The organism is Alishewanella sp. HH-ZS (assembly GCF_001704375.1).
Taxonomy (GTDB): Bacteria; Pseudomonadota; Gammaproteobacteria; order Enterobacterales; family Alteromonadaceae; genus Alishewanella; species Alishewanella aestuarii.
In genome coordinates this window covers 1-47,790 of the sequence record NZ_LZEJ01000037.1, presented here as the reverse complement: position 1 = coordinate 47,790, position 47,790 = coordinate 1, and the positions used below count along the sequence as shown (strand labels likewise).

Genomic DNA, 47,790 nt, shown 5'->3' with positions numbered 1-47,790 from the left:
TGCGCGCCATGCCCGGCGCACATAAAAAAAGGCAGCTTATCGCGCTGCCTTGGTTACTCTGCTCAAGAGCGCACTGGATGCGCCCTGGTGGGTCGTGCGGAGTTTACTTTTTGATTTGGCACGGCTTTAATTGCCATACCCGCTCTACATAATCTTCAATCGAGCGATCTGAGGTAAATTTACCAACCGAAGCGGTATTCAGAATGGCTTTTTCTGCCCACAGCGCTTTATCGCGATACCAGGTATCCACTTTTTTCTGTGCCGCCAGGTAGGATTCAAAGTCGGCCAGCACCAGGTAAGGGTCGCCGCCTTCCAGTAAACTACGTTTAATCGCCGCTAACTCACCCGGTTTACCCGGCGTAAAATAATCGGTTTCCAGCCAATCCAGAATAGCTTTCAGCTCCGGGTTATTATGATAATAATCGTAACTGTTATAGCCGCTCTCATATAAGGCTTTTACTTCATCAACGGTTAAACCGAAGATCGCGATATTATCCGCACCAACTTCCTCAGCGATTTCAATATTGGCGCCATCCAGGGTACCGACCGTTATAGCGCCGTTTAACGCCAGCTTCATATTACCGGTGCCTGAGGCCTCTTTACCGGCGGTAGAGATCTGCTCCGAGACATCCGCGGCCGGGATCATCTTCTCAGCTAAGCTCACCCGGTAGTTTGGCATAAACACCACTTTAATGCGGTTTTTCACCCGCTTATCGTGGTTGATCTTATCGGCGACCTTGTTAATCGCATAGATAATCTCTTTTGCCAGCTTATAGCCCGGTGCCGCCTTAGCACCAAACAGGAACACCCGTGGCACCATATCATAATCCGGGTTTTGCAGAATACGCCGGTACAACGCTAGGATATGCAGCAGGTTCAGGTGCTGCCGTTTGTATTCATGCAGGCGTTTGATCTGCACATCAAACAGCGCCGCCGGATCCACTTCAATCCGGGTCAGCTTTTTAATTTCCCGCGCCAGATCGGCTTTGTTCTGCTGCTTAATCGCCATAAAGTTATCCTGCAATGCAGGATCTTTAGCAAAGTCAGCCAGCTTATGCAGCTTTTTCAGATCGGTTGGCCAATCGTCACCCACCTTGGCATCCAGCAAGGTAGCCAGCCTTGGGTTACAGGCTTTTAACCAGCGCCGCGGTGTTACACCGTTAGTAACGTTAGTAAATTTATCCGGCCACAGCGCCACCATTTCCGGGAACAGATCAGATTTCACCAGCTTGGAGTGAATTTCTGCCACCCCGTTCACCTTAAAGGAGCCCACCACCGACAAATGCCCCATCCGCACCATCTGCTCATGGCCTTCTTCGATAATCGACAGCTTGCGCTTCTTCGCATTGTCACCCGGCCAGCGCATTTCTACCTGCTCAAGCAGGAAGCGGCGGTTAATTTCGTAAATAATTTCGATATGCCGTGGCAGCACTTTTTCAAATAAGCGCAGTGGCCATTTTTCCAGTGCTTCCGGCAATAAGGTATGGTTAGTGTAGGCAAATACCTGCTGACAAATCGCCCAGGCGTCATCCCATGCCATTTCAGCACGGTCAACCAGAATCCGCATCAGTTCCGGTATCGCCACCGCCGGGTGGGTATCGTTTAATTGAATGACCACCTGCTTGCCAAAGTGGCTCCAGTCATCGCCATGGCGACGCTTATAGCGGCGGATAATGTCTTTTAACGAGCAAGAGCAGAAGAAATACTGCTGAATCAGACGCAGCTCTTTACCGGCATCAGTTTCATCGTTCGGGTACAGGACCTTAGAGATGTTTTCCGCTTCCACGTTTTCCCGCGCGGCATCAACATAACCGCCGGAGTTAAACACGTCCCAGTTAAAGAAGTCAGAGGCGCGGCTTTCCCACAAGCGCAATACGTTTACCGCACCGCCATCATAGCCGACGATAGGAATATCCCACGGCACCCCCTTGATGATCCGGCCCGGGTGCCAGACTTTTTTCATCTGGCCCTGTAAGTCAAATACGGTTTCGACATAGCCATATACGGCAATTTCCTGCACCGATTCCGGGCGACAAATTTCCCACGGGTTACCGTACTCACGCCAGCTATCCGGCCGCTCAATCTGCCGGCCATCCTGGAAGCTCTGCTGGAACAGGCCGTTCTCATAGTGAATGCCGTAACCCACGGCCGGGTAATTTAACGTCGCCAGTGATTCGATAAAGCAGGCTGCCAGACGACCCAGGCCGCCGTTACCCAGCGCCATATCCTCTTCCTGCTGCTCCAGATCGGCAATATCCAGCCCCAGCTCAGCCAGTGCCTGTTTGGCGTCCTGATAAATGCCAAGGTTATGCAGGTTATTGCTGAACATCCGCCCCATCAGGTACTCAAGGCTAAAATAGTGCAGCGCCCGGGTATCTTGCTCATAATGGGTGCGTTGGGTATTGCGCAGGCCATCGAAAACCTGCTCGTTTACCGCAGCACAGGTCGCGCGCCACCAGGCCTGATGGCTGGCTTTATTAACGTCGGTGCCAAGCGTGGAGTGTAAGTGTTTGATAATACTTTCTTTAAGCTGCTCAGCGGCAGTGTTGGCAGCCTTTGCTGCCGAAGCTGTAGAGGTCTTTTTCATTGCCAGTCCCAAATGTATTCGCCACAGTCAGCGATGTTACACAGTAATAATTGTAGAAAAATTACAAAAACAATACCGCAAAATCGCACTTTTGGCAAAGACTACCCATCATTTCGTAAGTTAATTACATAACTAACTATCAGTACGCAAGTGACAAAAAAGGGGTTAGCCTTACCTAACCCCTTACTTTTAAATCCTTTTTATATTCAACTGTTCGCAAATACCGCTGCCACAAAGGCTTTCGCATCCTGTTCCAGTTGCTCCAGATGTGCCTGATCGACAAAGCTCTCCAGATAGATTTTATAGGCATTTTCGGTGCCAGACGGACGGGCGGCAAACCAACCATTTTTGGTAACGACCTTAACACCGCCGATGCCGGCATTATTACCCGGCGCCTTGGTCAGCACCGCCGTAATGGGATCGCCGGCCAGGCAGGTGGCCTTAACACTGCTGACATCCAGATTTTTCAGCGCCGCCTTCTGTGCCGCAGACGCCGGTGCATCCAGACGCCGGTATAGTGGCGAACCTAGCTTACGGGTTAACGCCTGATACTGCAGATAAGGGTCAACCCCGGTTTTTGCCAGCATTTCGGCGGCCAGTAAGCCCAGAATAAAGCCATCTTTATCGGTCGACCAGACAGTGCCATTATGGCGCAGGAAACTGGCACCGGCACTTTCTTCGCCACCAAAGGCGATCTCGCCTTTATGTAAACCATCGACAAACCATTTAAAGCCGACCGGCACTTCGCTTAGCACCCGGCCCTGCGCCGCAACCACACGGTCAATCAGCGCACTGGAGACCAGGGTTTTACCAATCGCCAGCTCAGCGCCCCACTGCGGCCGGTTGGCCAGCAGATAGTTAATGGCAACGGCCAGATAGTGATTCGGGTTCATCAGACCGCCACTACGGGTCACTATGCCATGGCGATCAAAATCCGGATCATTGCCAATCGCAATATCAAATTGATCTTTCAGTTGAATTAAGCTTGCCATGGCATGGGCTGACGAGCAATCCATGCGGATTTTGCCGTCTTTATCCAGCGACATAAAACTAAAAGACGGATCCACCTTGTCATTGACCACGGTGATATTCAGGCCATAGCGCTCAGCAATTCTGGGCCAGAACGCAATGCCCGAACCGCCCATCGGATCGACGGCAATACGAATGCCGGCTTTGGCAATGGCCCCCATATCAATCACGTTTTCTAAGTCATCAACATAGTGCTGAATATAATCGATGTGTTGACAATAGCCTGACTGAATCGCCAGTGCATAAGGCATCATCCGCACGCCTTCCAGATCTTTGGCTAACAGCTCATTGGCGCGTTTTTCAATCCAATCGGTGACATCGGTATCTGCCGGACCACCATGCGGCGGGTTGTATTTAATGCCGCCGTCTTCCGGTGGATTATGCGAAGGCGTAATCACGATACCATCGGCCAGTTGGCTGCTTTCGCCGTCGTTGTGCGTCAGAATAGCGTGAGAAATCACCGGTGTCGGGGTATAGCCTAAGTCTTTCTGGATGCAGACCTGAATTTTATTGGCAATCAGCACTTCCAGTGCGCTGGCAAAAGCTGCCTCGGACAAGGCATGGGTATCTTTACCTAAAAATAATGGCCCGGTAATGCCCTGTTTTTTCCGATACTCGGCAATTGCCTGACAAACAGCCAGTACATGTGGCTCATTAAAGGTGTGCTGCAGGGCACTGCCGCGATGGCCGGAGGTACCAAAACTGACTTTATGCTCCGGATGTTGATGCACATCGGGCTCCAGTACATAGTAAGCCGTCATCAACCGGCAGATATTCGGAATAAGTTCGTTTGGAACTGGCTGACCTGCCAGCGGATGTAATGACATGGGCACTTCCTTTTTAGCGTAATTCAGTTAATCAGAGTAAGTCGCGGATACGCTCAGCGTCTTCAGCACTATAGCCAAGTTTAATCGCAGTTTCCGTCAGCATCATTTTTTTCCGGGTGGTATTGGAGTTGGTGATCACCCAGAAGTTGGTATTAGGAATTTGCTTCGGGTTAGTGCTGCTGCCCGCTTCGTTTAACGCCTCGGCCGAAGTCCCAAAATACAGCCGGTTGCGACCTTTAATCTCCAGCACCTTGGCAAAATCTTTTTTGTGTACCCGCGCCAAAACCGATAACAGGTATAAAAAGCGACCAACGATATTCTGTTCGGTTTGTAAATCCTGCGGTGTTACCAGATCAAAAATATTACCGGCTTTAGTTTTGCCAGCAGGTTCGACCACCGCTGCTGCGACAGGTGCAGTGTTTACAGCAGCTTTGACAGGTGCAGTGTTTACAGCAGCTTTGACAGGGGCACCGGGTAGTAAACGACGCAGAATATCTGAGGCACTTTCGCCAATACGCTGGGTCTGGCCGGCGATAAACTGATAAAGATCGTCGTCAATTTCAATGGTTTTCATAGTGTTAATCCGTTACCTCAAATTGGCCTGATTATATACCCAAAGCAGCAAAAGATGCGAGTTTCCGCCGGTGCCTGACGCTGGGCTGATGTTTTGCTAGAATAGCCCGCTATTACTAAGACTCCGTAAAGCAAAAGAGTAGCGGTTATGATACTAAATTATCAACTTAACGGTCAGGGGCCGCTGGTGGTGCTGATCCACGGCCTGTTCGGCAGTTTTGAAAATCTGGGTGTGATCGCTCGTGCACTGCAGGATGAGTTTCAGGTACTGAATATTGATGTGCGTAACCATGGCCGCTCGCCACAGAGTAACGACATGAGTTATCCGTTACTGGCCGCAGATCTGGCTGAAACACTGGACAGTCTGGCACTTAAGCCCTTTGCACTGCTTGGCCATTCCATGGGCGGCAAAATTGCCATGCAATATGCGCTGCAAAACACGATTAAACCACAGCGCCTGATCCTGGCCGATATCGCCCCTGTCGGTTATCCACCCCGGCATAACAGTATCTTTGCCGGTCTGAATAGCCTTGATTTAACTACCCTAAGCAGCCGGGCCGAAGCAGATCAACTGCTGGCGGCCTATATCCAGGAAGCAGGCGTGCGACAGTTTTTACTAAAAAGCCTGGATAAAACCGAGACCGGCTTTCGCTGGCGTTTTAATCTGGATGCCTTAAGTACGCATTATCAGGCGCTTATTGGTGCTCCGGTTGCCGAGGGAGTCTTTGATGGTCCGACACTCTTTATCAAAGGCGGCAACTCCGATTACATCTTGCCTGAGCATCGGCCGACTATCCTGGCACATTTTCCGGCGGCGCAAGCCAAAGTGATCGAAGGCACCGGCCATTGGCTGCATGCTGAGAAACCGGCGGCGTTTAATAAAATTGTGCGCGATTTTTTATTGAGCTAGCGCAGAAAAAGCTGCGCCAGTTGTGCTATAGTGCGCGCACTTTTTTCGGGACGACCATTGCAAATGAGTGTAGAGCAGTTTGAAAGCATTGGCCTGTGGCTTGGCCTGGGTGTGTTATACATTTTTATCGTACTGGCGATCCGCGATGTACTGAAGAAAAGTCAGGCTCCGAAAATGGGGCAATTTTTTGTCTGGCTGGTGCTGTTTTTATCACCGCTGGTCTTTATCGTGAAAAGTGTATTGCAGTATTTTTTCGAATAAGAGGCGACGTCATGGCGAAAATAGCCACCGATCGCACCACCATTGATTTATTTGCGCTGGACAAGCGCCCCGGCAGACCGAAAACTAACCCCCTGCCGCGGGAAGAACAGTTAAAACTGAACAAGCGCAACCAAATCAAGCGCGATCGCGTAAAGGGGTTAAAGCGTATCGAATGCAAGGTGTCAGAGCAGCTGTGTGACAAACTCGATCAGGCAGCGGCTTTGGCCAAGATGACACGCAGTAATTTTATTGAACATCTGTTAGAACAGGCTTTGGCCAGGTAAGAAGGCGTTAACTATGGCAACAGTGGGTATTTTTTTTGGTAGCGATACCGGTAACACCGAACATATCGCCAAGATGATCCAGAAAGAACTGGGTAAAAACTTAATCGATATTCGTGATATCGCGAAAAGCAGCAAAGAAGATATTGCAAGCTTCGATCTACTGCTGCTCGGGATCCCAACCTGGTACTACGGTGAAGCCCAATGCGACTGGGATGATTTCTTCCCGGAATTGGAAAATATCGACTTTAATAACAAGCTGGTCGCGATTTTCGGCTGTGGCGATCAGGAAGATTACGCTGAGTACTTCCTGGATGCGATGGGCACCCTGCGCGATATTATCGAGCCGAAAGGCGCCATTATTGTCGGCCATTGGCCAACTGCCGGCTACAACTTTGTTGCCTCAAAAGCACTGGTCGATGACAACCACTTTATTGGCCTGGGCATCGATGAAGATCGCCAGCCGGAGCTGACCGAGCAACGGGTTAAGCAATGGTGTAAGCAGATTTATGATGAAATGAGCCTGGCGGAATTTGCCAAGCTGTAAGCTGCCGTTTTAGCAGCCGTTCACAGCAGAAAAAGCCGGTTCGCCGGCTTTTTTTATGCCTTAGTTGCTGACTCGGTTGCGCGGTACTTTGGCTTTTTCCGGATATAGACAGTGCGATTGACTTCGCATACCACCTGGTTATTAGTATCTTTAATATGCACCAGAAACTGCGGAAAAAACTTCTCGCCGCCGTCGGTCTCACGTTTAACCTGCTCCACCATCTCATCCGACAGCCAGAACTCAGCGGTTAAACGGCTGTAACCCGGTTTGATATAGTTGATATCGGCCTGTTTATCCCACACCAGATATTCTTTACCCAGGGCGCCCATTAGCAGCAACGGATAAATCGGATCGGTCATCGCAAACATCGAACCACCAAACTGGCTACTATTAATATTGCGGGTCCAGGGCCGTGATTTCAGCTCGACCCGGCAATAGCGATAGTCGCTGCTCAGCTCCGCTACCTTAATGCCACTGAAAAAAAACGGTGGCCAGAAATTCAGTAAATGGCGCATAACGCCCGGTTTAAATGCCCAACGCATAAATCACTCTCTGGTATGACCTGTGGAGTGCATTCTACCCGGCTTTTCGATTTCAGCAAGTTTGGTAACGCCTATCACGACAAATCCGCAGCAGTGCCCTCAACGAAACAAGCGTAAAACCAAGCTGTAAGCGGCTATATGTGCAACTAAAAATAGAAAAGGGATAAAGCAATTGAATATAAAACTAATCTCTTTATAATCCCTGTAAGTTCACGTTTAGATAAGAGTTGCTATGAACGATCATAATACCGAGTTACGTAAGGCTGGCTTAAAGGTCACACTGCCCCGGGTGAAGATCCTGGAGATCCTGCAGGATCCGAAAAACCAGCATATCAGTGCCGAAGATGTATATAAGCTATTACTGGACATCGGTGAGGATATCGGTCTGGCGACCGTATACCGGGTACTAAACCAGTTTGATGATGCCGGCATTTTAACCCGCCACCATTTCGAAGGCGGTAAGTCAGTGTTCGAGCTGGCCGGCGCCAACCACCACGACCATTTAGTCTGCCTGAAGTGCGGCAAGGTGGTTGAGTTTGAAGACGACACCATCGAGCAGCGCCAACTGGCGATTGCCAAACAGCATGGTATTAAACTGACTCACCACAGTTTATATATGTATGGTGAATGTGAAGACACAGTGCAGTGCAAGAAAAACAGCGAGCAGAACTAACTGCTAATGCTAAAGAAAAACCGCCCACCGGCGGTTTTTTATTGCCTTTAAGCCGTATTTCGCAGCCGCGACATCACCAGCGCACTGATATAGTTGCCGTATTGATAGGCATAATCGGCCAGTTCGGCTTCAACTTCAAAACCAAAGCGTTCATACAGTGCAATGGCTGACTCGTTACTGCTGTATACCAGCAGCTCCACCCGCCGCAGGGCCAACCAGTTATCGGCTAAATCCAGCGCGGCACGTAACAAGGCCGAACCAATACCCTGCCCCTGGAATGGCTCAGATACGCCCATACCAAATTCCGCCGCATGCCGTCGCCGCGGATTTTGCATCACCTGTAACCCGAGCTGCCCCACCACCTGGCCTTCGAGTTCAGCCACCAGATTATAAAAACCCGATTGTGGCTCAAACAAACTCTGCCACTTCGCTTGCGGTTGAAACGGTAGCTGCAACGTATTGGCATAGACGCTGGGTTGGTCATAGATGGCTTTGACAGCGGCTAAATCGGCTGGCTCGGCATGGCGGATCACAGGTGGCATAAGGTTTCTCCCTGAAGTGTGGTGCTATAGTAAATATGCCTCATAAAAAAAGCCAGCGACGAGGCTGGCTTAGTTGGGCATCAGGTTTTACCGGCTTAGAGCGCAGCTTCCAATTCCGGTAATACCGTAAAGAGATCGCCGACCAGACCATAATCGGCAACCTGGAAAATCGGTGCTTCCGGATCTTTGTTGATGGCAACGATCACTTTTGAGTCTTTCATACCAGCCAGATGCTGGATAGCGCCAGAAATACCGACCGCAATGTACAGATCAGGCGCCACAATTTTACCGGTCTGACCGACCTGCATATCATTTGGCACAAAACCAGCATCAACCGCAGCGCGCGAGGCGCCAATGGCAGCGTTCAGCTTATCGGCAATGCCATTTAACAGCGCAAAGTTCTCGCCATTTTGCATGCCCCGACCACCGGAGATAATCACCCGGGCGGCGGTCAGCTCTGGCCGCTCTGATTTAGTCAGCTCTTCGGCAACAAAGCTGGATACGCCTAAATCTTTAACCACCGCGACGGCCTCAATAGGCGCGTTATTGCCGGTTGCTGCAGCGGCAAAGGCCGCACTACGAACTGTTAATACTTTAATGGCATCAGCCGACTGCACCGTAGCAATCGCATTACCGGCATAGATTGGCCGCACAAAGGTATCTGCACTTTCGATGGCAATAATGTCAGAAATTTGCGCCACATCTAACAGCGCCGCCACCCGCGGCAACATATTCTTACCACCGGTGGTGGCGGCTGCCAGAATATGACTATAACCGGCACCTAACTCTGCCACTAAGGCAGCGACGTTCTCTGCCAGCTGATGCGCATAAGGCGCGGCATCGGCAACTAATACTTTGCTGACACCGGCAATGCTTGTGGCTTCAGCTGCCGCAGCCTGACACGCCTGACCAGCAACCAGCACATGGATTTCACCACCAAGCTGACTGGCAGCCTGTACGGTTTTAAAGGTATCCGCTTTCAGCGCACTATTGTTATGTTCAGCTATTACCAGAATGCTCATCAGATCACCTTTGCTTCATCTTTTAACTTGGCTACCAATTCGGCGACGCTTTCTACTTTCACCCCGGCCTGACGGCTTGGTGGTGTCGTCACTTTCAGCGTATTAACCTTACTTTCCAGTGCCACACCCAGGCTATCGGCGGCTTTGACATCCAGCGGCTTTTTCTTCGCTTTCATAATATTCGGTAAGGAGGCATAGCGCGGCTCATTTAAACGCAGATCCGTAGATACTACGGCCGGCAGTGTCAAGGCAACCGTTTGCAGACCACCGTCAATCTCACGAGTCACCTGCACCTTACCGTCTGCTACCACCACTTTCGACGCGAACGTACCTTGCCCCATACCGGTTAAGGCAGCTAGCATCTGTGCCGTTTGGTTATTATCCGAATCGATGGCTTGCTTACCCATAATCACCAGCTGTGGCTGCTCTTCTGCGACCACCTTGGCCAGTAACTTGGCCACTTGCAGTGAATCCAGGTTAAGTTCAGTCTCCAGCTGCAGCGCACGATCGGCGCCCAGCGCCAGCGCGGTACGCAGCTGTTCTTGTGCGGCTTTATTCCCGATAGTGACCACCACCACCTCAGTGGCAACGCCGGCTTCTTTTAAACGCACGGCTTCTTCCACCGCAATTTCGCAGAATGGGTTTAACGCCATCTTCACGTTCGCCAGATCCACACCACTGTTATCCGGTTTAACCCGAACCTTAACGTTGTAATCGATAACCCGTTTTACCGGAACTAGTATCTTCATAATGGCCTCATCTGAATGCGACAACCCTTGCCCGGGTTGCTTTACGTGCAGGTAAACTAATAACTTTGAGTATGGCCGACAATCTACTTCCTGTTGACGTTAACGTCAACCTGCAATATCCTGCTACCCTCAATAAATTCCCATGTTTATAAAAAAATCTGTAAACAATAGCATCCACAAAACAGGCGGCTGTGGCAAAGCTCAGGCATACTCCACAATAAACATAGCCCAACCTGCCAACGCAAGAGAGGTAATCCGGTGGAAAGAGAAGCAATGGAATACGACGTGGTCATCGTTGGCGCAGGCCCGGCGGGTCTGTCGGCTGCTATTCGTTTAAAGCAACAGGCCGAAAGCGCAGGCCAGGAAATCAGTGTTTGTGTGGTAGAAAAAGGCTCTGAAGTCGGCGCCCATATTTTATCCGGTGCTGTCTTTGAACCCCGCGCGCTGAACGAATTGCTCCCGGATTGGTCAGAGCGCGGTGCGCCGCTAAATACCCCAGTCACCCATGATGATATCTATCTGTTTAGTGATGAGCAGAATGCGCGCAAGCTACCGGGCTTTGCCGTCCCTAAGACCATGCATAACAGCGGTAACTATATTATCTCAGCCGCTAACCTGTGCCGCTGGCTGGCGGAGCAAGCCGAAGCGCTCGGTGTAGAAATTTTCCCGGGTTTTGCCGCCAGTGAGCTGGTGCTGGAAGATAACACGGTCAAAGGTATTCTGATTGGTGATATGGGCCTGGATCGCGAAGGCCAACCCAAAGACAGCTACACCCCCGGCATGGCATTACTGGCCAAATACACCTTGTTTGCCGAAGGCTGCCGCGGTCATTTGGGCAAACAACTGATTAAACACTTTGCGCTGGATGACGGCAAGTCGCCACAGCATTATGCAATTGGCTTTAAAGAAATCTGGGATGTGCCGGCCGAACAGCATCATGCTGGTTTGGTGGTGCACTCTGCCGGTTGGCCTTTAGATGACGCCAGCGGCGGTGGCTATCTGTATCATGCTGAAGGTCAGCAGGTCGTGGTCGGTTTAATTATTGACCTGAACTACAGCAACCCTTACCTAAACCCCTTTGAAGAGTTTCAACGCTACAAGCAACACCCGACTTTAAAACAATATTTAAAAGGCGGTAAACGCGTGTCCTACGGTGCCCGCGCTATTGCCAAAGGCGGCCTGAACAGCCTGCCAAAAATGAGTTTTAATGGTGGTTTATTAATTGGCTGTGATGCCGGCACCCTGAACTTTGCCAAGATTAAAGGCAACCATACCGCGATGAAATCCGGCATGCTGGCCGCTGAAGTGGTAGCTCAGGCCTTATTGAACGGTGATAACGGTGGCCAGGATTTAACCGGCTTTGCCACTGCCTTTAAAGACAGCTGGCTGTACGATGAACTGTACCGTTCACGTAATTTCGGCCCGGCAATCCATAAATTTGGCACGTTCTGGGGCGGCGCCTTTAATACCCTGGATCAAAACTGGTTTAGTGGTCGCTTACCGCTTACTTTAAAAGACGACCAGCACGATTATGCCCAGCTCAAACCGGCTGCCAATTGCAGCCCTATCGTATATCCGAAGCCGGATAATCAAATCAGTTTCGATCGTTTAAGCTCAGTTTACCTGTCGAACACCAACCATGAAGAAGAGCAACCCTGCCATCTGAAACTGAAAGATTCCAGCATTCCTATTCAGGTGAACCTGGCTAAGTATGCAGAGCCCGCCCAGCGCTATTGCCCGGCTGGCGTTTATGAGATTGTTGAAGAGCAGGATAAAGGGCCAAGACTGCAGATCAATGCCCAAAACTGCATTCACTGTAAAACCTGTGATATTAAAGATCCGAGCCAAAACATTACCTGGGTGACACCAGAGGGTGGCGGCGGTCCTAACTATCCGAATATGTAACCTGTAGCGGCAAGCCAGAGCATTATTGCTCCGTGCTTGCCAGCTCCTGCTGCAACTGCTGACTCACCAGACTGCTGCCAACATAACTAAAACTGCCACTTTGCAACAGTTGTAACACATCTTGCTGTAACCAACTTTGCGCTGCGGTGGCTTTGGCAACCGGCGTTAACATCAACCAGCCGGCCTTGCCATGGGTCTTTACCTGATATAAAGCTTTGTCTGCCAATGCCAGTGCCTGAGTCCAGCTCCAACTACTGTTATCCGGCAGCGGATACTGCACTACGCCAACCGAACAACTGATCGCAAAAGGTAATTCTCCTTTCACTGTCCAGGATTCCTCTGCGATGGCTTGCATTAAGCGACCAAGAAATGCCAGTGGCTCATCCTGCTGCTCCTGGATAATTAAAAACTCTTCACCACCCCAACGGATCAGATGATCAGATTGCCGCAGTAAGCGTTTTAACAAGGCAGCCAGTTGCTGTAAAACCGCATCACCTGCCTGATGGCCCAATAAATCATTGACCTGTTTAAAATTATCCAAATCCAATAATAAACAGAGTAACGGCCGCTGCTGCCGTCGCGCCCGTGCCAGAATCGCATCCAACACCTGTTGTAAATAATGCCGGTTATGTAACCCTGTTAAGGCATCCGTTACACTTAACAACTGTAAGCGCTGGTTCAGCTGCGCCAGTTGTTGGTTGGCCTGATTTAATTCTTGCGTCCGCTCTGTGACCATGCGCTCCAGTTGCTGCTGCAAGCGGGCCAGCCGCTGCAGGCGCAAGCGATAGCTACCATAGATCACCAGTAGCGCCAATAACACCAGCAACACGTAAAACCAATATTGTTCATACCAGCGCGCTTTAATCTGTAACGGCTGACTGACAATCGCACTCCACTCGCCTTCGCCCTGATAACGGGCTTGCACTTCAAAGCTAAACTCACCGGCCGGTAAATTGGTATAAAACGCCTGGCGCCGGTCATTGACCGTCGTCCACTGCTGATCATAGCCATTAAGGCGGTAGCGGAATAATAAGGTCCTGGGCCGGTAGTAGGCCGGTGCCGTAAAACTGAATACCAGATCCCGGCTCTGCTGATCGATGACGAGCGGCTGCGCCAGTGGCCAGGAAGTCTGCCCGACCTTAATCTCCTCCAACAACACCTGCGGTACCGGCACCTGATCTGACAGGTCAGCCAGATCAACACTGACCAGACCGTTTAAACTGGGTAAATAAACCTTGCCCTGCCACAATGCCCCTTTACTGTTACCGGCACCATTGCAGCAGCGCAAGCCATCAACGCCTGCCTCCGGGCCGATATCATCGATAATGATCCGTGCTTGCAGCTCTCCCCCGGTCAGCACCGCTGAGCTGAGCCGGTATACGCCATTAAAGTTGGCGATAATCAGGCCGCGGTCAGTTTCGGCCAGATAAATGACATCATTTGACGGCAACCCCTGCTCCGGCGTAATGTGCTGCCAGCCCCCCTGACCATCTTCAAAAGCAAAACCATGTTGCAGGGTGCCAAGCAAGATCCGGCCATCCGCTAACTCGGTAATAAAGGTCACATAAACACCATCAAGCCGGGGATCGCTTATTTTTTTCAGCTGTAAACCATCCCAGACATAGGCACCGTTGGGCGTCCCCAGCCATAAGCGATCCTGACTATCGGTTAAAATGATCCGAAAGCGATTTGCCGGTAAGCCAAGGGAAGGCGTCATCAACTCAGGCTGATCACTGTGCGGTAAGATCCGGTATAAACCGTCAAAGGTTGCCACCCAGATACTACCATCGCGCCGCTGCGTAATACCGTTAATCTGAATATGGTCAAGGGCGCTAAAGCGCTGCACCTGCTGATAATCAGCACTGATTTTATTTAAACCACGCCGGGTTCCGGCCCAAATGGTGCCGTCCGCCTCACGAAATAACGAATACACCACATGATGTGACAGTAACGCCGGCGCCACTTTGCTGGTAAAGCGCTCGCCGTCAAATGCCGCCAGACCGCCATTGTAACCGACTAACAGCTCATTGCCGGCCTCTTGCAGCGCCCAGACATAGGGATCAGGCAAATCGGATGCTACGCCATAATTGGTCGTCGCATCAGCGCGAAAACGCAGCAAGCCATGGGTTTTGCTGCCAAACCACAGAAAACCCTCACGGCTTTCAAACGCCGACACCAACCAGCCAAGCTTACTGTGTTGCCGTAAATCGGTCACCGACAGCAGTTGTTGTCCCCGGTACTGCCGTAATTCCTGATAGGTAGCAACCCATAAGTTGTCCTGCTGTTGGAACAACAGCAACACCTCATCTGCGATCTGCTGCTGCGCCGGACTTAACTGCCCGTGCTGATATCGCCATAGCCCTTGCGGGGTGGCGAGCAGTAACCCAGAGGCCGTGCTCACCATCTCGGTAATCAGCCAGCCTGCTTGTGGCATGTCAGCGACTAACTGATATTCGCCATTTTGCCACAGTGCCAGATAACCTGGGCCGCCGAGCCATAAGCGATCACCTTCCGCCAGTAAGCTGCTTACCGGCCGGCCCGGTACCGGCAGTACACTGAGCTGCCCCTGTTGCCATAGCAGCAGCTGCTCAGCGGCAATAAACACCTGCCCCTGGCTGTTTTCAGCCATTGCCTCCACACTGCCAACGCTGCGCCCGTCAAGCGTCAGCTCCTGAAACTCTTGCTGCTGATAGCGGATCAGTTTATCGGAGCTGCCAATCAGTAATTCACCTGCCGCAGTAGTATGTAACGACCGCAACAAGGGGTTGCGGAGTAACTCGGTATTCTGGGCATTGAATACCTGAAATTGGTTACCATCAAAGCGCGCCAGGCCACCTTCAGTCGCTACCCAGATATAGCCGGCCGGATCCTGCGTAATATCCACCACTGAGGTTTGCGGCAAACCATGCTCAGTATTCCATACCCGTTGATGTAATTGCGCAAAAACCCTGTCAGCCGCCGGGACCGCAGTACAGGCTAATAGCATCAGCAAAAACAAGATTGGGTTGGCGAAGCGGTTCAGCATGGCAACAGACTCAAGGTAAAGCGGCACCACGGGCAGCAATATACAGCTGATACCAGTGCTGACGACTTAGGCTGATATGCTGAGCCTGCACTGCGGCTTGCAGGCGCTCAACTTTGCTGGTGCCTATTACCGGCTGGATCTGCGCCGGATGGCGCAGCAACCAGGCCAGCACTATGGCTTCAGGTGCCACCTGATATTCAGCAGCCAAACGGCTCACCAGCAGGCGGGTTTGTTGCTCAGCAGCAGATTCATCTGGCTGCGCCTGGCTATAGCGCCCTTGCGCCAGACTGCCCCAGCTCTGGATTTGTATATCCTGCTGCTGACAATATTCCACGGTACCATAGCCAAAATGCCGGCTGGCACCCTCGGCCATGCCGGTGAGTAAGGTTTCTTCGATAAAGTGATGCCGCTGCAGGCTCATTTCCAGTTGATTAACCCGCAACGGTACCGGCAGGTAACGCTGGAGCAATTGCAGTTGCGGCCAGGCCATATTAGAGACGCCAAAGTGGCGAACCTTGCCCTGTTGCAGCAGTTGCGTGAAGGCGGCAGCAATTTCGGCTGGCTCTAACAGAGGATCGGGCCGATGCAGTAACAATATATCAAGATAGTCAGTTTGTAAGCGGCTAAGAATGCCATCTACGGCAGTTAAAATCGCCGCCTGGCTTAAATCGTAATAGCCTGGCTGCTGCTCAGTTGCCAGCTTGATTCCGCACTTTGATTGCAGCAGCAGCTGTTCACGTCGCTGCGGAAAAGCGTTAAGGTAGCGGCCAAACACGGTTTCGGCTTTACCAAAGGTATAGATGTCGGCATGGTCAAATACCGTAATACCGGCTTCCAGTGCGCTGTCAATGAGTGCAAACGCCTGTTGTTCATCCTGACGGTGCAGCGGCGTATTATTCCAGCCCCCGCCCAGCCCCATACAACCCAGCACCAGTCGGCTGGCTGATGGTAATGCCTTGTTTATTGGTATAGTCATTGGCAGATCCCTGTTCGTTGCCGGTATTTTAACCGCAAGCCAGGGCAGAACCCAAGCGATAATCTGCTTTTACCGGCAAAACCTTGCTCTGCCCAGACAGGCCCCTTACACTAGACGTTTTCAGCTGTCAGTGAGCCTGCCGTTAACACCATGTCCGAAAGCCATCTCGTGCGTTTAAATAAATTTATCAGTGATACCGGTTATTGTTCCCGCCGTGAGGCCGATGCGCTCATCGCCGCCGGCAAGGTAACTGTCAATGGCCAAAGTGCCGAAATGGGGCTAAAAGTTAGCGCCGGCGATACGGTGCTGGTAGATGGCAAGCCGCTAAAAAATAAGCCCAAACGGGTATATATCGCTTACCATAAGCCTGTTGGCATTACCTGTACTACTGAACGTAAGGTCGCCGGCAATATTATTGATGCGCTGAAATACCCGGAGCGGATTTTCCCCATTGGCCGGCTGGATAAGCCCTCCGAAGGCCTGATATTCCTGACCAACGACGGGGATATCGTTAATAAAGTGCTGCGCGCCGGCAATGCGCATGAAAAAGAATATGTGGTCACGGTGAATAAACCCATAACCGAGCACTTTATCAAGCGCATGAGCCAGGGCGTGCCTATTCTGGATACGGTGACCCTACCCTGTAAAGTACGGCAAGTCTCGCGCAATACCTTTAATATTATCCTGACCCAAGGTCTGAACCGGCAGATCCGCCGCATGGCCGAGTTTTTAGGCTATGAGGTGGTGAAATTAAAACGCACCCGCATTATGCATGTGCGGCTGGCAGAATTAAAAGTCGGCCAGTGGCGACTGTTAGATGCCGATGAAGTTGCCGAACTGGAACAACTGGTGCAACATTCCAGCACTGTTGCCCATGCTGTTACCAATAATGCGCTAAACCAAGATCACGAAGAATAACGGAGCTATTGATGTCATTGGCCAACCTGAAAACCACTTTGCCTTTGCTGTTAGGCCCGGCGCTATTCTTATTAACCCTGTTTACCGAACCCTTCGACGCTGAGCTTAGTCGTCATGCCTGGATAATGTGTGGTCTGACCTTATGGATGGCGATCTGGTGGATTAGCGAAGCGGTGCCCATTCCTGCCACGGCGCTGATCCCATTAGCCGTGTTGCCGCTGCTAAAACTCGACAGCATTGCCGCAGTTGCCGCGCCTTATGCCGATCCGCTGATTTTTCTGTTTTTTGGCGGCTTTGTGCTGTCGATTGCGATGGAGCGCTGGAACCTGCACAAACGGATTGCCTTACTGACCATGCTGCTGGTTGGCAGTAAACCCAGCCAGCAAATTGCCGGCATGATGTTGGTTACCGCCTTTCTGTCGATGTGGATGTCGAATACCGCCACCGCCGTCATGATGCTGCCTATTGGTTTATCGGTAATTGCGATGCAAAGCCAGGGCGGCCAGCAGCAAGACAGCTCTGCCAAGGCAGTACTACTGGCGATTGCCTATGCTGCCAGTATTGGTGGTATCGCCACCCTGATTGGGACACCGCCAAACGCCTTGCTTGCGGGGTATCTGCAAAATGTGCATAACATCACACTGAGTTTTGCCGACTGGATGCTGTTAGGGGTGCCACTGGCCAGCGTATTGTTGGTGTTAAGCTGGCTATGGTTAACCCGCTTTCAGTTTAAGCTCGACGGCGCAGTGCAGGCCGACAGCCGGCAAATCTACCGCCAGAAACTGGCGGAGCTTGGGCCAATGCAAAATGCCGAAAAACTGGTACTAATGGTCTTTTTAGCCGCAGCGTTCTGCTGGACCTTGGCGAAAAAAATCACCGAATTTACCGGTATCCCGATGAACGACACTGTGACTGCAGTGTGCGTGGCACTGCTGCTGTTTATCTTGCCGGTCAGCCTGAAAAGCGGCCAGCGCGTGCTGGTGTGGGAGGATTGCCAAAAGCTGCCATGGGGTATTTTGCTGTTGTTCGGGGGTGGTTTAACCCTGGCCAGTCAAATTCAAAAATCCGGTCTGGCGGATTTTATCGCGCTACAAGTCAGTCAGCTTGGCACCCTGGATATGCTAACACTGATCCTGTTGGTCACCACGCTGATTATTTTCCTGACTGAAGTGACCAGTAACACCGCCACCGCTGCCGCCTTTTTACCTTTACTGGGCCCGGTGGCAGTTTCGATGGGTATGCCGGTGACCATGCTGGTGATCCCGGCGGCGATTGCCGCCAGTTGCGCCTTTATGATGCCAGTTGCTACCCCGCCTAATGCTATCGTCTTTGCCTCGGGTCAGCTGAAAATTGCTGACATGGTGAAAGCCGGATTTGCTTTAAATATTTTATCGATTATCTGTATCACCGCAGCTTGTTTGTGGTTGGTACCGGTTATTTTTTCCTAACGCAGCGTCAGCCGCCACTGCAGTGGCGGCGGCTCGATAACGAGAACCCTTATGTTACAAGACAATCCTTTACTGGCGCAGCTGAAGCAACAGCTCCGTGAATCGCTGCCGGTAAAAGAAGGCGTGGTCCGTGCCACCACTAAAAACTTCGGCTTTTTAGAGGTTAGTGATAAAGAAAGCCACTTTATCAGCCCGCCCTTGATGAAAAAACTATTAAACGGTGACCGCATCAGCGCCGTGATCCGCGAGGTTGATGCCAAAACCCAGGCCGAACCGGAAACCTTGCTGGAAGCCGGTTTACAAAACTTCGTCGGCCGGGTTAAGCGTTTTAAAAACCGTTTGCAAATCGTTCCCGACTTACCGTTGTTTAAAGATGGCTTAAAAGCCAAAGCCGTTAATGGTATTGATGACAAAGCACTGGCTGACGGCGACTGGGTGCAGGCAACGCTGGTACAGCACGCGTTAAAAGATGAACAATTTCTGGTTGAAGTGACGGCACTGATTGCCAAAGCTATGGATCCAGAAGCGCCCTGGCTAGTCGTATTAGCGCGCCATAACCTGCCGACAGCGGCGCCCTTGTCCGAATTCAGCGAACAGCAAGCCACTACCCCACGCAGTGATCTGACCGCTGTGCCGTTTTTCACCATCGACAGCAGCAGCACCCAGGATATGGATGATGCGATTGCGATTACGCAAACCACAACAGGCTGGCAATTAAAGGTCGCTGTGGCCGATCCTGATGCCTATATTCCGGCAGGTTCTGCTTTGGATCAGATCGCCGCAGAGCGGCTGTTTACCACTTACCTGCCTGGTCGCAATATTCCGATGCTGCCGCGGCAACTCGCCGACGAGCTGTGTTCGTTACACCCGAACCAACCGCGACCGGCGCTGGTGTTAACGCTAAACATCCAGCAGGATGGCACTATCGAACCCGACTACCGCTTTGAGCTGGCTACCATCTGCTCACAGGCCCGCTTTGATTACACGCAAGTCTCTGATTATCTGGAAGGCACGGGCAGCTGGCAGCCTGAAAGTTCGCTAATGGCCGAACAGCTGCAGCAGCTTAGCGCGCTGGCAAAAGCCCGCCAGCAATGGCGTAAAACCCATGCCATCGTGTTTCCGGATAAACCAGATTACCGCTTTGACCTCAACGCCGGACATCAGGTTGTCGCTATTCATGCCGAGCAGCGCCGTATTGCGAATCTGATGGTCGAAGAAGCGATGATCGCCGCCAATCAGAGCGCAGGTCGCTATTTAGCATCACAACCGGGCTTTGGCCTGTTTAATACCCACAGCGGTTTTGACAGCAGCAAGCTAAACCCACTTAATGAACTACTCAGCAAATTTGACGCACCGGTACTGGGTGACGCCCTCACCGAATTAAGCGGCTTTTGTCAGTTACGGCGCTGGCTGGATCAGCTGCCATCCGCTTATCTGGATACGCGGATCCGCCGCTTCCAGGCTTACGCCACGGTGAGCACCACCCCAGCTGCGCATTTTGGTTTAGGCGCAGAATATTACGCAACCTGGACCTCGCCAATCCGTAAATACAGTGATTTGGTTAACCAGCGCCTGATTAAAGCTACCTTATTACAGACCGCGACAGAGCCCCCTGCTGCGGAGCTGGCAAAACGGCTGGCTGAGCAGCGCAAAATTCAACGCCGTGCTGAGCGGGATATTGCCGATTGGCTGTATTGTCAGTTCCTCAGTACTGCCCAAGCCGACGGCCAATGCTTTACCGGTGAAGTGCAGGATATTAACCGTACCGGTGTTCGGCTGCGGTTACTCGAGAATGGTGCCCAGGGCTTTTTAGCCTTGAGCGAGCTGGGTGTACCGGCAGACAGCCTCAGTACTAACTGGGAAGAAGGCCGCTGCTATCAGGGGGACAACATCATGCTGGAACTGGGACAGCAGCTGCAGGTGCAAATCAGTGAGATTAATCCGGATAGCCAAACCATTAATTTAAAACTGCCCGCTGCCAGCGCAGATCTTTAAGCTTCAGCGGCAATTCAGCTTCGCCGGCCAATAATGGCCGGCGACTGCAGTTAGCTTGTCACATTTCGTATTTTGCAGTCCAGATAACACAAACATTTTCTCTAATCAGGCAAGGAGCCAGGTGTTGTTATTAACCATTCTGAATAAATTATGTCGCCGGCAACAACGCCGATCTCAGCGCATTAATCTGACCAAACAGCGCCCTGATGGTTGATACCTGACTAACCCGCTTTTATCTTCAACGTTGATAATAAATTATTCAACCTGAACCGCCGCTTATAGTCCAATAAAGCGAGATTTTAATTCCGCACTTGGCGACATACAGACTTCACTTCTACCAAAGAGCCGGTAGCGATGGCGCGCCAGCCATTTATATGCTGCATCACGCCAGGCGCGGGGTATCCAGCGTAATACCCTGCAATAAGGCCAGAAACCGCTAAGATCGCGCGCAATTTCCAGCGCAGCATCAGAATAAAGGTAACAGCGCTGCTGCTTAATCAGCAGCACGGAGTCGGTGTCTGCGCTAAGCTCTGGAAATTCGGCCAATAGCTGCTGTGCCAGCTCGCTTTGCAGTGGGGCAAAAACAAAGCGCGCTTGAGGGTCACGTTTAATAATAAACTGCACCGCGCCCTGGCAGAGATGACAAACGCCATCGAAGATGACGATATGCGGATTAGTGTTGATTGAGCAGCCCATGTGCATACCACCACCGGCAGCTACCGAGCTTTGTTCGCTGCAATTTCTTCCAATCGCTCAGCCAACCAGACCTTGATAATTGACTGACGGGTAACGCCGATCCGATTGGCCTCTTGATCAAGTGACTCAATCATCCAGGCAGGAAAGTCTACATTAACACGCCGTTGTGCCTGATTAGGACGCTTAATTGTCGACAGGTCAAGATCATCAATAATATCGACCGCATTATCATCAAACTTTTTGTCGAATACTTCAGCTTTCATAAATTGCCACCTCAGCTTTACGCGCCCGCCTGACCGAGATTAATCGGATAATCTCACCTCGATAGGTAATCACCGCCGACCAAACCTTACCATCGATTGCGCCGATAACTAACGAACGCGATTCATCTGTAGATCTGGCCTCAATCTCAAGTAAGTAAGGATCATTCCAGAGCTGCTGCGCATCAACAAAGTCAATACCATGTTTTTCAAGGTTAAGCAGGCTCTTTCCGTCGTCAAACTCGAATTTATACATTAGTATATAAATTATACCTTAATGGCGCATTTGTTAAGTGTAAGCCAACAGATTACGTTTGCAAGTTGGAGAAAACATTTAAGGTTCTGCTAAATCCTTAGCCGCTATTGTCTCTAACACCGACTGCTTAATTTCTGTTAACAGCGGATAGGGATAATTATCGATATCATTCGATGCGGTAAAAATAAATAAGCCAACATCGGGGTAGTAATCGAAGGTTGCATAGGAGTAACCGTTTGAGCCGGTGTGATTAATCCTGCTAAAGCCATGCTGCTTGTCGATAGCCCAACCATAGCCATAGTAGGAACCTTTTTCAGTATTCTCGGTAATATGCGGTGTAAACATCTGCTGCCAGGAGGCTGCGGTTAAAATCTGGCCCGTCTGTATTATCTGATACCAGCGCTGCATATCTTGCGCGGTCGAGACAAAACCACCGCTACCTTCGAACCAGCGTTTGCCGGGTTGTTGGCGCAGATGCTGCAACGAGTCACCCACACTGCGGCTCTTGGCTTGTAACCCAAACGCCCGTTGTAACCAGTTGGGATCAGCACCGTAATTTATCGCCAACCTGTGTAGCGGTATATCCGCCAGGCGATAGCCGGTTGCTGTTAAACCCGCCGGTAACAGGATGTGCTGTTGAATATAGGCTTCCCAATTCTGGCCTGATGCCATTTCAATTAGCTGCGCCAGCAAGTAATAACCCAGGTTCGAATAGTGATAGCGCTCGCCAGGGGCGGCAACTAATGGCAGCTGCAGTACCTGCCGCGTGTAACTCTCGCTATCGATAACGTCGTAAAAACTGATGCTGGGCGGGTTAGTCGGCAAGCCTGACGAGTTACTTAACAAATGATGGATGGTGATCTGTTGTTTGTCGGCAGGAACATCCGCCAGGTAGTTATCGATAGTTGCCGTAAGTGATAACTTGCCCTGCTCTACCAGCTGCATAACTGCTGTCGCGGTAAATTGCTTGGTGAGTGAGCCGATATCAAATACCGTAGTATTATCAAAGGTGCGCTGCTTTTCCCGGTCGGCCAGGCCAAAGCTTTGCTGAAAGATTAGAGTATCGGATTTAGCAATTAATACTGTGCCGGAAAACGCCGATTGCTCAAGTTTTTGCTGCCACGGCGGCAGCGGTTCGCTGGCGGCTGCCGCTAAGCTGGCAACTAACGTAAGTGCGCCGGCGATAATCGAGCAGAGTTTTGGCTTGGTGCTTGTTGTATTCAAGAGTGTCTGTCCAGAAATGTGTAGCGCTTTGGTTATGGCATTTTTAAATTTTACAGGCGCTATAAGCCTCAGCGTGGTTAACTGACGTATTGGTAGCAAAGTCTAACTGTATCGTCGTTAAGACGGGTTGCTTTTGAATATTTCAAAACCAGGTGTGACGCTATAACGGCCGGTATCAAAGCTATTCACTTTATAAGATTGATAACCGGGATTTTCTGTTATATTTCGAATCTACGAAGTTTGAAATCAAAATCTTCGTCAACCTTAATTCGTTTTACCAACTCTGCTGATTTAGGCCTATATTTTCTCCAATCCCATTCAGCATCCACCAGAACAATATTTTTCAGACCGAATTTCTCCATGTCTGCTATAGAATAATCATAACCGACAGCTCCTTTACCAAAAAAGCTCTGAGCGAAATCTAAAGCGCTAAATTTAGACTGCCCATAAGTCGTCAGTAAGTTATCAATTCCTATAGTTGCGAAAAAATCAGTCTCCTTTTGACGCATTTCAGTTATATATTTATCAAAACTTTCTCGGTTTTTGGCATCAACATTCCAATTGGATTGCCAAGCACTACCATGCCATAGCAAAACTGAATCTTTTCTTAAATACTTTGTACTGGCAGCTGGAAAGACATAGTTGGCACAAGAAGACGCACATACTCTTATAACTTCAACATCCAAATTATTATCTTTAACCCATTGCCCTAACGCCAGCCCGGCATCAATCTCACCACCTTGACTCGTAATAAGAAGTCGCTTCGGTTTTACCTCTGCTTCATTAAACAATGCGAAAATCGAGTTGTTTGATATTTCCGTTATTCCGCCGCTATAAATCAGCATTCCATTTTCTATACCAACATAGGTTTCAGGACTCTGACTGCTTTCATTGACATCGTTTAAACTGGCACAGCCGACAACCAGAACAGAAAAAGCCAAAACTAAACCTAAAAATAAATTATTCATTATTTCTCCTTGAGATCTAACGCGTTTTATCCACATACGCGAGCAAGTTATTGCGAGTCCAGCGGCCAAAGGAAGCTATGCTGACTGGCTTTGTTAGTCATTTGCCTGCTTAGTGCCGCGAACTAAGAAATAAAAGCACACCATCAACAACAGATAACGCGGCAGCGTTGTAATGATGTTATTAAGCATCTGAGGCTGTGATTGCACAACGAAATACAGCTGCAAGAGTACTAAAGGCGCGAGCAACAATGCGTAAAACGTAAAATCAGGCTTTCTGATTACCAACTTACAGGCGAAAGCTACCACTAAAAATGCTGCCGCCAGCGGCACTGCGATGGTGAATAAGTCGACCAGCGTGAATGCAAGTAAGCCTGATACTTGCGCAACAGGTTTTAGCAGGTCAGCGGATATTGTTACTGCAGCACCAATGCCAGTAATAGCTATTGACGCATAAGCTAGTGCAATACCTAAAATGACGGCGATTATTCGATTTGCTATTTGATCCATCCATTTACTCCTTGTTTTGCCTACCTTACCGTATTATGGGCGTCTACTTTATTGGGCGAGGTCCACTGGCGTGGAGTAACTTGTTAGCTGCCTTGTCCAAGGGGCGAACCTGATAGTGATAACGGCACGAGATCCAACTTTACAACCGCTTCTTTTAATTGGGTTATGTCAGTTCTTTCGCCTTGATATAAACTCAAAGCCTTACTGAAATAAGTATCAGCGTCCCGCTTATTCCCCGCTCTCTCATGTAATAAACCTATTCTTATATAGGTAAATGCCAGGTTGTTTGGCCCAGTTTCTGCCATTAATGTAGCCGACTTATCTGACTCAAGTAATCTGGCTAAGGATTCAAGCGCATAAAGACCGCTATCAATTGATCCATTTAGATATTCAGAATGAGCAATCTTTAGCTCATTTATCAAAAAATCAACAGAGATTTGATTGGCATATGAAAAACAACTACCAATCAGACTTATTGGCAACAGAGCTATTTTTATAAAATGTTTCATCTTACTCCCCTTATGGTCTAATTATGCCGCGGTGCTTCCGGTCAGTGTCTAACACCCAAATTCAGCACGGAAAGCCGCGCAGCGGGTGTTGACGTCGCAGCCAGCGTTTTTGCTGGCGATAATATTTTGCTGTTATGCATGATTCACTCAAGAGCTTGAAAAGAAAGATTTTTAACTGAACCTTCATCTGTTTTTAGCTCATGCCACATCACCAGAAATTTGAGTGTCTCACCTTTTTTCTTTTGTACTGGCAAGTTATTTTTTGGAACGATAATTTTATTGTCATTCCATGTCAGTATGTAATTTACACTTCTGAAACCGTTATCAGTGACATCAATTACATCCTCAATAACGGCGGTAAAACTTTGATGCTTGTTATAAAGAATATTTTCATCACTTGCATAACTAAATTCTGAAAAAGACAGTAAAGAAAATACCAGTATGTTCAAAATTAGAATATTTCTCATTGATTAGCTCCCTCTTAATAATGCAAAGTTTTGGGGCGGCTGCAGCGCAGCGTAAGCCGTCCCAACCGCGGTAGCGGCGACACTAGCGCCTTGTTAGTGTTTTATAAGCCGCTCAATAATTAGGGTAAGTTCACTAATTACTAATTCAGGCTCGTCAAACTGCACAAAATGACCACTCATCTCTGTTAACACTGCCCGCCCTTGTGGAAAAGCTTCGGCCCATTGTTTCCACGTCTCACCCCACTTGAATACACCTTGATCACTGGCAAGCAAGTGCGGAGGATTGGGATTTTTTTGGATCGAGGCAATAACAGTAACTGGCATGTCTTTGATCTGTGGGTAGTTCGGTAAAGGTCTCTTACTCCAAAAATCCAAGTAGTTGTTTGATATGCCATTTTCCATATCGGCAAGCTTTACCGCCGCAATTTCTTTGTTAGCCTGCTCTAAATTAATAGCCCGCATAATATCCACATCATGCTCTGAAGACGGGTCAAGCATCAGTAGTGCCTGTATTTGAGCAGGGTAAGCCACTGCAAAATCCCGAGCTACATTACCGCCATAAGAATGAGCAATTAAAATGACAGGCTGCGTAATCCCTAAATTTAGTAAAAGGTTGCTGGCATAATGAGCATACTCGTCAGAAGTAAAATGACGCTTTATTTTAGTTGAATTGCCATTGCCTACCCTTGAGTAGCGAATAACTGTCGCTTTTTCAGCAATTTTATAGAAGACAGGATCCCAGTCAGATAAACCAGCACCAGCACCACCTTCCAGCAGGACCGTATACTCACCACTGCCAGCGATTTCATATTCCAGCTTAAAGTCCCCAACCTTTGAAAACTTCGGTTCTGCGACCACAGAAAAGGACAACACAAAGATCGATAACAAAATGAATTTCAAAAAATCTCCTTAAAACACTAACGCCGCCAGCGGGGGCCGAAAAGCCGCTCGCCGGATTTGAGATCCAGCGACCAACGGGAGCGTTGCTGACTGGACTTGTTAAATTCCATTAGCTCTGTTGTACCGTCTTCGCAGGCTGAGTCACTATCAAGTAAATGATGTATCCAAGCAACGGAAAAAATACAACAGCTAAAGACCAACCAAATTTTGCACCACCGTGTGAACGGCTTGAGAGGATTACATGTATCAATGGCAATACCATTAAGACTAATAAATGCCAAATACTTATTCCACCCATCATAAATTTAATCCTAAATAATTTTGACAATTAAAACTGTTACAAGACTACTTTCAATTAACGCCCAAATTTAGCGCGGAAAGCCGCGCAGCGGGTTGACGTCGCAGCCAGCGCTTTTTGCTGGCGATAAAATTTGTTTGTTATAAATTTTCTTGAATGTAAATCAATGCTTCCGCTTCCGAAAGTACTTCAGGTTTACAAATTATATAGCCTGTAACTTGAGAAATAATATACTTGGCAGCACCAGCTGTTTGGATATGTTCATATTCACTTTCGCTGATTTCAATAGCTTTATAAGCTTTGGAATTGCATAACTCAGCAGCTCTACGATTAAATGTTTTGTACGCTGCCGAATGATTAGACCACGGGGCGAAGTTTGTCTTTGAAACAATATAATAAAGCCCTTCATGGATTTCCTTATCGGAGAAACCTCCTCCTAGTGAATTACTACCATCTTTATTTATATTGTGGTACGAGGAGCATCCTGATATTAATGTGATCAAGACTGAAATGGCTATACGTTTCATAACTGTTCCTTGTAAATTTATATGGAACGCACCTGCTTTCGCGCAGTGTAAGCGCCCTTCTATTTTCAATTATGACACTACGCTAACGAATAACTTGCCTGAGGTATCCCCAGAAATTTTGTAGTTAGAATAAAAATCTAGGCGATTAGGGAGCATTCATGGCGGTTCCCGATCTGATCATTCGCCAACAATCCCACATCGCGGATGCTCACCATAAATGTTAAAACTATGCTCGCTGATTTCCTCCGATTTGTCACCCCCAAAAACCATGCATAAAGCCAGATTTTCTGTCTTGTTAGACGCGGTTACTGCTCTTGCTCCGATATTGCCCAACATGCCCGCAATCTGGAGCACGATAACCGTTTAAGCATCACACTGTATCATCAGGCAAGTGCCGGTGATCAGAATACGGAAGCCCGCTTAACCTTAAATGGCCACGCGCAAAAACTCACCTACGAGCAAGAATGGCAACAGGCCGCTCCGGCCTGGCAAGCGCGGGTGCAGCTTGCCCAACAGGCTCGCCTGGCTGCTGTCTAAAGCTCATCAACTGCGACAGAGTCCTGTTTCCCAATCTTTCCAGACCGGCTGCAGGCCTCGGCTTGCCATGCTGGCCGCAACTTGCTGGACACTGCGCTGATCATCGGTGCTAAATTGCTCCAAACTGGCGGTTGCATCGGCATAAGCGCCCGGGGCAGTGCGGGAGCCGGCACTGATACTGGTGATAGCCAGCGGCACCACATGATCGCGAAAATGCGCCGATTCCCGGGTGGATAAACTGAGCTCCAGCTCAGGATCAAATAAGCGCCAGGCGCAGATCAGTTGTACCAATTGTTTATCGCTGATCAGGGTATCGGATTGATGTTGCTGTAGCACCTGATCGGCCAAGCCACCCGCGCAGGGTCGCAGTCGTGGAAACGACATACTGTAGCGGCTGCGCCAATAATGTTGCTGCAAGTAACGCAGGTGCAAGGCCAGATATAACGAGTCTAGCCGCCAATCGCCTAACCCCAGCAAAGCGCCAAGGCCTATTTTATCTACCCCGGCCTGCCCCAGTCGCTCTGGTGTTGCAAGGCGCCAGTCAAAATCCATTTTTTTCCCTTTAAGATGGTGTTTAGCATAGCCGTGGCGATCATAGGTTTCCTGATACACCAAAACACCATCCAGCCCATACTGCCTAAGCTCAGCATAATCACGGCTGGCCAGCGGCTGCACCTCTAGCAGTACATAGCTAAAGTAGCGCTTTACCACCGGCAGCACCTGCTTAAAGTACGAGAGCCCGACTTTTTTTTCATGCTCGCCGGCGACCAGTAATACCGTTGCAAAGCCTTGTGCTTTTATGGCCTGACATTCTTGCTCGACCTCAGCCAGCGTCAGGGTGCGCCTTTTTAGCGCATTGCTCATCGAGAAACCGCAATAACTGCAATCATTCGCGCATAAGTTGGATAAATACAGCGGAATATAAAACTGCAGCGCATGGCCAAAACGCTGGCGGGTAAGCAGCTGCGCCTGGCTGGCCATTTGCGCTAAAAAAGGCGCGGCCGCCGGTGAAATTAACGCTGCGAAATCATCCAAATCACGGCGCTTTTTTGCTAAAGCGCGCTGCACCGCAGCCGTATCGGCCTGCATAATTTTTTGCTGCCACTGCTGGCTATCTTGCCTGGCCAGCAGCAAACTAAAACCGCTGGGCTCAAGCTGCAGCGCTTGCGCATCATTCGCCATGCGCCCACTGGCTAAGGCATTGCTTGTCATAGGCTCTCCAAAAAAGCCGTTAACGGGCTGCTGGCTACGGCTTGTTGCTGACGGGCAGCTAAACCAGCTTGCTGGGCTAACTCCCCGGCCTGGCAGGCCAGTTTAAAGGCTTGCGCCATCGCAATAGGATCAGCGGCACTGGCAATGGCGGTATTAACTAATACCGCAGTAGCGCCTAACTCCAGCGCCTCGCTGGCATGACTTGGCGCACCAATACCAGCATCAACTATCACCGGCACCCGGCTTTGCTCCACAATAATGCGTAAAAAATCGCGGGTTTGCAGGCCCTGATTTGAACCAATGGGGGCGCCCAGTGGCATCACCGCTGCGCAGCCGACTTCTTCTAACCGTTTACACAGCACCGGATCGGCGCCGCAATACGGCAACACCACAAAGCCTTTGGCCACCAACAATTCAGCGGCTTTAAGCGTTTCAGTGGGATCGGGCAATAAATAGCGCGGATCAGGGTGAATTTCTAATTTTAGCCAGTGCGTTTGCAGTGCTTCACGCGCCAGCTCAGCCACAAACACTGCTTCTTCGGCGGTGCGAGCACCAGAGGTATTTGGCAGTAGCTTAACGCCCAGTGCGCTAAGCACCGGTAAAATTTCATCCTGACGTGTCATCAAATCGACCCGCCTAAGCGCCATGGTGACCAGCTCGGTGCCACTGGCTGCTAAACTTTGCTGCATTAAACCAGCACTTTGAAATTTACCGGTGCCGGTTAGTAAACGTGATTGAAAAGTGTGTCCTGCTATTTGATAGGCCATATTTACCCTCCAGCTATGGCAGTAAACAGCATAATCGTATCGCCATCGTTCAGCGGCTGAGTATCCCAGCAACTACGCGGGATCACCTGCTGGTTAATGGCAAGCGCGATACCGGGGCGTAGTTGTTGTTGACCGGCCAAAAACTCTGCCACCGTGCAAGGTTGCGTTAATGCAATAGGTTGTTGATTAAAATAAATCAGCATCGTGTTTGCTCTCTTTAATCGAATTAGGGCGAAAAAGGTTAGCTGTCGCTGGCAGCACAGATCGGACATGCCGGATCCTGTTGCAGCTTTAACTGACTACTCTGGCCGTGCAGACCATCAAAACAGTGCAAGCGGCCAAAGGACACATCGCCTATTTGCAAGAGGTGTTTAAGCGCCAGCAGCGCTTGCTGGCAGGCCACCATGCCAACTAATGGCCCCAAGATGCCGCTTTGTAAACAGCTGGGGCTATCCTGCCAATCGGGGTATAAGCACTGATAGCAGCCCTGCCCCAGCCAAGGCTTAAGCGCTAATAGCTGCCCTTGCCAGCCACTGGCCGCGCCGCTAATCAGCGGTACCTGCCGTAAATAACAGGCCTGATTAATCGCTAAGCGACTGCTGGCGTTATCAGTAGAATCCAGCACCAGATTAACCCCAGGTAACAGCACCAGCAGATCAGGCAAGGTTAAACGCGCTGCCAGAGGGGTAATGACCAGCTCCGGGTTTTGCGCCTGTAACCGCGCTTTGGCTGCATCGACCTTTAACTGGCCAACCTCGGCACTGCTATAGAGTAATTGCCTGGGTAAATTGCTTAAGCTAACGCGATCATCATCGGCCAGCAGTAAATGCCCCACGCCAGCTCCGGCTAAATAGGACGCGACCACGCAGCCTAAACCGCCTAAACCAATAATCAACACCTTGCTATGCAACAATCGCAATTGCTGGCTCTCATCCATTTCCGGCAGCAGCAGTTGTGAGCTATAGCGCAACTGCTGGGCTGGCGTTAGTTCAGACATAGGCGTCTACCTCACCTTTTACATCGCCCGGCGCTTTGCTTACCGTCAAGGCTGACGCAGGCATCACTTGCTGAGCTTGCATGCCACTTTTAGCTTGCGCCAGACACGCCATCAGCAGCTGGGTTGCCTGTTCAGGATCGGCTGCTTCGGTAATGGCTGTTACCACCGCAATACTCTTTACCCCGGTAGCCGCCACCGCCGCTAAACGCTCAGCATTAATGCCGCCAATCGCTACCGTTGGATAAGGTGCTGCCAAGGGTACATACTGCGCCAGTCTGGCCACACCTTGTGGCTGCGAGGGCATTTGCTTGGTTTTAGTTGGAAAAATATGCCCAAGCGCAATATAAGACGGCTGCAGCGCTTTGGCGCGAAGCAACTCAGCAAAGCCATGGCTCGAAACCCCCAAGCGAATACCGGCTTGCTGTAAAGCAGCAAGATCGGCTGTCGCTAAATCTTCTTGCCCCAAATGCACGCCATAGGCACCAAGCTGTATGGCCAATTGCCAATGATCGTTAATAAACACTTGTGCTTGATACTGCTTACCTAGCGCAATGGCTGCCGCAATTTCAGCGCTAAGCAATTGCTGATGAGCCGTTTTAATCCGCAGCTGGATGGTGTTAATCCCAAGCGGTAATAACCGCTTTAACCAGGCTACCGAATCAACCACCGGGTACAGCCCCATTTCCGCTTGCGCTAAAGGCGAAAAAGCAGCAGATGATGGCTGTAAATCTGCCAAAGTCGCGCCCTGATAGAGCGCCTGCACCTGCGCCGTATTAAGCCAAAGCGGAAAATGTTCGGCGGCAACAGGCAATGGCAAGTGACTTAAGGTGCCTGCTCCCTGCCCCGTGGCATAGGCCGCACTTAAACCGCGGTTAAGATAGGCTTTGGCTAGAACAACGGCATCATCTAACGGATAACCTAGCGCCAGACCACTGGCAATAGCACTCGCTAAACTACATCCTGTACCGTGATTGTGTTCGGTATCAATTCTGGAGCTGGCTAACCAGTATTGCTGCCTGGTCGATGCCAGATAATCCAGCGCCAGCTGTTTACAACCACTGGCATGACCGCCTTTTACCAATACCGCTCGCACCCCTTTTGTCAGCAAGCACTCTGTCGCTGTGATGATCTGTTCAGGGGTTGTTACCGCTAAGCCGGTTAAAGCGGCTAATTCCGGCAGGTTGGGCGTCAGCAAACTGGCAAAGCGATACAGCTCCGGCAGCTCAGGCAAGGCATCCGAGCCTGAATCTAGCGTTAGCGTATCACCGCAGCTGGCAATTAACACCGGATCGATTATTACCGGTATCGTTGTCGGCAAGGTGGCGAGTAAGGTTGCGAGCTGCTGCTGTTGCGCGCGGCTAGCCACTAAGCCAATTTTTATGGCGACTGGCGGTAAATCGGCCAGTAACGTTTGCCACTGCGCGGCCAGCATCTGTTCAGATACCAGCTCCACCCGCGCCACTGCTACCGAGCTTTGTGCCGTGATTGCAGTGATAAGGCTACAGCCATGCACGCCAAAGGCGCGCATAGTCAGTAAATCTGCCTGAATACCGGCACCGCCACCCGAGTCAGAGCCAGCAATAGACCATACAATCGCTTTGGTAGCCTCAGTTTTATTGCGCCTCAGCTCAGCTGCCTGCGGCATCAACTCAGAGTGTGGCTGCATAATCACGTACATCCTGAGTAATTTTCATTGAGCAGAACTTCGGGCCACACATTGAGCAAAAATGCGCGCTCTTGTTCGACGCTTGCGGTAAGGTTTCATCGTGATACTGACGGGCAGTTGCCGGATCCAGCGCCAGATTAAACTGATCTTCCCAGCGAAACTCAAAGCGCGCCTTCGACATCGCATTATCACGAATTTGTGCACCCGGATGCCCTTTGGCCAGATCCGCAGCATGGGCGGCTATTTTGTAGGCAATCAGCCCCTGTTTCACGTCTTCTTTATTTGGCAAGCCTAAATGCTCTTTCGGTGTGACATAACACAGCATGGCGCAACCAAACCAACCGATAAAAGCCGCACCGATACCAGATGTAAAATGATCATAACCCGGTGCAATATCGGTCGTCAGTGGTCCCAGGGTGTAGAATGGCGCCTCGTGGCACTGTTTCAGCTGCTCATCCATATTCTGCTTAATTAGATGCATCGGCACATGGCCCGGGCCTTCGATCATCACCTGTACATCGTACTCCCAGGCGATTTTGGTCAGCTCTCCCAGGGTCGCCAGCTCAGCAAATTGAGCCTGGTCATTGGCATCATAAATCGAACCCGGGCGCAGACCATCGCCTAACGACAGCGACACATCATAAGCCGCACAAATTTCGCAAATTTCCCGAAAATGCTCATATAAGAAATTTTCGCGCTGATGCGTTAAGCACCACTTAGCCATGATTGAGCCACCACGCGATACAATGCCGGTGAGACGCTTAGCGGTCATGGGCACATAAGCCAATAACACCCCGGCATGGATAGTAAAGTAATCAACGCCCTGTTCGGCTTGCTCTAACAAGGTATCGCGAAAAATAGGCCAGGTCAGATCTTCGGCCACGCCTTTGACTTTTTCCAGCGCCTGATAAATTGGCACTGTGCCAATAGGTACCGGGCTATTGCGGATGATCCAGCTGCGGGTTTGATGAATATCGCGCCCGGTAGACAGATCCATCACCGTATCGGCGCCCCAGCGCGTGGCCCACACCAGCTTTTCCACCTCTTCCTCGATACTGGAGGTCACTGCCGAGTTACCGATATTGGCGTTCACTTTTACCAGAAAGTTGCGGCCGATAATCATCGGTTCGGCTTCAGGGTGGTTAATATTGGCCGGAATAATGGCCCGTCCAGCGGCCACTTCGGCGCGGACAAACTCCGCTGTGATTTGCGCAGGCAAGGCCGCAGCATAGGGCTGCCCCGGATGTTGATGCGTTAACAAGGCACTTTTAACCTGATCGCGGCCCATATTCTCGCGAATGGCGATATATTCCATCTCCGGGGTGATAATACCGGCGCGGGCATAATGCAATTGCGTAACCCTTTTACCCGACTTGGCTTTCAAAGGTTGCCGGTTTAACCGATGCGGCACTGGTGCTTCCAGCTGTTGCTGCTGGCTAAAACGTGAGCTTAATCTGGACAACTGCTCGGTATCCTGCCGCTCTAAAATCCACGGCAGCCGCAGCGGCGCTAAGCCATCTTCAACATTGATACTGGCGCCCGGATCGCCATAAGGGCCTGAGGTATCATATACCGGCACCGCTTCATTCGGCTCAGTAATGGGCGCTTCGGGCGTGCCACCAACCACCGTATCAGCCAGCATAATCTGGCGCATTGCCACCTGCATATCTGGCCGGCTGCCCGGTAAATAAAGACGCTTCGAATTGGGATAGGCCTCGCCTTGCAGCTGGGCAATAAAATCGCGTGCTGCCTGGCGCTGTGCCCGACGTGACGATATGCTGGACTCAACAAGGTTAGATGTCGCCTGAGTTGGGGCTGTTTGTGATTCTGGGGTAAATAATTCTGTGGTTGACATAGCAATCTCACCAAAAAGTTAAGGGAAAATGCTTGTCAGGAGTGTTGGATAGGATTAAGTGTCAGCAGCAGCAAAATCAAACTGCTATTCAGCAGCTCTTGCGTTACTTATCAGATGACACAACTCAGAATAGAGATTTGTAAGCCTCGGTATTCGTAGCTGGTCAGCTGGTACATAATCACTACTTGTTCCCTTCGCAGGTATTAGCCTGATCAGGTTCAACGGATCCCGCAATGCGGTCTCAGCTTCAGGGCAATATCGCCCTAATGCACTCCGACAAGTTTGTATCTTGGTCTTGCCTTTTTACTTAACCATAAATTTACCGAAAAGAAAAGCCCGACTTGCGCCAGGCCGGCAACAATACCCACCGGTTGGCTTCGCCGGCTTTAAATTTTGAACTTTCATCGAATGTATTACTTGCTGTGAGACAGCCATATCAAATCTTCTTATTTATCCCATACGATCTGTATTACTGCCACTTGCATAACGAGCCTGTAGAAAAACCTGTTCAGAACACAGCATTTCCACTTCGGCTATTCTGTTTATTATTTGTTATCAACTTTGCAGGTTTCTGGTGGGAATTTCAAGGCAAGATTTATTCTGCTGTTAATTTGGATTTATCGCCTCGCTATTAACGGAGTTTAGGCTGCTCTTCACCTCGCTTTACCCCACTTTGCCATATCGGCTTACCTTCTCTATGTTATGCACCATACAGAACAACTGCCATTGGCCCTGCACCTTGGTTTTGCCGCGTAAGCTAAACCGGTTTAGCCTTTTGTTAGTGCCAATATTGCCAAACACCGGCTCTACTACTGACATTCTATGGCTGTATATTTGCTTACCCGCGTCGCTGTCGACACGCTGTTTCATCCAGTCTGTGTAATTCGGTGGTGCATTCGCTTTAAGTAAAAAAGACACCTGACGGCCGTTGCCATTGCGATGGTTAGCTGACTCGGGTGTGAGCATGCATTGCTCTTTCAAATTGCAGTTGCGGCACTGTAAAAGTCTGCCGCCAAACAAGGCGCGTTGTTGGCCATCTGGCTCTGGCCGGGTGCCCCTGCAGGGTAACGATTCGCCTGCCGGGCAAATGCAGGTCATGGCGATGGGGTCAAATACGAAGACCGTGGACGGGAAGATAGGCTTTTTCCCCTTTGCCTTGTCTTGGTGCCGCTTGCCATACTTTTGCTTTTGCTCACTGAATTTCGGGTCACGCTTTCTAAACTGATTATCCGGTACATAGCCATTGATGTGTTGCTCGTACAGGTAACGGTTATTGGCTTCATTGGCAAAACCGGTATCGGCCGTCACGATGGTATTACCGGCAAAGATATTGTCGCTAATTCCCAGCCGCTTATAACGCTGCTGTATCTTTTCTAACACCGGCACCAACGTATGGTGCTCTTGTCCTTCGCCGAAGGCTTGTGCATCCACTATTATCTGATGCTTCTTATCCACTGCCGCCACACCGTTGTACCCCTGAATGGTGCCTTTGCTGGTGGTCATCTTGGCCGATTCGTTGTCGGTGATATTACTTTTTACTTCCTTGCGTCGTTTACCCTGGCCCATCCGTGGACTGGCGGTCTTTAAAAAGTGTTCGATTTTGTCATGCGCCTTATTCAGCGTTTCAATACTTTGCTGGTGCCGCGCTTTGCGTTCATCATCCGCATTGGCCTGTGCATCCAACTTTTTATGCTGTTCCAGATGGTAGCGAATTTGCCGTTTGAGTTTATCCCGTTTAGCGCTCAGCTCTTTAAACGTGCCTGACCATTCCTTGGCAGCGTTAGAAGACATTTTGCAACCATCAATCGCAAACAGTTCATTGCCCAACAACCCTTGCTGATGGCACACCAGCAAAACCTGTTCAAACAGCTGGGCAATTTGCACCGACGAGCCACTGACAAAGGCGGCTATCGTCGTAAAGTGCGGCACGGTATCGCATGACAAGGCTTTAAAAATGATATTGGTTTCGCAGCACCACTGGATTTCACGGCTCGAGGTGATGCCTTTGGAGTAAGCAAACAGAATGATTTTTAAAAGCACAGCAGGATCATATGCCGGGCGACCATTATCTTCATTCTGGTATTTGCTATGAAATATCGACAAGTCTAGCTTGTTATCAATCAGGTAATGAATGGCATATTCAAAGGTGCCAGGCTGCAGTTGATCAAGGTAATTAATCACCACCATGGCATTTTGGTTGTAATCGTAAGGGATATACTTAGGCATGAGGCGCTGTCTATTTTTTAATCAGACAACGCTATTTGATCACAAACTCGATCGCGTGAAAAGAGGTTTTTCTACAGCCTCAACGCCCAGCTCACCGGTAAATTATGAGCGCAGCGAATAATTTATCCGAGTGCAGCGGTTTGTTATGCGATTTTTTCTTCAAAAGCACCAAAGTACCCCTTTAGAGCGTTTTTTATTTCCAATTTACTTTCACTATTTGCTAATCTCACGACAAACTCGGCAAGCTCTCCATGAGCCAAGCCTAGATGATTACTAAGTTGTCTGGCTAAAGACTTTCTGTTATAAATTCGCAACGCCAACATGTAGTTGTCTTCATTTACTGCCTGATTAAATAACGCCTCACTCTCACTATAGAGATCATCGACATTAATGCTCTCATGAAGAGATGAAAGTGCTTCACGCAGAGCATCTTTACCTTTTGATTTTTCATCAAAGCAATTCAATCTAAACTTTATTTCACTAGCCACTCGTAGTGAGATCTGATTTTCTAATTCAGATTTTATCTTATTCAGAACGAATTCAGCAGAGGATTGGCAATCGGCATCAGGATCGCGCGCCAACCTAGTGCTAACAATTTTGATAATTCCCGGTACGCAAAAAAGATTTTCTACTTCCGCCACTTCAAGGGTATAAACTCCATTTTCTTGCAGAGATGTAATTTCAGAATCTACTCTACGATCTCTGTCAATTATTCCGAAAACATCTAAATGATGTAGTTGCTCACTCGCTTTTAAAGCCTTGACCAGTTGAATTACTTGACTGCAAGAGCCACTTGGAACCACCAAATAGTCACTTAAAACCGCTCTATAAAGCGATGTGTCGTAGCTTCCATTTTCGCCCTCAACAAAGACTACAGGTTTTCTACTGCCGAGAACTTCTATCAATAGTGGCTCAGGAAGACCTTCAATCTCGTTAACGATTTCCCAGTTCCAGTTCGAGCCATCAAAAGATTTGAGCCATATCTTCTTTGATTCGTGCAGGGAGGCAGCAAAGTCAACATCATGAGTCATGTAAACGAACAAACAGTCAGGCCTTAACCCTTCAATCTCTCTCCATAATGGAGCTTGTACCGACTTATGCAGATGAAGCTCCGGCTCATCTATAATTATTATTCCGTCTTTTGGCGCTGCTAAACATTGCCCAATAAGATAGAAAATAACCCTCTCACCATCACTCATTTCTGATGCGTTATAAGCTTTATCTTTGCTACCTTTAACACAAGTTTGAATTCTGAGCCCACCAAGGATCAACTCTCTATGCGGCAATATCTTCTCCCAAACCTGCTTTACTAAATCAAGCTTGGTTATCGGAGGCTTTACTTTTTGAGAAGTAGCTTTTGAAGCACTAAGATATTTTGCACTTTCTTCTATGTGATCCGAAAATAAATAAACCATCAGCCTTTCATAATCGTTCAAAAGAAAGGTAGATGGTTTCCGTCCCCAGCGGTTCCCTTGTTTATAAGCCCAAGCTTGACCATCTTTTGCTTCTGCATGCCCATAAAGTAATTCTTTCTCCGCCATTTCTATAGATTTTGGCGTAGTGTTATCAGGCATTGAAAGCGATTTCTGAGCTGATATTCTATGCACCTTTTCTTTTTGTGGTGACTCGCTTTCTATCCATGCTCCTAAACGTGTTTTTCCTGAACCGTTGGCTCCGATCAATAGCAAGCTTTGCCGTGTTTGAACTTCTTCAGTTCCACCACCTATTTTAGGAAGCTGCAACTTAAAAATATTTTCCATAGTTCTTCTTTACTCTAATTGCCGACGCATAACGCCCGCCACACGGGCGAGCAACTTGTTGCGAGTCCAGCGCCGCAGGCGCGATGTGCTGGCGCTTGTTATGGCTTTCAAGTATTGCTTGTAAGTGAAGCATGCTCGACAAGCTCAACATTTATAAAAGCAGAAATCATTGCACGATAAACAGCCTCAACCACATCGGGATTAGCATCCAGTTCATGAGCAAGCGTTCGAACTTTAGAGATTACCTGCTCAACTCTCTGCGGCGCCTTAACGTCATCGGTGGATTTCTTGAAACGCGCTGCCTGCATGACGAAGCCACCGCGCTCAGCGATTAAAGCTACGATCTTGCGATCAATTACGTCGATGTTCGAGCGAACTTCCTCAAGAGAACTGCAAGTTACTGCTTTGTTCAATTTTTACTCCTTGCTTTTGAGCTATAACGCCCGGCCTTGAGGCGCGCGCTTTTTGCGCGTCCCGCCACGCTTTTCAGTGGCCTCAACGGCCGCTTGTTATTTGTTTCTTCGTAATTCACGAGCTTTATCTACTATCTCGGCTTCAACACGCTCCGAAGCAATGATCATCGCAAGCGCATCATCTTGACGCCCCGAAGATATTATTCGCCGCGAGTTAGAAATTCTCGTTTTACATCCAGACTCGGTATATCCCTCTTGTTGCATAAGCATGTCAATCAAGTCTTCACTACTAATAGCTAGATCCGAAAATTCGGCAAAGTATTTAACAAAGCATGCCTTCCCAATAGAGCGGAGACTTCGATCTAGTTGATCATCGTTCATGTCTATTCACCTATCTCTGCATGAAAACAAATAACGCCCAAATTTAGCGCGGAAAGCCGCGCAGCGGGTTGACGTCGCAGCCAGCGCTTTTTGCTGGCGATAAAATTTGTTTGTTATACGTTTTTAACGAATATCTCTCTGCTGACTCAAAGGCAACCGTTTTGTTGAACTGAACACTAGCTGCCGCTTACCATCCCTTGCAAGGTAAACATCAATTTCTACAGTAACGAAAGCTCTAGGCTCAATTTCCAATATACCCAATTCACCTAAGTTTGTAGAAAGCAAAACCTTACCACCAAAAGCGAAAAAACTGCGGTCATGATCTTTAAAGTCACCATCGACATAAAGTTTCGCACCATGAAGCCAACTATTAACCACTTTAATGGAACGGCCTTTTACTTCAAAACTCCATGTTTTTCTCATTGAATACTCCGTAATTCAGAAAACGTATAACGCCTCAATCAGCCGACGCGTCAGCGGTCGGCTGCATTGAATTGTTAGATAACTCTGCACCCTCGCCAAGCAATATGGGCAATATATGATTTCTACTTAGCCGATGGTGCGTAGCATTTTTATATTTACCGTCGTGCGCATTTAACAACAGAATGATCAAGAGATCTCGATTCGGAATAAACTGAATCAGAGCTGTGTAGCCATAATCAGTGCTGCCCCCCATCTGAATGATGGATTCACCACTGATTTCGACCTGAGCTAAACTACCTAACAACCACCGTTCATTTGCTTCAGTAAAAACTAAATTTGACGATCCAGCGGGGAATATCGTCCCATTTTTAAGTGCAGCAGTCCAAATAGCTAAATCATCAATTGACGTAACCATACCCCCAGCCCCAATTAGCGCCCAGGTTAAGCCTTTTTCAAAAGTAGTACTGCCGTGATCGTCGCCCCCGTATCCGCGAGCAAGGTTACGTATCGATATCCGTGTATCTTGGTAGAATCCAGTTTTGCTTAAATTTAACGGGGTAAGTAAGTTTTCTTGAACATAGTCTTGAAACGGTTGGTCGCTCGCTTTTTCAACGATAGCCGCCAAAAGGGTATACGCTGCATTTGAATACGCGATTTTCTCACCCGGCTTTGCAATCAACGGCATAGCTAAGATTCTGCTTTCAGCCTGAGCTTTATCCATCAACTCAAAGTCAGAATCATTATGAAAGTTATCTAAACCACTTGTATGCCCCAAGAGTTGCATAATTGTTATCAGTTTTACTTCATCAGATGCCGTTGGATAAAAATCTCCAACCGTGTCGGAAAGTTGCAATCTTTCATTTTGGGCAAGTTGGAGCACCGCAGCTGCCGTAAACGTTTTCGCAATTGACCCCATATCAAAGATAATGGCAGCACTATTTTTCACATAGCCTTTTCTGTCTGCGTAGCCATAAGCACTCTTAAATATAGCAGCATCACCCTTAGCAACCAGTACCAGACCATCAAAAGTGCCAGCCAAGTGCTCTTGCTGAAGTTCATCAGCCAAACTAGCTATACCCCCGTTATCTAGCTGAACAATTGAGGACACCTTGCGATAGTCAGATACACCACTACAACTTGAAATAGCGAGGACAAATAAAAAAATGGTTAGTCGATACATAGTATTCCTAAGTTCTCTAACGCAAAGCTTTGGGGCGGCTGGAGCGCAGCGTAAGCCGTCCCAGCCGCGCATGCGGCGACAATAGCGCCTTGTTAGAGTTTATCCCAGCACCCTGGCAGTACCGAGAGCTAATGAATAGATTAATCCTCCGATGCTCTTTCTTTTTCTTGATGGGATTAACTCTTCGATAATTACTTCGTTGTTTACAGTTAGTTTTGAGCGCCAAAGAATAAACGCGAAAATATGAACTTTGTATATTTTTGATGCAATTTCTATTTCGCTTTCATATTTCGAGCTGAAGACAAAAGGTTTTGAAACCAGGACTTTGCCATCGAGCGACAAGGTAAAAACTGTGCTGAAACGATCATAGCTAGCTATAAGCTCTCGATCTTCAACTATATGAGTCTCTTTTTGAATTCGCTCAAACATCTTCATAAACTCTAACGCAAAGCACACGGGCGACGAGCCGCGCAGCGGGTTGGCGTCCCAGCGGCCGCAGGCCGCGAGTGCTGCGCCTTGTTATACGAATGTTGCTGCATAAAATCCAGCCAGCAATGCGCCAAAAATTGTAAACCCTGATCCAATATGGATGATGTATCTGGATACTCGGAACTTCAAAATCGCCGACCAAATATCAAACATACATTCATAAGCCATGTACTCGTCTGACGGGGAAAGACCTGTTTCATCATTTTTTTCATTTTTTTTCTTTCTCCCAAATACAGTATGCGCAGAGCTTCGAAACCTGAATAATGGCCAGAAATTAGCAAACAATGGCAGGTCAAAATAGTCTTGCATTACTGTAGGAAGATGAATTCGAATAACATGCGTGCCGACATCTAAAGGCACTTCTGGATTGCTTAGTTTCAGCACATGCTGATCTCCATTTAAAAGACGCCTTTTAGCGGATCGGGGCAGAAATGGCCATCTCCTCCACGGACTCTCTTGTTCAAGTATGTCTCTGTATAAAATATCAACATTTAAACGGACTCTTTCGTGCAAATCAGTCTGCCAAATCAATCCGATCGCTCCTATTGCGGAACCAAACGTCGCAAGAATCGCTCCAGAAGAAAGCAAGGTAACTAGGGTCGATTGGCTTTCAGGCCGAGATAGAATCTCATACCCAATAAAAGCTCCCACGGCATAGATAAGAGTGATAACGAGATAGTGAACCCTCAAGTGGTGATAGGTGCTTTTCTTCGTAAGCCGTTTCTCGTTGCTTTCTTTTTCATCACTCACGTTTCACCACCTACTTCACTCATTCGTATAACGCCAGGCATCAGCCGCACCGCCAATGCAGTGTCGGCTGGATGCCCTTGTTGGGCGGGACATGATCCCTAGCTTCAAAGAATTGAATCACTCAGGACAGTCTACCGTCGACAATCCCCCGTCAATGGGCAGTTCGATTCCTGTGAAAAAGGTCGCGTCAAATGCCAAGAAGAGTGCCCCACTGGCAATCTCTTCAACCGTTCCATGGCGTTTCATCGGTGTTACTTGGTTGCCGATATCATAGACTTCTTGTCGAACCTCGGGAGTGAGGCTAGCGAGCCCCAGTGACGGCGTATCGACAAAGCCAGGTGCCAATGCGTTTACTCTGATTCCGCGCACAAGCAACTCTGCTGCGAAAACTCGAGCAAAAGCCCGCACCGCTGCTTTGGTCCCCATATAAACGGACATTGTTGGCGAACCCGTCGCTGGCGTAACCGTTGTAAAGGTTATCGAACCGCCATCTTTTATAAGGGGAGCAAGTCGTTGTGCGACAAAGAAAGCTCCTTTGGTATTCAAGGCGAACTGCCGATCAAAACTCGCCTCACTCACATGGTCGAAAGGTTCGAATTCGGCAACGGCTGCGAATATGAGCAAAGCATCGATCGAGCCAAACACATCGCTGATCGTTTCTCGTAACCTGTCTATATCAGACAAGCTGGACGCATCCGAACGAATGACCGACACATTAGCTCCGAGATCAGCTTTGACGCGATCAATATTTCCTGGGTTGTTGCCTGTAAGGCAGACTTTTGCCCCACCATCGATGAGCGCCTTCACAGTTGCCAAGCCCATACCGTGTGTTCCGCCAATCACAACAACTTTCTTGTTCTCAAAACGCTTCATATCAAATCTCCTATGTATGTTGGTGAAGTCTTTCAAGGGCAACATAATAGGAAGACGTCGCTTGCTGGTCTTGAACAAATGCGTCAACTGCGAAAGAACGTGGCGACTGTCCAGCATAATGCCGAAAATCCCGACTCATATGGCTTTGATCGGCATAACCAGCAACCTGCGCAATATCAGCGAGCGCCATGTTCCTCTGAGTGCGCAATAAATCGAACGTATACTTCCAGCGTCGTATGCGGGCGTAGGTCTTGGGGGAGATTCCCACGTCTCTTAGAAAGTGCCTTTCCAACTGACGCCGACTAACCCCCACTTGCGACGCAACGCTTTCGATACTGACGGAGTGGATGTTCCGGTCGATGTCGGCAAGTGCGACGTCCACCGCGCTAGACTCAATCGATCGGCGGCCCATCCAGTCAAGCAGTGCCTTATCTATGCGTTTGAAGGTTTCGCCGGACGCAATCTCATCAGCAAAGGACTCAGGGCTTAGCCCAGCCAGCCCATTGATAGACACACTATCATCAGTGATGTGGTTTTGTGCGACGTTCAAAAAATGGCGGATCTGCCCCGACCGAAAGGAGATGCCCAGATAATGAAAACCGGGAGCCATCGAACAAAAGGATTTACGGGTTGCAACACCATAAGCCATACTAAATGTGACTCCGCCCACACCGTATACGACGTCAACACCGCCATCCGGGAGAACGAGATGCTCGGTATCCCTGTTGTTACGTGATAACCAGTAATGATTCACGTAGGGAGAAAGAGCGGGGGCCGGAAGTTGAAGTATCATTTATGTTCCAACTCTATCTGGAGGGCGAACGCCCAACGCAGCCAGCAGCAGCCGGAAAGCCGCGTAGCGGGTTTCAGGCCCAGCCCATGCAGTGGGCGTTGCTGACTGGCTTTGTTATACATCTTCACCATCTAGCTCCAAAAACTTACCGGAGACAACCTGCCCTTTGACTTTATTACAGTAGAGCTTGTAAAGCGGGTAACCAAGCAGAGCATTAAGAATCAGTCCCAATGTAGAAATGAACGGTAATTTTACAACTACAGATAAGTCATCAATGCCAATGATCTGAAGCGATGATGCTAGCACCAAGAGTAGGCTTAAAACAAGACCACTACCGAAACCCAAGACTGCAGCAATTTTGACGAACGCCATTTCCGTTACAAAGTTCATGCTCCATATTTCCGGCCGAACCCTCCCTTCCCGACTGAAAAATCCCTCATAACAGCAACTAAGCTTTAACACGAAGGTGCCCCTTCGCCTTCAGTTTGTGGCCAATCTTGACGATCTCATCCAACGCAGGGATCAGCTCGTGACCAAGCTCGGTCAGTTCATACTCAACCGAAGGCGGTGAAGTATCCCGAACATGACGCTGGACGACTCCCCGCTTTGTCAGCTCTGCCAGCCGGGTCGAGAGCACTTTTGCTGAAACAGGCGGAATGTCGATTCGCAGTTCATTGAATCGTCGCGGCCCTACACGTAGACACCAAATTACATTGGGTGCCCAAGCACCAGCTATCACTGCCATGCACTCAGTAAGCATGCAAGGCTCGGGTGGCGCAGGGCTTTTATTAAGACGAACTTTGAGTGACATAAGAGTAACCAGGTTTCCGTGGGGTAACCCAATTCTACCTGCAAATCACAGGTTACGTCTAGTAATCACGTATCTTTAGGATATCATGTGCGCGTCGACCACTAAGCATGAGGATTAACCACACATGAAGCTTTACTACAAACCTGGCGCTTGCTCCATGGCGTCACACATAGTGCTCAATGAACTAGATATTCCGTTCTCACTTGAGCGAACGGATACCGCTCAAGGTGTTACCGAGACCGGCCGAAATTACGCTGAAATCAACTCAAGCGGTTATGTGCCAGCCCTGGAGCTAGAGCCCGGTCTGGTGCTGACCGAGAATCCCGCTATCCTCGAATACCTCGCCGATCTCGTGCCTGCAAAAAGCTTGGCACCGCAGGAAGGTACTCTTGATCGTACGCGGCTACGGGAATTGCTCGCGTTCCTATCCTCGGAGCTGCACAAGGCGTTTAGTCCCTTTTTTACCGGCCGTGATCTGACAGCAGAAGAACGGCATGCAGCAGAAGCAAAAATCGCTAAGCGAATCGCTCCCATCGAAGCTCGACTGTCGCATAGCGGGTCTTATCTACTTGGGAGTCAGTTTAGTGTAGCTGACGCCTATGCGTTCGTGATTCTTAACTGGTCACAGTTCATTGGCTTCTCGCTAACTCCCTGGCCGTCCACTTATGCATTCTGGGCAAGACTTCGCTCACACCCAAGCGTGGTCAAAGCTCTTGTGATGGAAGGTCTCTTACCTGCGAGAGAGTCGCAATGAGCCCTTTTGCCGACGTTAACGACTTACTCGATCAATACTTCGACACACTATATCACTGCGATTTGGAAAAGTTTGATGCAGTTTTTCATCCCCAAGCCATATACGCCACGGCTGACGAAACGCCATTGCTCTACCGAGGCATGCCCGCATACCGAGAGGTAATTGCCCAACGCCGCTCACCAGCATCGCGTAGCGAGCAGCGTCGCGATTTCGTAGATGCTATTGAGTTTGCGGGAGACAACACAGCTTTTGCCCGTGTTCGCTGTTCCATCGGCGAGCGCGACTTCGTGGACCTGCTGTCGCTCGTTCGTACCGAAGGCCACTGGCGCATCATCGCCAAAGTATTCCAAATCATTGAAAGAAAGGAGAAAGCAATGCCCTACGTTAACATCAAACTCACCCGTGAAGGGGTAACAGAATCGCAGAAAGCGGCCCTGATTAAAGGAGTAACCGATCTGCTTGTTGATGTACTTCAAAAGTCCCCGGCAACCACGATGGTTGTCATCGATGAGATCGAAATGGATAACTGGGGTATTGGCGGTCTCCCCGTAGAGGAATACAGACGTACGAGGGCTACCTTGATCGGTGACTCTGAGAACACCGATCAATGAGCAATGAGCCCTTCGGGATGAGTGTCGTCATGATAGCCGCAGGGATTGGCATACCAATCATGGCGGCACTCAACAGCGGACTGGGCGTCCGACTGGGTAATCCTGTAGCAGCCTCCAACATCTTGCCAGGCATGGCTTTGGTGGTCAGCCTGGTCTTCACTCTTAGCAGACCGCTTCCCGAAGCTAGTCTGCTCAGTGCCACGCCATTATTTTATGGGCAGTCTTTTCGTCGCCTTCTACATCCTATCCATCACATGGATTGCACCAAAGATTGGCATCGGCAATGCGATATTTTTCGTGCTTCTCGGCCAAATTGTCACCTCTGCCCTAATCGACCATTTTGGATGGTTCGGCACACCAGTATCAACTCTCTCTATCCGTCGTGGGCTCGGTATCGCGATCATGGCTGCAGGCGTCTATTTGGTGCGCAAGCCGATGATACTCTCATCAGCGGCTCGGGTTCTGTAGGTGAAAGGGGTGATAGCAGGAGCAGCCACGCGCTGTTTAACGCAAAGCTTTGGGGCGGCTGGAGCGCAGCGTAAGCCGTCCCAGCCGCGCATGCGGCGACAATAGCGCCTTGTTAGAGTTTATCCTACCACCCTAGCAGCACCGACAACTAATGAATAGATTAATCCTCCGATGCTCTTTCTTTTTCTTGATGGGATAAGCTCTTCAATAATTACTTGATTGTTTTCGGTTAGTTTTGAGCGCCAAAGAATAAACGCAAAAACATGAACTTTGTATATTTTTGACGCAACTTCTATTTCACTTTCATATTTTGACGTGAAGACAAAACGCTTTGAAACCAGAATTTTGTCGTCGAGCGTCAAAGTGAATACTGTACTGAAACGATCATAGCTAGCTGTAAGCTTTCTATCTTCAACAATATGAGTTTCTTTTTGAATTCGCTCAAACATCTTCATAAACTCTAACGCTCGCAACAAACGCGAGCGTAGCGAGTCGAGGGCGATAGCCCGTTTTGATTGCGTTTGTTAGGCCACACAGCTTAAATAACCTGCGAACTCAGAGCGACCTGATAACTACCAGTGTTGTTTTCAGTAGCGCTTATTATAACTTCGACGGTTTGACCGGTTGTCGTTTTGGCTTCGAGTCTAAATGTTTCAAGTTCAGTTTTTCCAGCAAAATTGGGAACAATACTCGGTGTGAACGACCAACCAGTTTTCTTACTAATGCGTGAAAAACTATTGGTTACTTCTTCAGCATATTTTTGCGTATTGACGCGGCGGACAAACACGGTACAAAGTCCTGAATTTAAATAGGTAAGTGCAAATTGCCCATTTGGTGAAGTGAACGACCATGCTTTCCCTGTATGACTTCCGAGGAATTGCGACGCTTTGTCATCAGGCAGCAGCACGACACCCTGTTGCTTCATCAGAGATTCAATACCTTTTTCGTTTCCAGCATATCTAATACATGATGAGACAGAAAAATTTGCAGCAAAAAACTCGTCTGTAGGTTTACGCGAGTCAGAGCAAGCTACTGAGCTAAGTACTAATATTGGAATTACAAAAACTTGGGCTAACTTCATTGTTAAAGAATATCCTCTTATTGCCTAACGCAAAGCACACGGGCGGAAAAACGCGTTAGCGTTTGACGTCCCAGCGGCCAAAGGCCGCGAGTGATGCGCCTTGTTATAACGTTTTAAAACCACGCATCATCCTTATGAACATAAACTCCATCAGCAAGGTACACATAGTCTTCGGGATTAGTAAGCTGATCACCTCCGTCCTTAACATCAATGAGCCGGAGATATTTTTCAAGCTCCTCGGAAGAAACTCGCAGCCATCTTGTATCGTACCCTTCAGCAGTTTGCGCTCGGTAGCCAATGTTCGGCGTCAACTATCTTGGC

General features: G+C 49.2%; 50 protein-coding genes, 2 pseudogenes and 1 riboswitch. Of the genes and pseudogenes, 12 read left to right on the top strand and 40 right to left on the bottom strand.

The window, feature by feature from the left end:
* Positions 1 to 103 precede the first annotated feature (103 nt).
* The 3 genes from A9165_RS13635 to seqA form a co-directional block, all read right to left on the bottom strand.
* Positions 104 to 2,587 carry a glycogen/starch/alpha-glucan phosphorylase gene (locus A9165_RS13635; protein ID WP_065956301.1) on the bottom strand — a complete coding sequence of 828 codons (2,484 nt, stop codon included), beginning with the start codon at positions 2,585 to 2,587 and terminating at the stop codon, positions 104 to 106.
* 206 nt (positions 2,588 to 2,793) lie between these two features.
* On the bottom strand, positions 2,794 to 4,443 hold the full coding sequence (gene pgm, locus A9165_RS13630) for a phosphoglucomutase (alpha-D-glucose-1,6-bisphosphate-dependent) (protein ID WP_065956300.1): 1,650 nt from the start codon (positions 4,441 to 4,443) through the stop codon (positions 2,794 to 2,796).
* A gap of 31 nt (positions 4,444 to 4,474) precedes the next feature.
* Entirely contained in the window at positions 4,475 to 5,017 is a 543-nt protein-coding gene (seqA, locus tag A9165_RS13625; RefSeq protein WP_065956299.1) for a replication initiation negative regulator SeqA, read from the bottom strand.
* Positions 5,018 to 5,164: 147 nt separating this feature from the next.
* On the opposite strand from seqA, the gene A9165_RS13620 reads away from it, so the two are divergent.
* The 4 genes from A9165_RS13620 (at position 5,165) to fldA (ending at position 7,015) form a co-directional block, all read left to right on the top strand.
* Positions 5,165 to 5,926: an alpha/beta fold hydrolase gene (locus tag A9165_RS13620; protein ID WP_065956298.1), complete on the top strand. Its 762-nt coding sequence runs from the start codon at positions 5,165 to 5,167 to the stop codon at positions 5,924 to 5,926.
* Positions 5,927 to 5,989: 63 nt separating this feature from the next.
* Complete coding sequence (locus tag A9165_RS13615) at positions 5,990 to 6,187, top strand: DUF2788 domain-containing protein (protein WP_065956297.1); 198 nt, start codon at positions 5,990 to 5,992, stop codon at positions 6,185 to 6,187.
* 11 nt (positions 6,188 to 6,198) lie between these two features.
* A complete protein-coding gene (gene ybfE / locus A9165_RS13610) occupies positions 6,199 to 6,471 on the top strand; it encodes a LexA regulated protein (RefSeq protein ID WP_008610375.1) in 273 nt (90 codons plus the stop codon).
* A 13-nt stretch (positions 6,472 to 6,484) separates the two neighbouring features.
* Positions 6,485 to 7,015 carry a flavodoxin FldA gene (gene fldA / locus A9165_RS13605; protein ID WP_057788991.1) on the top strand — a complete coding sequence of 177 codons (531 nt, stop codon included), beginning with the start codon at positions 6,485 to 6,487 and terminating at the stop codon, positions 7,013 to 7,015.
* Positions 7,016 to 7,068: 53 nt separating this feature from the next.
* Here fldA and A9165_RS13600 read toward each other — a convergent pair whose 3' ends face one another.
* The gene (locus A9165_RS13600) at positions 7,069 to 7,557 is read right to left on the bottom strand and encodes a DUF4442 domain-containing protein (RefSeq protein WP_065956296.1); all 489 of its coding nucleotides are present in this window, start codon (positions 7,555 to 7,557) and stop codon (positions 7,069 to 7,071) included.
* 232 nt (positions 7,558 to 7,789) lie between these two features.
* Between A9165_RS13600 and fur the strand changes: the two genes are divergently transcribed.
* A complete protein-coding gene (gene fur / locus A9165_RS13595) occupies positions 7,790 to 8,230 on the top strand; it encodes a ferric iron uptake transcriptional regulator (RefSeq protein WP_008610368.1) in 441 nt (146 codons plus the stop codon).
* A 47-nt stretch (positions 8,231 to 8,277) separates the two neighbouring features.
* Here fur and A9165_RS13590 read toward each other — a convergent pair whose 3' ends face one another.
* From A9165_RS13590 to A9165_RS13580, 3 genes are all read right to left on the bottom strand, one after another.
* On the bottom strand, positions 8,278 to 8,772 hold the full coding sequence (locus tag A9165_RS13590) for a GNAT family N-acetyltransferase (RefSeq protein ID WP_065956295.1): 495 nt from the start codon (positions 8,770 to 8,772) through the stop codon (positions 8,278 to 8,280).
* Positions 8,773 to 8,867: 95 nt separating this feature from the next.
* Entirely contained in the window at positions 8,868 to 9,794 is a 927-nt protein-coding gene (locus A9165_RS13585; protein ID WP_065956294.1) for an electron transfer flavoprotein subunit alpha/FixB family protein, read from the bottom strand.
* A complete protein-coding gene (locus A9165_RS13580; RefSeq protein WP_008951947.1) occupies positions 9,794 to 10,543 on the bottom strand; it encodes an electron transfer flavoprotein subunit beta/FixA family protein in 750 nt (249 codons plus the stop codon). Before A9165_RS13580 ends, A9165_RS13585 begins: the two co-directional genes overlap by 1 nt.
* A gap of 258 nt (positions 10,544 to 10,801) precedes the next feature.
* On the opposite strand from A9165_RS13580, the gene A9165_RS13575 reads away from it, so the two are divergent.
* Complete coding sequence (locus A9165_RS13575) at positions 10,802 to 12,448, top strand: electron transfer flavoprotein-ubiquinone oxidoreductase (protein WP_065956293.1); 1,647 nt, start codon at positions 10,802 to 10,804, stop codon at positions 12,446 to 12,448.
* A 22-nt stretch (positions 12,449 to 12,470) separates the two neighbouring features.
* Here the strand turns inward: A9165_RS13575 and A9165_RS13570 are convergent, their stop codons facing one another.
* Positions 12,471 to 15,473: a diguanylate cyclase gene (locus A9165_RS13570; protein ID WP_065956304.1), complete on the bottom strand. Its 3,003-nt coding sequence runs from the start codon at positions 15,471 to 15,473 to the stop codon at positions 12,471 to 12,473.
* Between the two features lie 10 nt (positions 15,474 to 15,483).
* Positions 15,484 to 16,449, bottom strand: a complete 966-nt coding sequence (locus tag A9165_RS13565; protein ID WP_065956292.1) for an aldo/keto reductase family oxidoreductase — start codon at positions 16,447 to 16,449, stop codon at positions 15,484 to 15,486.
* 150 nt (positions 16,450 to 16,599) lie between these two features.
* On the opposite strand from A9165_RS13565, the pseudogene rluF reads away from it, so the two are divergent.
* The 3 genes and pseudogenes from rluF to A9165_RS13550 form a co-directional block, all read left to right on the top strand.
* Positions 16,600 to 17,310 (top strand): annotated as a pseudogene (gene rluF / locus A9165_RS13560) (23S rRNA pseudouridine(2604) synthase RluF); the annotation flags it as partial.
* A gap of 68 nt (positions 17,311 to 17,378) precedes the next feature.
* Positions 17,379 to 18,815, top strand: coding sequence for a DASS family sodium-coupled anion symporter (locus A9165_RS13555; RefSeq protein ID WP_065956290.1), 1,437 nt, complete (start codon positions 17,379 to 17,381; stop codon positions 18,813 to 18,815).
* Between the two features lie 51 nt (positions 18,816 to 18,866).
* Positions 18,867 to 20,810 carry an exoribonuclease II gene (locus tag A9165_RS13550; protein WP_065956289.1) on the top strand — a complete coding sequence of 648 codons (1,944 nt, stop codon included), beginning with the start codon at positions 18,867 to 18,869 and terminating at the stop codon, positions 20,808 to 20,810.
* A 276-nt stretch (positions 20,811 to 21,086) separates the two neighbouring features.
* Here A9165_RS13550 and A9165_RS13545 read toward each other — a convergent pair whose 3' ends face one another.
* The 29 genes from A9165_RS13545 to A9165_RS17240 all read right to left on the bottom strand — a co-directional run bounded on the left by A9165_RS13545 (position 21,087) and on the right by A9165_RS17240 (position 44,489).
* Positions 21,087 to 21,512, bottom strand: a complete 426-nt coding sequence (locus A9165_RS13545; protein WP_065956288.1) for a thiol-disulfide oxidoreductase DCC family protein — start codon at positions 21,510 to 21,512, stop codon at positions 21,087 to 21,089.
* Positions 21,513 to 21,526: 14 nt separating this feature from the next.
* A complete protein-coding gene (gene brnA / locus A9165_RS13540; RefSeq protein ID WP_065956287.1) occupies positions 21,527 to 21,769 on the bottom strand; it encodes a type II toxin-antitoxin system BrnA family antitoxin in 243 nt (80 codons plus the stop codon).
* Positions 21,759 to 22,022, bottom strand: a complete 264-nt coding sequence (locus A9165_RS13535) for a BrnT family toxin (RefSeq protein WP_057786657.1) — start codon at positions 22,020 to 22,022, stop codon at positions 21,759 to 21,761. The genes brnA and A9165_RS13535 overlap by 11 nt, the downstream gene beginning before the upstream one ends.
* Positions 22,023 to 22,100: 78 nt before the next feature.
* On the bottom strand, positions 22,101 to 23,246 hold the full coding sequence (locus A9165_RS13530) for a serine hydrolase (RefSeq protein WP_065956286.1): 1,146 nt from the start codon (positions 23,244 to 23,246) through the stop codon (positions 22,101 to 22,103).
* 218 nt (positions 23,247 to 23,464) lie between these two features.
* On the bottom strand, positions 23,465 to 24,214 hold the full coding sequence (locus A9165_RS13525) for a hypothetical protein (protein WP_065956285.1): 750 nt from the start codon (positions 24,212 to 24,214) through the stop codon (positions 23,465 to 23,467).
* 93 nt (positions 24,215 to 24,307) lie between these two features.
* Positions 24,308 to 24,721 carry a hypothetical protein gene (locus tag A9165_RS13520; RefSeq protein ID WP_065956284.1) on the bottom strand — a complete coding sequence of 138 codons (414 nt, stop codon included), beginning with the start codon at positions 24,719 to 24,721 and terminating at the stop codon, positions 24,308 to 24,310.
* Positions 24,722 to 24,804: 83 nt separating this feature from the next.
* Complete coding sequence (locus A9165_RS13515) at positions 24,805 to 25,230, bottom strand: hypothetical protein (RefSeq protein WP_065956283.1); 426 nt, start codon at positions 25,228 to 25,230, stop codon at positions 24,805 to 24,807.
* 143 nt (positions 25,231 to 25,373) lie between these two features.
* A complete protein-coding gene (locus tag A9165_RS13510; protein WP_065956282.1) occupies positions 25,374 to 25,697 on the bottom strand; it encodes a hypothetical protein in 324 nt (107 codons plus the stop codon).
* Positions 25,698 to 25,790: 93 nt separating this feature from the next.
* Positions 25,791 to 26,597: an alpha/beta fold hydrolase gene (locus A9165_RS13505; RefSeq protein ID WP_065956281.1), complete on the bottom strand. Its 807-nt coding sequence runs from the start codon at positions 26,595 to 26,597 to the stop codon at positions 25,791 to 25,793.
* Positions 26,598 to 26,706: 109 nt separating this feature from the next.
* On the bottom strand, positions 26,707 to 26,859 hold the full coding sequence (locus tag A9165_RS17245) for a PLDc N-terminal domain-containing protein (RefSeq protein ID WP_369799976.1): 153 nt from the start codon (positions 26,857 to 26,859) through the stop codon (positions 26,707 to 26,709).
* Positions 26,860 to 27,035: 176 nt separating this feature from the next.
* Positions 27,036 to 27,422, bottom strand: coding sequence for a hypothetical protein (locus A9165_RS16820; RefSeq protein ID WP_141686171.1), 387 nt, complete (start codon positions 27,420 to 27,422; stop codon positions 27,036 to 27,038).
* A gap of 543 nt (positions 27,423 to 27,965) precedes the next feature.
* On the bottom strand, positions 27,966 to 29,171 hold the full coding sequence (thiH, locus tag A9165_RS13495) for a 2-iminoacetate synthase ThiH (protein WP_083216297.1): 1,206 nt from the start codon (positions 29,169 to 29,171) through the stop codon (positions 27,966 to 27,968).
* Positions 29,168 to 29,938: a thiazole synthase gene (locus A9165_RS13490; protein ID WP_065956280.1), complete on the bottom strand. Its 771-nt coding sequence runs from the start codon at positions 29,936 to 29,938 to the stop codon at positions 29,168 to 29,170. The genes thiH and A9165_RS13490 overlap by 4 nt, the downstream gene beginning before the upstream one ends.
* Positions 29,939 to 29,940: 2 nt before the next feature.
* Positions 29,941 to 30,141, bottom strand: coding sequence for a sulfur carrier protein ThiS (gene thiS / locus A9165_RS13485; RefSeq protein ID WP_065956279.1), 201 nt, complete (start codon positions 30,139 to 30,141; stop codon positions 29,941 to 29,943).
* Positions 30,142 to 30,179: 38 nt separating this feature from the next.
* Positions 30,180 to 30,935 (bottom strand): HesA/MoeB/ThiF family protein, encoded by a 756-nt coding sequence (locus A9165_RS13480; RefSeq protein WP_065956278.1) that lies wholly within the window; start codon positions 30,933 to 30,935, stop codon positions 30,180 to 30,182.
* Positions 30,928 to 32,601: a thiamine phosphate synthase gene (thiE, locus tag A9165_RS13475; protein ID WP_065956277.1), complete on the bottom strand. Its 1,674-nt coding sequence runs from the start codon at positions 32,599 to 32,601 to the stop codon at positions 30,928 to 30,930. The genes A9165_RS13480 and thiE overlap by 8 nt, the downstream gene beginning before the upstream one ends.
* Positions 32,585 to 34,456, bottom strand: a complete 1,872-nt coding sequence (gene thiC / locus A9165_RS13470; RefSeq protein WP_065956276.1) for a phosphomethylpyrimidine synthase ThiC — start codon at positions 34,454 to 34,456, stop codon at positions 32,585 to 32,587. Before thiC ends, thiE begins: the two co-directional genes overlap by 17 nt.
* Positions 34,457 to 34,628: 172 nt before the next feature.
* Positions 34,629 to 34,742: riboswitch (TPP riboswitch) on the bottom strand.
* A 377-nt stretch (positions 34,743 to 35,119) separates the two neighbouring features.
* Complete coding sequence (locus A9165_RS13465) at positions 35,120 to 36,682, bottom strand: IS1182 family transposase (RefSeq protein ID WP_065956275.1); 1,563 nt, start codon at positions 36,680 to 36,682, stop codon at positions 35,120 to 35,122.
* Between the two features lie 143 nt (positions 36,683 to 36,825).
* On the bottom strand, positions 36,826 to 38,442 hold the full coding sequence (locus A9165_RS13460; RefSeq protein WP_065956274.1) for a DUF4435 domain-containing protein: 1,617 nt from the start codon (positions 38,440 to 38,442) through the stop codon (positions 36,826 to 36,828).
* Between the two features lie 107 nt (positions 38,443 to 38,549).
* The gene (locus A9165_RS13455) at positions 38,550 to 38,855 is read right to left on the bottom strand and encodes a chorismate mutase (RefSeq protein ID WP_065956273.1); all 306 of its coding nucleotides are present in this window, start codon (positions 38,853 to 38,855) and stop codon (positions 38,550 to 38,552) included.
* Positions 38,856 to 38,951: 96 nt separating this feature from the next.
* Positions 38,952 to 39,236 (bottom strand): hypothetical protein, encoded by a 285-nt coding sequence (locus A9165_RS13450; RefSeq protein WP_065956272.1) that lies wholly within the window; start codon positions 39,234 to 39,236, stop codon positions 38,952 to 38,954.
* Positions 39,237 to 39,359: 123 nt separating this feature from the next.
* Positions 39,360 to 39,659, bottom strand: a complete 300-nt coding sequence (locus A9165_RS13445; RefSeq protein ID WP_039925282.1) for a hypothetical protein — start codon at positions 39,657 to 39,659, stop codon at positions 39,360 to 39,362.
* A gap of 34 nt (positions 39,660 to 39,693) precedes the next feature.
* Positions 39,694 to 40,839, bottom strand: coding sequence for a serine hydrolase (locus A9165_RS13440; protein ID WP_065956271.1), 1,146 nt, complete (start codon positions 40,837 to 40,839; stop codon positions 39,694 to 39,696).
* A 99-nt stretch (positions 40,840 to 40,938) separates the two neighbouring features.
* A complete protein-coding gene (locus A9165_RS13435; protein ID WP_065956303.1) occupies positions 40,939 to 41,268 on the bottom strand; it encodes a hypothetical protein in 330 nt (109 codons plus the stop codon).
* A 90-nt stretch (positions 41,269 to 41,358) separates the two neighbouring features.
* Positions 41,359 to 42,078: a hypothetical protein gene (locus tag A9165_RS13430; RefSeq protein WP_065956270.1), complete on the bottom strand. Its 720-nt coding sequence runs from the start codon at positions 42,076 to 42,078 to the stop codon at positions 41,359 to 41,361.
* Between the two features lie 117 nt (positions 42,079 to 42,195).
* Entirely contained in the window at positions 42,196 to 42,951 is a 756-nt protein-coding gene (locus tag A9165_RS13425) for an SDR family oxidoreductase (RefSeq protein WP_065956269.1), read from the bottom strand.
* A gap of 10 nt (positions 42,952 to 42,961) precedes the next feature.
* Positions 42,962 to 43,744 carry a helix-turn-helix transcriptional regulator gene (locus A9165_RS13420; protein WP_065956268.1) on the bottom strand — a complete coding sequence of 261 codons (783 nt, stop codon included), beginning with the start codon at positions 43,742 to 43,744 and terminating at the stop codon, positions 42,962 to 42,964.
* A gap of 114 nt (positions 43,745 to 43,858) precedes the next feature.
* Entirely contained in the window at positions 43,859 to 44,134 is a 276-nt protein-coding gene (locus tag A9165_RS13415; protein WP_065956267.1) for a hypothetical protein, read from the bottom strand.
* A gap of 58 nt (positions 44,135 to 44,192) precedes the next feature.
* A complete protein-coding gene (locus tag A9165_RS17240; protein WP_369799975.1) occupies positions 44,193 to 44,489 on the bottom strand; it encodes a winged helix-turn-helix transcriptional regulator in 297 nt (98 codons plus the stop codon).
* 190 nt (positions 44,490 to 44,679) lie between these two features.
* Here A9165_RS17240 and A9165_RS13405 point away from each other — a divergent pair, with 190 nt between their 5' ends.
* The 3 genes and pseudogenes from A9165_RS13405 to A9165_RS17230 all read left to right on the top strand — a co-directional run bounded on the left by A9165_RS13405 (position 44,680) and on the right by A9165_RS17230 (position 46,388).
* Positions 44,680 to 45,309 (top strand): glutathione binding-like protein, encoded by a 630-nt coding sequence (locus A9165_RS13405; protein ID WP_065956265.1) that lies wholly within the window; start codon positions 44,680 to 44,682, stop codon positions 45,307 to 45,309.
* Positions 45,306 to 45,920, top strand: coding sequence for a 2-hydroxymuconate tautomerase family protein (locus tag A9165_RS17235; protein ID WP_218060743.1), 615 nt, complete (start codon positions 45,306 to 45,308; stop codon positions 45,918 to 45,920). The genes A9165_RS13405 and A9165_RS17235 overlap by 4 nt, the downstream gene beginning before the upstream one ends.
* Positions 45,917 to 46,388: pseudogene (locus A9165_RS17230) on the top strand (DMT family transporter). Before A9165_RS17235 ends, A9165_RS17230 begins: the two are co-directional and overlap by 4 nt.
* A 119-nt stretch (positions 46,389 to 46,507) precedes the next feature.
* Here the strand turns inward: A9165_RS17230 and A9165_RS13390 are convergent.
* Both A9165_RS13390 and A9165_RS13385 read right to left on the bottom strand, forming a co-directional pair.
* On the bottom strand, positions 46,508 to 46,837 hold the full coding sequence (locus tag A9165_RS13390; RefSeq protein WP_065956302.1) for a hypothetical protein: 330 nt from the start codon (positions 46,835 to 46,837) through the stop codon (positions 46,508 to 46,510).
* Positions 46,838 to 46,926: 89 nt separating this feature from the next.
* Complete coding sequence (locus A9165_RS13385; RefSeq protein ID WP_141686170.1) at positions 46,927 to 47,469, bottom strand: hypothetical protein; 543 nt, start codon at positions 47,467 to 47,469, stop codon at positions 46,927 to 46,929.
* Between the last annotated feature and the right edge of the window lie 321 nt (positions 47,470 to 47,790).

Excerpts from the sequence above, each read along its gene's own strand:
- A9165_RS13635 (WP_065956301.1), bottom strand. The coding sequence starts at position 2,587 with ATGAAAAAGACCTCTACAGCTTCGGCAGCAAAGGCTGCCAACACTGCC.
- pgm (WP_065956300.1), bottom strand. The coding sequence starts at position 4,443 with ATGTCATTACATCCGCTGGCAGGTCAGCCAGTTCCAAACGAACTTATT.
- seqA (WP_065956299.1), bottom strand. The coding sequence starts at position 5,017 with ATGAAAACCATTGAAATTGACGACGATCTTTATCAGTTTATCGCCGGC.
- A9165_RS13620 (WP_065956298.1), top strand. The coding sequence starts at position 5,165 with ATGATACTAAATTATCAACTTAACGGTCAGGGGCCGCTGGTGGTGCTG.
- A9165_RS13615 (WP_065956297.1), top strand. The coding sequence starts at position 5,990 with ATGAGTGTAGAGCAGTTTGAAAGCATTGGCCTGTGGCTTGGCCTGGGT.
- ybfE (WP_008610375.1), top strand. The coding sequence starts at position 6,199 with ATGGCGAAAATAGCCACCGATCGCACCACCATTGATTTATTTGCGCTG.
- fldA (WP_057788991.1), top strand. The coding sequence starts at position 6,485 with ATGGCAACAGTGGGTATTTTTTTTGGTAGCGATACCGGTAACACCGAA.
- A9165_RS13600 (WP_065956296.1), bottom strand. The coding sequence starts at position 7,557 with ATGCGTTGGGCATTTAAACCGGGCGTTATGCGCCATTTACTGAATTTC.
- fur (WP_008610368.1), top strand. The coding sequence starts at position 7,790 with ATGAACGATCATAATACCGAGTTACGTAAGGCTGGCTTAAAGGTCACA.
- A9165_RS13590 (WP_065956295.1), bottom strand. The coding sequence starts at position 8,772 with ATGCCACCTGTGATCCGCCATGCCGAGCCAGCCGATTTAGCCGCTGTC.
- A9165_RS13585 (WP_065956294.1), bottom strand. The coding sequence starts at position 9,794 with ATGAGCATTCTGGTAATAGCTGAACATAACAATAGTGCGCTGAAAGCG.
- A9165_RS13580 (WP_008951947.1), bottom strand. The coding sequence starts at position 10,543 with ATGAAGATACTAGTTCCGGTAAAACGGGTTATCGATTACAACGTTAAG.
- A9165_RS13570 (WP_065956304.1), bottom strand. The coding sequence starts at position 15,473 with ATGCTGAACCGCTTCGCCAACCCAATCTTGTTTTTGCTGATGCTATTA.
- A9165_RS13565 (WP_065956292.1), bottom strand. The coding sequence starts at position 16,449 with ATGACTATACCAATAAACAAGGCATTACCATCAGCCAGCCGACTGGTG.
- A9165_RS13555 (WP_065956290.1), top strand. The coding sequence starts at position 17,379 with ATGTCATTGGCCAACCTGAAAACCACTTTGCCTTTGCTGTTAGGCCCG.
- A9165_RS13550 (WP_065956289.1), top strand. The coding sequence starts at position 18,867 with ATGTTACAAGACAATCCTTTACTGGCGCAGCTGAAGCAACAGCTCCGT.
- A9165_RS13545 (WP_065956288.1), bottom strand. The coding sequence starts at position 21,512 with ATGCACATGGGCTGCTCAATCAACACTAATCCGCATATCGTCATCTTC.
- brnA (WP_065956287.1), bottom strand. The coding sequence starts at position 21,769 with ATGAAAGCTGAAGTATTCGACAAAAAGTTTGATGATAATGCGGTCGAT.
- A9165_RS13535 (WP_057786657.1), bottom strand. The coding sequence starts at position 22,022 with ATGTATAAATTCGAGTTTGACGACGGAAAGAGCCTGCTTAACCTTGAA.
- A9165_RS13525 (WP_065956285.1), bottom strand. The coding sequence starts at position 24,214 with ATGAATAATTTATTTTTAGGTTTAGTTTTGGCTTTTTCTGTTCTGGTT.
- A9165_RS13520 (WP_065956284.1), bottom strand. The coding sequence starts at position 24,721 with ATGGATCAAATAGCAAATCGAATAATCGCCGTCATTTTAGGTATTGCA.
- A9165_RS13515 (WP_065956283.1), bottom strand. The coding sequence starts at position 25,230 with ATGAAACATTTTATAAAAATAGCTCTGTTGCCAATAAGTCTGATTGGT.
- A9165_RS13510 (WP_065956282.1), bottom strand. The coding sequence starts at position 25,697 with ATGAGAAATATTCTAATTTTGAACATACTGGTATTTTCTTTACTGTCT.
- A9165_RS17245 (WP_369799976.1), bottom strand. The coding sequence starts at position 26,859 with ATGGTATTGCCATTGATACATGTAATCCTCTCAAGCCGTTCACACGGT.
- A9165_RS16820 (WP_141686171.1), bottom strand. The coding sequence starts at position 27,422 with ATGAAACGTATAGCCATTTCAGTCTTGATCACATTAATATCAGGATGC.
- thiH (WP_083216297.1), bottom strand. The coding sequence starts at position 29,171 with ATGACAAGCAATGCCTTAGCCAGTGGGCGCATGGCGAATGATGCGCAA.
- A9165_RS13490 (WP_065956280.1), bottom strand. The coding sequence starts at position 29,938 with ATGGCCTATCAAATAGCAGGACACACTTTTCAATCACGTTTACTAACC.
- thiS (WP_065956279.1), bottom strand. The coding sequence starts at position 30,141 with ATGCTGATTTATTTTAATCAACAACCTATTGCATTAACGCAACCTTGC.
- A9165_RS13480 (WP_065956278.1), bottom strand. The coding sequence starts at position 30,935 with ATGTCTGAACTAACGCCAGCCCAGCAGTTGCGCTATAGCTCACAACTG.
- thiE (WP_065956277.1), bottom strand. The coding sequence starts at position 32,601 with ATGCAGCCACACTCTGAGTTGATGCCGCAGGCAGCTGAGCTGAGGCGC.
- thiC (WP_065956276.1), bottom strand. The coding sequence starts at position 34,456 with ATGTCAACCACAGAATTATTTACCCCAGAATCACAAACAGCCCCAACT.
- A9165_RS13465 (WP_065956275.1), bottom strand. The coding sequence starts at position 36,682 with ATGCCTAAGTATATCCCTTACGATTACAACCAAAATGCCATGGTGGTG.
- A9165_RS13460 (WP_065956274.1), bottom strand. The coding sequence starts at position 38,442 with ATGGAAAATATTTTTAAGTTGCAGCTTCCTAAAATAGGTGGTGGAACT.
- A9165_RS13450 (WP_065956272.1), bottom strand. The coding sequence starts at position 39,236 with ATGAACGATGATCAACTAGATCGAAGTCTCCGCTCTATTGGGAAGGCA.
- A9165_RS13445 (WP_039925282.1), bottom strand. The coding sequence starts at position 39,659 with ATGAGAAAAACATGGAGTTTTGAAGTAAAAGGCCGTTCCATTAAAGTG.
- A9165_RS13440 (WP_065956271.1), bottom strand. The coding sequence starts at position 40,839 with ATGTATCGACTAACCATTTTTTTATTTGTCCTCGCTATTTCAAGTTGT.
- A9165_RS13435 (WP_065956303.1), bottom strand. The coding sequence starts at position 41,268 with ATGTTTGAGCGAATTCAAAAAGAGACTCATATAGTTGAAGATCGAGAG.
- A9165_RS13425 (WP_065956269.1), bottom strand. The coding sequence starts at position 42,951 with ATGAAGCGTTTTGAGAACAAGAAAGTTGTTGTGATTGGCGGAACACAC.
- A9165_RS13420 (WP_065956268.1), bottom strand. The coding sequence starts at position 43,744 with ATGATACTTCAACTTCCGGCCCCCGCTCTTTCTCCCTACGTGAATCAT.
- A9165_RS13415 (WP_065956267.1), bottom strand. The coding sequence starts at position 44,134 with ATGAACTTTGTAACGGAAATGGCGTTCGTCAAAATTGCTGCAGTCTTG.
- A9165_RS17240 (WP_369799975.1), bottom strand. The coding sequence starts at position 44,489 with ATGGCAGTGATAGCTGGTGCTTGGGCACCCAATGTAATTTGGTGTCTA.
- A9165_RS13405 (WP_065956265.1), top strand. The coding sequence starts at position 44,680 with ATGAAGCTTTACTACAAACCTGGCGCTTGCTCCATGGCGTCACACATA.
- A9165_RS17235 (WP_218060743.1), top strand. The coding sequence starts at position 45,306 with ATGAGCCCTTTTGCCGACGTTAACGACTTACTCGATCAATACTTCGAC.
- A9165_RS13390 (WP_065956302.1), bottom strand. The coding sequence starts at position 46,837 with ATGTTTGAGCGAATTCAAAAAGAAACTCATATTGTTGAAGATAGAAAG.
- A9165_RS13385 (WP_141686170.1), bottom strand. The coding sequence starts at position 47,469 with ATGAAGTTAGCCCAAGTTTTTGTAATTCCAATATTAGTACTTAGCTCA.